Origin of the sequence: Streptomyces sp., assembly GCF_036524955.1 — a bacterium.
Lineage (GTDB): Bacteria > Actinomycetota > Actinomycetes > Streptomycetales > Streptomycetaceae > Actinacidiphila.
This window is the reverse complement of sequence record NZ_DATDBG010000066.1, coordinates 1-50833: the sequence shown is the minus strand read 5'-3', so window position 1 is coordinate 50833 and position 50833 is coordinate 1. Positions and strand designations below refer to the sequence as shown.

The 50833-nt window shown below is 72.4% G+C and carries 48 protein-coding genes, 1 tRNA gene and 2 pseudogenes; 17 read left to right on the top strand and 34 right to left on the bottom strand.

Annotation, left to right across the window (positions count from 1 at the left end; genetic code table 11):
* The first annotated feature begins 45 nt into the window (after positions 1–45).
* The gene (locus tag VIW71_RS05730; protein WP_331620871.1) at positions 46–774 is read left to right on the top strand and encodes a class I SAM-dependent methyltransferase; all 729 of its coding nucleotides are present in this window, start codon (positions 46–48) and stop codon (positions 772–774) included.
* 277 nt (positions 775–1051) lie between these two features.
* Here VIW71_RS05730 and VIW71_RS05725 read toward each other — a convergent pair whose 3' ends face one another.
* From VIW71_RS05725 to VIW71_RS05695, 7 genes are all read right to left on the bottom strand, one after another.
* The gene (locus tag VIW71_RS05725; RefSeq protein ID WP_414720668.1) at positions 1052–1594 is read right to left on the bottom strand and encodes a DUF4396 domain-containing protein; all 543 of its coding nucleotides are present in this window, start codon (positions 1592–1594) and stop codon (positions 1052–1054) included.
* A 234-nt stretch (positions 1595–1828) separates the two neighbouring features.
* On the bottom strand, positions 1829–2470 hold the full coding sequence (locus VIW71_RS05720; RefSeq protein WP_331620865.1) for a DUF305 domain-containing protein: 642 nt from the start codon (positions 2468–2470) through the stop codon (positions 1829–1831).
* 211 nt (positions 2471–2681) lie between these two features.
* Positions 2682–3170, bottom strand: coding sequence for a DUF6153 family protein (locus VIW71_RS05715; protein WP_331620864.1), 489 nt, complete (start codon positions 3168–3170; stop codon positions 2682–2684).
* 444 nt (positions 3171–3614) lie between these two features.
* Positions 3615–4253, bottom strand: coding sequence for a disulfide bond formation protein DsbA (locus VIW71_RS05710; protein WP_331620863.1), 639 nt, complete (start codon positions 4251–4253; stop codon positions 3615–3617).
* Positions 4254–4397: 144 nt separating this feature from the next.
* Positions 4398–5420, bottom strand: coding sequence for a methyltransferase (locus tag VIW71_RS05705; RefSeq protein ID WP_331620862.1), 1023 nt, complete (start codon positions 5418–5420; stop codon positions 4398–4400).
* Between the two features lie 113 nt (positions 5421–5533).
* The gene (locus tag VIW71_RS05700) at positions 5534–6463 is read right to left on the bottom strand and encodes an alcohol dehydrogenase catalytic domain-containing protein (protein ID WP_331620861.1); all 930 of its coding nucleotides are present in this window, start codon (positions 6461–6463) and stop codon (positions 5534–5536) included.
* A gap of 127 nt (positions 6464–6590) precedes the next feature.
* A complete protein-coding gene (locus tag VIW71_RS05695) occupies positions 6591–6818 on the bottom strand; it encodes a hypothetical protein (protein WP_331620860.1) in 228 nt (75 codons plus the stop codon).
* A 170-nt stretch (positions 6819–6988) separates the two neighbouring features.
* Between VIW71_RS05695 and VIW71_RS05690 the strand changes: the two genes are divergently transcribed.
* Positions 6989–7318 (top strand): winged helix-turn-helix transcriptional regulator, encoded by a 330-nt coding sequence (locus VIW71_RS05690; protein WP_331620859.1) that lies wholly within the window; start codon positions 6989–6991, stop codon positions 7316–7318.
* 35 nt (positions 7319–7353) lie between these two features.
* On the opposite strand, the gene VIW71_RS05685 is transcribed toward VIW71_RS05690, so the two are convergent.
* From VIW71_RS05685 to VIW71_RS05660, 6 genes are all read right to left on the bottom strand, one after another.
* On the bottom strand, positions 7354–8055 hold the full coding sequence (locus VIW71_RS05685; protein WP_331620858.1) for an FMN-dependent NADH-azoreductase: 702 nt from the start codon (positions 8053–8055) through the stop codon (positions 7354–7356).
* A gap of 50 nt (positions 8056–8105) precedes the next feature.
* Positions 8106–8987, bottom strand: coding sequence for a prephenate dehydratase (pheA, locus tag VIW71_RS05680; protein ID WP_331620857.1), 882 nt, complete (start codon positions 8985–8987; stop codon positions 8106–8108).
* Between the two features lie 8 nt (positions 8988–8995).
* Complete coding sequence (locus VIW71_RS05675) at positions 8996–9427, bottom strand: nuclear transport factor 2 family protein (protein ID WP_331620856.1); 432 nt, start codon at positions 9425–9427, stop codon at positions 8996–8998.
* Positions 9428–9440: 13 nt separating this feature from the next.
* Positions 9441–10364 (bottom strand): NAD-dependent epimerase/dehydratase family protein, encoded by a 924-nt coding sequence (locus VIW71_RS05670; protein WP_331620855.1) that lies wholly within the window; start codon positions 10362–10364, stop codon positions 9441–9443.
* Between the two features lie 23 nt (positions 10365–10387).
* The gene (locus tag VIW71_RS05665) at positions 10388–13135 is read right to left on the bottom strand and encodes a non-ribosomal peptide synthetase (protein ID WP_331620869.1); all 2748 of its coding nucleotides are present in this window, start codon (positions 13133–13135) and stop codon (positions 10388–10390) included.
* 1265 nt (positions 13136–14400) lie between these two features.
* Positions 14401–14712, bottom strand: coding sequence for an NIPSNAP family protein (locus VIW71_RS05660; RefSeq protein WP_331620853.1), 312 nt, complete (start codon positions 14710–14712; stop codon positions 14401–14403).
* Between the two features lie 380 nt (positions 14713–15092).
* On the opposite strand from VIW71_RS05660, the gene VIW71_RS05655 reads away from it, so the two are divergent.
* Positions 15093–15896 (top strand): hypothetical protein, encoded by an 804-nt coding sequence (locus VIW71_RS05655; protein ID WP_331620852.1) that lies wholly within the window; start codon positions 15093–15095, stop codon positions 15894–15896.
* Between the two features lie 185 nt (positions 15897–16081).
* Here the strand turns inward: VIW71_RS05655 and VIW71_RS05650 are convergent, their stop codons facing one another.
* Positions 16082–16921 carry an enoyl-CoA hydratase/isomerase family protein gene (locus VIW71_RS05650; protein ID WP_331620851.1) on the bottom strand — a complete coding sequence of 280 codons (840 nt, stop codon included), beginning with the start codon at positions 16919–16921 and terminating at the stop codon, positions 16082–16084.
* A 337-nt stretch (positions 16922–17258) separates the two neighbouring features.
* Positions 17259–17756 (bottom strand): hypothetical protein, encoded by a 498-nt coding sequence (locus tag VIW71_RS05645; protein ID WP_331620850.1) that lies wholly within the window; start codon positions 17754–17756, stop codon positions 17259–17261.
* Positions 17757–17826: 70 nt separating this feature from the next.
* Between VIW71_RS05645 and VIW71_RS05640 the strand changes: the two genes are divergently transcribed.
* Complete coding sequence (locus tag VIW71_RS05640) at positions 17827–18159, top strand: hypothetical protein (protein WP_331620849.1); 333 nt, start codon at positions 17827–17829, stop codon at positions 18157–18159.
* Positions 18160–18626: 467 nt separating this feature from the next.
* Here the strand turns inward: VIW71_RS05640 and VIW71_RS05635 are convergent, their stop codons facing one another.
* Positions 18627–19991: a cytochrome P450 gene (locus VIW71_RS05635; protein WP_331620848.1), complete on the bottom strand. Its 1365-nt coding sequence runs from the start codon at positions 19989–19991 to the stop codon at positions 18627–18629.
* Positions 19992–20375: 384 nt separating this feature from the next.
* On the opposite strand from VIW71_RS05635, the gene VIW71_RS05630 reads away from it, so the two are divergent.
* Positions 20376–21635, top strand: coding sequence for a serine/threonine-protein kinase (locus VIW71_RS05630; RefSeq protein WP_331620847.1), 1260 nt, complete (start codon positions 20376–20378; stop codon positions 21633–21635).
* Positions 21636–21713: 78 nt separating this feature from the next.
* On the opposite strand, the gene VIW71_RS05625 is transcribed toward VIW71_RS05630, so the two are convergent.
* Positions 21714–22292 (bottom strand): GNAT family N-acetyltransferase, encoded by a 579-nt coding sequence (locus VIW71_RS05625; RefSeq protein ID WP_331620846.1) that lies wholly within the window; start codon positions 22290–22292, stop codon positions 21714–21716.
* Positions 22293–22305: 13 nt separating this feature from the next.
* Positions 22306–23562 (bottom strand): hypothetical protein, encoded by a 1257-nt coding sequence (locus VIW71_RS05620; protein WP_331620845.1) that lies wholly within the window; start codon positions 23560–23562, stop codon positions 22306–22308.
* A gap of 186 nt (positions 23563–23748) precedes the next feature.
* Between VIW71_RS05620 and VIW71_RS05615 the strand changes: the two genes are divergently transcribed.
* The gene (locus tag VIW71_RS05615) at positions 23749–24210 is read left to right on the top strand and encodes an ATP-binding protein (protein ID WP_331620844.1); all 462 of its coding nucleotides are present in this window, start codon (positions 23749–23751) and stop codon (positions 24208–24210) included.
* Between the two features lie 236 nt (positions 24211–24446).
* On the opposite strand, the gene VIW71_RS05610 is transcribed toward VIW71_RS05615, so the two are convergent.
* The 10 genes from VIW71_RS05610 to VIW71_RS05565 are packed head-to-tail and all read right to left on the bottom strand — an operon-like array spanning position 24447 to position 33527.
* Entirely contained in the window at positions 24447–24578 is a 132-nt protein-coding gene (locus tag VIW71_RS05610; RefSeq protein WP_331620843.1) for a hypothetical protein, read from the bottom strand.
* A gap of 6 nt (positions 24579–24584) precedes the next feature.
* Positions 24585–25337 (bottom strand): hydrogenase maturation protease, encoded by a 753-nt coding sequence (locus VIW71_RS05605; protein WP_331620842.1) that lies wholly within the window; start codon positions 25335–25337, stop codon positions 24585–24587.
* Entirely contained in the window at positions 25334–26338 is a 1005-nt protein-coding gene (locus VIW71_RS05600) for a hypothetical protein (protein WP_331620841.1), read from the bottom strand. Before VIW71_RS05600 ends, VIW71_RS05605 begins: the two co-directional genes overlap by 4 nt.
* A complete protein-coding gene (locus VIW71_RS05595; protein ID WP_331620839.1) occupies positions 26335–27000 on the bottom strand; it encodes a DUF6084 family protein in 666 nt (221 codons plus the stop codon). Before VIW71_RS05595 ends, VIW71_RS05600 begins: the two co-directional genes overlap by 4 nt.
* An 8-nt stretch (positions 27001–27008) precedes the next feature.
* Positions 27009–27215, bottom strand: a complete 207-nt coding sequence (locus tag VIW71_RS05590; RefSeq protein ID WP_331620838.1) for a hypothetical protein — start codon at positions 27213–27215, stop codon at positions 27009–27011.
* On the bottom strand, positions 27212–28018 hold the full coding sequence (locus VIW71_RS05585) for a DUF5947 family protein (RefSeq protein ID WP_331620837.1): 807 nt from the start codon (positions 28016–28018) through the stop codon (positions 27212–27214). The genes VIW71_RS05590 and VIW71_RS05585 overlap by 4 nt, the downstream gene beginning before the upstream one ends.
* Before the next feature lie 5 nt (positions 28019–28023).
* Positions 28024–28542, bottom strand: coding sequence for a NifU family protein (locus VIW71_RS05580; RefSeq protein WP_331620836.1), 519 nt, complete (start codon positions 28540–28542; stop codon positions 28024–28026).
* Positions 28543–28551: 9 nt separating this feature from the next.
* Positions 28552–30339 carry a nickel-dependent hydrogenase large subunit gene (locus tag VIW71_RS05575; RefSeq protein ID WP_331620835.1) on the bottom strand — a complete coding sequence of 596 codons (1788 nt, stop codon included), beginning with the start codon at positions 30337–30339 and terminating at the stop codon, positions 28552–28554.
* A 52-nt stretch (positions 30340–30391) separates the two neighbouring features.
* Positions 30392–31444 carry a hydrogenase expression protein HypE gene (locus tag VIW71_RS05570; protein ID WP_331620834.1) on the bottom strand — a complete coding sequence of 351 codons (1053 nt, stop codon included), beginning with the start codon at positions 31442–31444 and terminating at the stop codon, positions 30392–30394.
* Positions 31445–31496: 52 nt separating this feature from the next.
* A complete protein-coding gene (locus VIW71_RS05565) occupies positions 31497–33527 on the bottom strand; it encodes a hydrogenase maturation protein (protein WP_331620833.1) in 2031 nt (676 codons plus the stop codon).
* A gap of 144 nt (positions 33528–33671) precedes the next feature.
* Here VIW71_RS05565 and VIW71_RS05560 point away from each other — a divergent pair, with 144 nt between their 5' ends.
* The 6 genes from VIW71_RS05560 to hypE all read left to right on the top strand — a co-directional run bounded on the left by VIW71_RS05560 (position 33672) and on the right by hypE (position 39859).
* Positions 33672–34034: a hydrogenase maturation nickel metallochaperone HypA gene (locus VIW71_RS05560; RefSeq protein ID WP_331620832.1), complete on the top strand. Its 363-nt coding sequence runs from the start codon at positions 33672–33674 to the stop codon at positions 34032–34034.
* Entirely contained in the window at positions 34034–34915 is an 882-nt protein-coding gene (gene hypB / locus VIW71_RS05555; protein WP_331620831.1) for a hydrogenase nickel incorporation protein HypB, read from the top strand. Before VIW71_RS05560 ends, hypB begins: the two co-directional genes overlap by 1 nt.
* Positions 34915–37365, top strand: coding sequence for a carbamoyltransferase HypF (gene hypF, locus VIW71_RS05550; protein ID WP_414720670.1), 2451 nt, complete (start codon positions 34915–34917; stop codon positions 37363–37365). Before hypB ends, hypF begins: the two co-directional genes overlap by 1 nt.
* Before the next feature lie 19 nt (positions 37366–37384).
* Positions 37385–37669, top strand: coding sequence for a HypC/HybG/HupF family hydrogenase formation chaperone (locus tag VIW71_RS05545; protein ID WP_331620829.1), 285 nt, complete (start codon positions 37385–37387; stop codon positions 37667–37669).
* The gene (gene hypD / locus VIW71_RS05540) at positions 37666–38769 is read left to right on the top strand and encodes a hydrogenase formation protein HypD (RefSeq protein WP_331620828.1); all 1104 of its coding nucleotides are present in this window, start codon (positions 37666–37668) and stop codon (positions 38767–38769) included. Before VIW71_RS05545 ends, hypD begins: the two co-directional genes overlap by 4 nt.
* A gap of 100 nt (positions 38770–38869) precedes the next feature.
* Positions 38870–39859 (top strand): hydrogenase expression/formation protein HypE, encoded by a 990-nt coding sequence (gene hypE / locus VIW71_RS05535; RefSeq protein WP_414720669.1) that lies wholly within the window; start codon positions 38870–38872, stop codon positions 39857–39859.
* A 213-nt stretch (positions 39860–40072) separates the two neighbouring features.
* On the opposite strand, the gene VIW71_RS05530 is transcribed toward hypE, so the two are convergent.
* Entirely contained in the window at positions 40073–41491 is a 1419-nt protein-coding gene (locus VIW71_RS05530; protein ID WP_331620868.1) for a DUF2252 domain-containing protein, read from the bottom strand.
* Positions 41492–41522: 31 nt separating this feature from the next.
* Positions 41523–41975, bottom strand: coding sequence for a DUF7144 family membrane protein (locus VIW71_RS05525; protein ID WP_331620826.1), 453 nt, complete (start codon positions 41973–41975; stop codon positions 41523–41525).
* A gap of 240 nt (positions 41976–42215) precedes the next feature.
* Here VIW71_RS05525 and VIW71_RS05520 point away from each other — a divergent pair, with 240 nt between their 5' ends.
* Entirely contained in the window at positions 42216–43799 is a 1584-nt protein-coding gene (locus VIW71_RS05520; protein WP_331620825.1) for an APC family permease, read from the top strand.
* 523 nt (positions 43800–44322) lie between these two features.
* On the opposite strand, the gene VIW71_RS05515 is transcribed toward VIW71_RS05520, so the two are convergent.
* From VIW71_RS05515 to VIW71_RS05500, 4 genes and pseudogenes are all read right to left on the bottom strand, one after another.
* Complete coding sequence (locus VIW71_RS05515) at positions 44323–44793, bottom strand: Rieske (2Fe-2S) protein (protein WP_331620867.1); 471 nt, start codon at positions 44791–44793, stop codon at positions 44323–44325.
* Between the two features lie 99 nt (positions 44794–44892).
* Positions 44893–45393 (bottom strand): annotated as a pseudogene (locus tag VIW71_RS05510) (DoxX family protein); the annotation flags it as partial.
* 390 nt (positions 45394–45783) lie between these two features.
* Positions 45784–46101: a hypothetical protein gene (locus VIW71_RS05505; RefSeq protein ID WP_331620824.1), complete on the bottom strand. Its 318-nt coding sequence runs from the start codon at positions 46099–46101 to the stop codon at positions 45784–45786.
* Positions 46102–46252: 151 nt separating this feature from the next.
* A tRNA-Glu gene (locus VIW71_RS05500) sits at positions 46253–46328 on the bottom strand.
* A 140-nt stretch (positions 46329–46468) separates the two neighbouring features.
* Here VIW71_RS05500 and VIW71_RS05495 point away from each other — a divergent pair.
* The 4 genes and pseudogenes from VIW71_RS05495 to VIW71_RS05480 all read left to right on the top strand — a co-directional run.
* The gene (locus VIW71_RS05495; RefSeq protein WP_331620823.1) at positions 46469–46819 is read left to right on the top strand and encodes a metallopeptidase family protein; all 351 of its coding nucleotides are present in this window, start codon (positions 46469–46471) and stop codon (positions 46817–46819) included.
* A 649-nt stretch (positions 46820–47468) separates the two neighbouring features.
* Positions 47469–47741: a hypothetical protein gene (locus VIW71_RS05490; RefSeq protein WP_331620822.1), complete on the top strand. Its 273-nt coding sequence runs from the start codon at positions 47469–47471 to the stop codon at positions 47739–47741.
* A gap of 468 nt (positions 47742–48209) precedes the next feature.
* The gene (locus VIW71_RS05485; protein ID WP_331620821.1) at positions 48210–50030 is read left to right on the top strand and encodes a DEAD/DEAH box helicase; all 1821 of its coding nucleotides are present in this window, start codon (positions 48210–48212) and stop codon (positions 50028–50030) included.
* A 130-nt stretch (positions 50031–50160) separates the two neighbouring features.
* A pseudogene (locus tag VIW71_RS05480) lies at positions 50161–50833 on the top strand (hypothetical protein); the annotation flags it as partial.

Here is a 50833-nt window from a genome sequence, read left to right as displayed (position 1 = left end):
CGCGCGGGCCGTACGCCGTACCGCCCGCCGCGTACGGTGGCGCGCGTGATCGACGACGCCTTCGACGACCCTCGGCTGGCCGCGCTCTACGACCCCCTCGACCCCGACCGTTCCGACCTCGACGTGTACGCGGCCGTCGCCGGTGAACTCGGGGCGCGTCGCGTGCTGGACGTCGGGTGCGGCACGGGTACGTTCGCGCTCCTGCTGGCCGGGCGTGGCCTAGAGGTGACCGGCGTCGATCCGGCCGGCGCTTCGCTCGATGTGGCGCGGGCCAAGCCGGGCGGCGAACGGGTCCGCTGGATTCACGGCCACGCGACGGCGCTGCCCCCGATGCGCGTCGATCTCGCCACGATGACCGCGAACGTCGCCCAGGAGATCATCGAACCGCGGGACTGGGAGGGAACGTTGCGCGGCGTCCACGGGGCGCTGCGGCCCGGCGGGCACCTCGTGTTCGAGACCCGCGACCCGGCGCGACGCGCCTGGGAGGAGTGGAACCGCGCGGCGTCCTTCCGGGTCACCGAGGTTGACGGCGTCGGTGCGGTGGAGAGCTGGGTCGACGTGACCGATGTCAGCGGCCCCCTGGTCACCTTCCGCTGGACGTGGGTCTTCGCCTCCGACGGCCGGTCGCTGACCTCCGACTCGACGCTGCGCTTCCGTGAGCGCGACGAGGTCGAGGCGGCGCTGACCGCGCAGGGTTACGCGGTGAAGGAGGTGCGGGACGCGCCGGACCGGCCCGGGCGTGAGTTCGTGTTCTTCGCCCGGAGGGTGGAGTGAGGGGCTGCGCGCGGAGCTCAGCCGCGGAGTCGTTGCGGGCCCGGGCGGGCTGTCCGGGGCGGCCCGTCGCGGCCAGGGGCGGACCGGGACCCGCCTGGCTCGTCCTGCCCGCCGTCGGGGTGCGGGCCGCTGGGGCTGGTCGCGCAGTTCCCCGCGTCCCTGCGGGGCGGGTCCCGGTGGCGCATGGGCGCGAAGGCTGCCTGAGCCGGTGCCCGCCGCCCGCGCGGGCGGCAGGGGCGTGAACCGGGGGCGGGCGGAGAGCCGGGGCGGGGTGCGGTCAGTGATAGGCGTGGACGACCGCGTGGCCCTTGCCACGGCCGATCATCCAGCGGTTGACCGGCAGGGTGATCACGAAGGCCAGCACCAGGGAGCCGGCCAGGGAGCCCCAGAACAGGCCGGCGGACAGACCCGCGTCCATCGCGCCGGGCACGCCGGCCATGACCGTGTTGTCGATGAGCTCCATGACGGCGATCGACACGGTGTCGGCAGCCAGTGCCACCTTGAACGCGTTGCGCGGCGCCAGGCCCGCGCGCAGCACCGGCCGCATCGTCAGGGCGTAGCCGAAGACGAAGGCCAAGGCGATGGAGATGGTGATGGTGCCCGCGTCGTGCAGTCCCGCGGACGTGCCGATGACCATGCCGAGTACTTCGCCGATGGCGCAGCCGGTCAGGCAGTGCAGTGTGGCCTGCGCCGCCATCCGCCAGCTCGCCGTCGCCTGCCGGTGGCCGGCGTGCGGGTCGGCGTCGGGGTCGGTGTGCAGGTCGGTGCGCGGCTCGTCGTGTGCTTCGGTGTGTACGTGATGTGCGTGCGGCTGGTTCATGGCGGTCCTTTTCCGAGGAAGGATTCCTGCCTCCTTCAAGCGTATACCCCCTAGGGGTATTCCGTCGCGTCGGTACGCGGTCGTGCGAGGCCGGCGCCGGTTCGTACGCCCGCCGTCCCGTGGCGCGCCACCTGACCGGGGACCGTGGCCCCGTAGCGGGGAGCGCGCGGTGTGTGCGCGGTGTGTGCGCGGTCGGTGGCTGCGGGGCCCGCTGCCACCGACCGCGGAGCTCGGCTACTTGCCGAGCATCTGGTTCATCTGGGCGATCTCAGCGGACTGCGCGGTGACGATGGCCGCGGCGAGCTGCTTGGCCGGCCCGGAGGCACCCTTGGTCTGCTCGGCCTTGGCCATCTCGATCGCGCCCTCGTGGTGGCCGATCATCATCTCCAGGAACGCGGTGTCGAACGCGGTGCCGGAGAGCTTTTCCAGTGTGCCCATGTCGGCCTCGCTCATCATCCCGGGCATGGAGTGGCCGGAGTGATCCATCCCTTCCATACCCTTCATCCCGGAGGCGTCGGGCGAGGGCACCTTCTCGCCCCACCCGGCCAGCCAGCCGGACATGGTGGCGATCTCCGGGTCCTGGGCCTGCTTGATCTTCGCCGCGAGGGCCTTCACGTCCTGGGAGGCCGCCCGCGTGGGGGCGAGGTCGGCCATGGCGACGGCCTGCCGGTGGTGCGGGATCATGTCCCTGGCGAACGCGACGTCCTGGGCGTTGTGCCCGCCCTGGGTGGCCGACGCGGACGACGTACCGCCCATGTCGTGGTGGGCGTGCCCGGCGGAGTCATCGCTTCCGCAGGCGGCGAGGACCAGGGCGGCGGCGACGGTCGCGGCGGCGACGGCGCCCCGGCGGGCGGCGGTGAGACGGCGTGTGGTCATGGTGCTGCAACTCCTTTGCCCGCCCGGTCGTGGGCGGGTACGAGGGAAACGTCTGATCTGCGGTGGAGGGTTGACGCCCGAGCTCCTGGAGTGGGCGGCTGAGGAACGAGGCCGCCCGAAGAAGCGAGCAGAAAGACCGACCAAAGCGGCACGGCCGCCGCCCGGCCCCGGTCGCACGACCGGCCCGGCGAAGGCGACCGCGCGGGCCGCTCTAAATCCGCAGGAGTTGCAGTTCGGCCAGATCAGGCGGTGCCCGGACCGCCATCCCGCCCGGTACGGACCGCCCGGGGGCGGCGATCGGACGCGGCACCGTAACGCCGTTGTCGAGCAGGGCCGGCGGGGAGTACGAGCCGCTGACGCCTCCGGCCGCACAGGTGCTGTCGGCGTGATCGAGGTGCCCGCCGTTCAAGCCGTCGCCGCAGGGCTGCGCGCAGTCCCCGTCGCGGTGGTGCCGGTCGCGGTGGTGCCCGTCGTGGTCCCGGTTGAGGTGTTCCTGGTGGTGGGCGGAGCCATGGTGGGGCGCGTACGCATCCGCGTGCGCCGCCGCGCTGTGGTGGCCCGCGGTCATGCCGCCCGGCTCCGCCGACGCGGAAGGGGAGGCCAGACCGTGCATGCCCAGCACTCCGAGGAGTACGGCGAGGACGAGCACCACTCGCCCGCGCCTCACAGTGCGCGGGCGGGCGGCGGCAGTCTCGATCACAGGGACATCGTAGACACACCGCTTTCCCCCGCCCGTGGGACGGGGGTCCGTACCGGGCCGGCCGCGTCCGGGATTCCGGCTTTGTCCCGGGCAGGGTTGCCCAGCCGCTTGGCAGTCGGCACCGGATCGCAGGGGTCCGCCTCGGCGAAGAGCCGTGAGACCGTCCTGGTCGCGTGACCGACCTTCGGGTCGAGGAGCAATGCCGGGGCCGCGGGTGGTACGTGCTGGTCGGAGGTCTTGCGGGGTTCGGCCGGTACGTGCGGTCGGAGGTTCTGCGGGGTTCGGCCGGTCGGAGGAGCAGGTCGGTGCCGGGCGGGAAGCCGACGAACACCGGCCCGCAGGCCGGTGTTCGCCCGGCCGGCACCCGTCACGAAGCCGGCTGACCTCCCTGATGGGCGGGGTCGGTGGCGCCCACTCGGAACCCGGCACTCGGACCGTACGCGCTCAGTCGAAGACGGGACCCCCGGTGCGGCTGCGCTTGATCTCCGCGAAGCCGGGGACGGAGGCGACGAGCACCGTGCCGTCCCAGAGGCGGGCCGCGGCATCGCCCCGCGGGATCGGGGTCACGATCGGCCCGAAGAATGCGACCTGCTCGCCGTCCGGACCGGGCACCGCGATCACGGGCGTACCCGCCTCCTCGCCCGCCCTGTCCATGCCCTCCTGGTGGGAGGCGCGCACTTCGGCGTCGTACGTGTCCGCGTCGGCGTGATCGATCAGCTCGGCCGGCAGCCCGGCTGCCGCGAGGGCGTCCGCGATCACGTCCAGGTCCGGGCCCCGGCCTCCGGGGTGGAAGCGGGTGCCCAGCTCGGTGTAGAGCCTTCCGGCCGCCTCGTTGCCGAACTTCTGCTGGGCGGCGACCACGACCCGCACCGGCCGCCAGCCCTTGGGACCGAGCAGTTCGTGGAACTCCTCGGGGATCTGGTCGAGCTTGCCCTCGTTGAGGATGGCGAGGCTCATCACGTGCCAGCGGATCTCGATGGGGCGCAGCGTCTCGACCTCCACCGCCCACCGGGACGTCATCCAGGTCCACGGACACAGCGGGTCGAACCAGAAGTCGACCGGGGTCCTTGCGATGTCGGACATGTCTCTCCTCGGGGTCGGCTGCCCGCCGGGCGCCGCGGTACGGGGCCGGCGGGCAGCTGGGGCGGGCAGCTGGGCGGACGGGGGCGGACAGGTGCAGTCAGGAGCGGACGGAGACGGGCGGGGGCGGACAGCGGGTCGCGCGGGTCAGCCGAGCGGCACGGGAGCGGCCTCGATGACACTGCTGGGCGACTGGGTGGGCAGCATCCGGGTCACGGTGAACCCCGCGGCCGACAGCAGCGCCCGGAACTCGCCGGCGGTCCGCTCCTGACCGGTGGTGAGCACCATCATGTTCAGGTCGATGATCTTGCTGGGCGAGAAGTCGTCCCCGTCCGGGACGATCGTCTCGACGACCAGCAGCCGCGCGTCGTCGCGCATCGCCTTGCGGCAGTTGGTGAGGATCTCGACGCACGACTCGTCGTTCCAGTCGTGCAGCACCCACTTCATGAGGTACAGGTCACCGCCGTCGGGGACTGACTGGAAGAAGTCGCCGCCGACCAGCTCGCACCGGTCCGCCAGGCCCGCCCCGGCGATCGCGGGGCGCCCCTTGTCGACGGTGGGCGGCAGGTCGAACACCACGCCCCGCCCGGCGGGATGGGAGGCCAGGATCGAGCCGAGGAACGCGCCCTCGCCCCCGCCGACATCGACGATCTTCCGGTACGGGCTGAAGTCGTACACGTCCAGCACCGCTTCGGCGACCATCGCGGTGAGACCGCCCATCGCCTTGCCCAGGTGCGCCGCCATCACCGGAGTCGTCTCGAAGAACTCCCAGATCTTCTTGCCGACCGCCTTGTCGAAGGCCGGCTGGCCCGATTGCACCGCGTGGACGATCTCACCCCAGGCGCTGTGGTGCGCCTCGCCGAGTTCCATCAGGACGAAGGAGGCCAGCGAGCCGGGCACCTCCGCCCGCAGTGTGTCACCGAGATCCGTGGCCGCGTACCGCCCCTGCTCGTCCGCCCGGAAGAGGCCGACGCCGGCCAGCGCGCGCAGCAGCCGGGCCAGGGCCCGGGGGTCACTGCCCGTCAGCTCCGCGAGCTCGGTCGCGGTCTTCGGGCCACCGGCCACCAGATCCGGCAGTCCCAGCGCCGTACCGGCGTAGACCGCGCGGGATATCCAGTAGCTGGTGACGATCTCAAACATCCGGTCGATCGGCGGTCGTGCTTCTTCCATGGAAGTCTCCCAACGGTGTCCGGTGAACGGCGGTGTTCTCGGGCTGCACGGGACGGAAGCGATCGAACGGGCGGCCGGCCGCTGCGGGCCGGCCGCCGTGGGGTCGGGCGGGCTCAGCCGACCGTGACGGCGATCTTGCCGAGGGTGCCGGCTCCGAAGGCACCGAAGGCCTCGGCCACCGCGTCGAGCGCGTACGTGCCCGCGATCGGCACCCGCACCGTACCGGCGGCGACCGCGGTGGCGAGCCGCTCCAGGGTGGCGGCGTCCGGGTTGGCCATCACGGACGTCACCGTGAGGTCCAGGCCCTCGGCGTGCTCCGGGCCGAAACCGAGCGTGGAGGCGAGCCGGCCGCCGGCGGCCACCAGCTCGGCCACCTGCGCGGGGTCGCCGGCCAGGTGCACCGCGCTCGTCACGCCCTCCGGCGCGATGGCGCGCACCTGCGCGGCCAGGTCCCCGGTCCAGTCGACGGCGTGCGCCGCGCCGAGGCCGAGGACGAAGTCGGTCTCCTCGCCGGGCTTGGCGGTGGCGATGACCGTGGCTCCGGCAGCGGCGGCGAGCTGGATCGCGTACGCGCCGACACCACCGGTCGCCCCCGCGACGAGCACCGTCTCACCCTCCGCCGGGGCGATCGCGTCGATCACTCCGGCCGCGGCCGTTCCGGCCAGGCCCAGCGCACCGGCCTGCGCGAAGTCCACGCCCTCGGGGATGGCGGCGATGCCGTACCCCTCACCCACCACGACGTACTCGCCGAAGGAGCCGTCCGAGACGACCGGCTTCATCACGACGCCGAACACCTTCTCACCGGCGGCGCGCTCCACACCCTCGCCGACGGCCTCGACCGTGCCGGCGAAGTCCTTGCCGAGCGTGATCGGGAACTTGTGCTCCAGCATGTCCTTCAGGAAGCCGTAGACGACCGCTCCGTCGAAGCCGTTGAGCGACGCGGCGCGGACCCGGACCAGGATCTCGCCCGGCCCCGGAGTCGGCTGGGCCACCTCCGTCACCGTGGGGGTCGCCCCGAAGTCGTCAATGGTCACTGCGCGCATGGAAGGTACTCGCTTTCTCGGTGGTGTCAGGTGTCAGGTGTCAGGTGTCGGCGGTTCCGGCGGACGACCGCCGCCGGGCCGGTGGCGTACCCCGCGCCCGCGGCGCGCGCCGGTACGCGGCTGCCGATCAGGCGACGGCCCGCTCGTACGAGGCGCGCCTGACGGCGGTGGCCTCATCGAGTTCCTCGGCGTCGCGCGGCGCGTGGAGCATCACGACGGGGTCCGGGAATTCCGGCCCTTGCGCCCGGATCTCCGGAGGGGGGAAGTCCTCCGGCCGGTCGTACGGAATCCCCGGACCGGTCGTCCTCGGCCGCGGCCCCTTCCGCGGCGTCAGTGCGGTCGGATCGAACGCCATGAAACTCCTCGGCAGGGCTCGCGGGACCGAATACCAGCGCACCAACAGTGCGCTGGGCACTTCTTGTTCTCGGGGGAATTCTGAGTGATGCTTCACAGATGACAGAAGAAGGCACTTCAAAGACCGCTACGCACATTGATGTTCCCGACCGGATCAGTGCGGATCAGCCGATGTGCGAATTACGTGACGTGCTCGACCGGGTGGGCGACAAATGGAGTGTCCTGCTGATGGCGATCCTCGGCGGCGGTCCGCGCCGCTACTCCGAGTTGCGCCGCGCCATCGACGGCATCTCCCAGCGGATGCTCACGCTGACCCTGCGCAGCCTCGAACGCGACGGCCTGGTGCTGCGTACCGTGGCGCCCACGACGCCGCCCCAGGTCTCCTACGAGCTGACCCCCGTGGGCAAGACCCTGTCCACCGAGGTCAGCACGCTCATCCGGTGGGCCGAGCGGCACCGCGAGTACGTCAGCGTCTCCCGCCGCATCTACGACGCCAAGTGACGCCCCGCCGGCCGCGCGGGCGGCGGCCGGGCCCGTCACCGGTCGGCCCCGGGCCGGTCCCCCGTGGCCCCGGCGAGGTCACGGGCGCTGTCGAGCGCGGCCGTGAGGGAGGCCGCGGCCATCTCCTTGAACCCGGCGAGCCTGGGCACATGAGCGGACTTGGTCAGCTCGGAGTTGAGGAAGGTGAGGTCGTCGGCGAAACCCACCATGCCGAAGGCGGCCCTGAGGTGGGGCTCCTGGAAGTCGAACCCGTGGCGCGGAGCGCCGGGGCCGTACGCGCCGCCCCGCGCCGTGATCACGACGACCTTCTTCCCGGACAGCGGGCCCATGCCGGTCCCGGGGTCCACCACCAGCGGCGGGATCACCAGCCGGTCGAACCACGCCTTGAACGTCGAGGGCACCGAGAAGTTGTGCATGGGCACCCCGAGGACGACCGTGTCGGCGGCCAGCACCTCGTCGATCAGCTCCCACGCCACCGCCCAGCTCGCCTTCTCCTCGGGCGTGCCGGCCGCGTCCCGGGCCACGCCGAGGTCGCGCACCCCGGTGCTCTCCAGGCGGTGCATGATCGCGACCTGATCGGCGTCGATGTGCGGCACCGGCGCGGCGGCGAGGTCGCGGTACGTGTACGGGGCGTCGTCCGGGTGCGCCGCGCGCCAGGACGCGGCGAACTCCGCGGTGACCCGGCGGGTCACCGAGTCGGGGCGCGGGCTGGAGTCGATGTGCAGCAGGGAAGGCATGGGTCTCTCCGTGAGCGGGTGGGTGGAGTGCCGGGGCACAGGGCGGGTGGTCAGGCGGCCACGCCGACCGCCTGGGGCCGGGGTCCGGCGATCGCGGCGGTGGCCCATCGCGGATAGCTGCCCATGAAGCGGGCGCGGGCACCCAGCCCGGCCAGGGCCGCGATCGCCTCGCGCACCGACGGGTTCTCGATGTGCCCGTCGATGTCGATGAAGAAGCGGTAGTTGCCCAGCCGGTCGCCCGTCGGCCAGGACTGGATCCAGCTCAGCTCGATGCCGCGGGAGCTGAACTCGGTGAGCACGGAAACCAGTTGGCCCGGCCCCTCGCCGCGCAGCGACACCACCAGTGAGGTGCGCTCCCTCCCGGCGCGGGCCGGTGGCAGCCAGCCCTGGGACACCGCGACGAACCGGGTGACCGCCGACGCGTGCTCGCCGATGTCGGTGGCCAGGATCTCCAGGCCGTACAGTTCGGCCGCGAGGGGCGCGGCGATCGCGGCGACGCCCTCCGCGCCGGCGTCGGCCACCTCGCGGGCCGCCGCCGCGGTGGAGTCGGCCGGCACGGCGTACGCGTCCGGCAGGTGCCGGGCCAGCCAGGTCCGGCACTGCCCGAGCGCGTGCGGATGGCTGAGCACCCGGGTGATCCGCTCGCGGGCCGACCCGGCCGGAGCCATCAACGCGAAGGTCACCGGCATCGTGACCTCGGCGTTGATGTGCAGCCGCGCGGAGACCAGCCGGTCCATGGTGGCCGGCACGACACCCTTCACGGAGTTCTCCAGCGGGACGACCGCGGCCCCGCAGTCCCCGCGGCGCACCGCTTCCAGCGCCGCGCGGACCGTGGGGAACGGCCTGTGGGGCATGTCCGGGGCCAGCGTCGGCATGCGCCGCAGGGCGGCCTGCGTGAAGGTGCCCTCCGGCCCCAGACAGGCGTAGGTCATGGCCCGGGTCAGCTCTCGATGAGACGGTGGAAGACGACCGTGTCGAAGATGTCCTCCATGCGTACGGCCTTGCCGTCGCGCAGTGTCCAGGAGTGCACGAACTGCAGCGTCTCGGTGTGCCCCGACCTGGAGGTGACGTCCCGTACGCCGAAGACCACCACCCGGTCAGCGGCCTGCACGAACTCCAGGGGACGCAGTTTCATCCCGCCCAGGACGGTCGCCACCTGGGCCAGGAACTCCCTGACGCCGGCGTGGCCGTGCTTCGTGCCGCCGAGCCCGTAGGCGCGCATCCCCTCGGGGTGGACCCATTCGACGTCCTCGGACAGCGTGGCCAGCAGCCCCTCCACGTCCCGCGAGTGGAAGGCCTGGTAGGAGGCGTGGATCAGGTCGAGGTCGGTGGTGCCGGCCGTGCCGGCCGTACTGGCTGTGTGCTGGGTCATCGGGGCAGGTTCCTCACCGGTTGGCGTACTCGGGATACATCGACTCGACGGTGCGGCGGATGCCCTCGCGCCAGCCGACCTTGCAGGGACCGGTGAGCTTGCGGCGCAGCGCCGGGTCGAACTGGTACGTCTCCCGGGTCACCTCGCTGGGCACCAGCTTCGCGGTGACCCCGGTCAGCTCCTCCAGGTACCGGACGCAGTCGGTGATGCCCACCGGCTCGTCGCCGCCCCAGTTGGTGAGGGTGGCGGGCACCGAGGCGGCCTCCCACAGCCGGGGCACCTGCTCGACCAGGTCGTCGGTGTAGAGCAGCGAGCACCAGTTCTGGCCCTCGACGGGGACCGGGATCGGCTCGCCGGCCAGCATCCGCTTGAAGTACAGCATCGGCACCCCGCCGTAACCACCCGGCCCGTAGGCGATGTTGAGGCGCGCGATGATCGTCGGCAGGCCGAGGGTCTGTGCGTAGGCGCGGACCGCCCCCTCGGCGGCGATCTTGACCACCGGATAGACCGGCAGCCAGTCGGCGACCCCGTCCACCGGGTCGGACTCGGTGTACGCGTGGTCAAGCGTCTGCCGCGCGTACAGCGCGCCCGTCGAGACGTACAGGAACGCCTCCGCGGTGCGGCAGTGGGTCATCAGGCGGCCGGCGGCGACGACGTTGACCTCGGTGGCGGTGTTGAAGTCGCCGTCCTCGCCGCGCTGCACGGCGGAGTGGAAGACATGGGTGAAGTCGGTGGGCAGCCCGCGTAAGGACTCCGGGCCGGTGTCGGCCATGTCCCAGCGGAAGGTGGTGATGCCGTGCCGGGTCAGCGCCTCCTCGGCGCCGGGTGTGCCGAAACGGCCCAGCGCCCATACCTCGTTGCCGTCCGCCAGCGCCTTCGCCACAGGTCCGGCGACCTGTCCGGTGCCGCCGGTGACCAGGATCTTCTTGCCTCTCACGTGCTGTCTCCTCCCGTGCTGGGTCAGTTGCCGTCGCCGAGGGCCCGGTCGATCTCCTTGCGCAGGATCGACTGGAAGGTCGCCACGTGCTGCGGGCCCATCAGCGTGTAGTGCTCACCGGGGACGTCGATGTAGCGGTTGGTGCCGGTGGCGTGCTCGTCCCAGCGCCGCAGCTCGTTTTCCAGCCAGTCCTTCTTGGTGCCGCGCAGCGGGACCGCGTAGAACACCGACAGCGAGCGGACCGTGCCGCTCGGCGCGTAGCTGCGGCCCAGGTTGGTGAGCCCGTCGGCGAGTTCCGCCCAGGCGGTGAACTTCGCCAGGTCGAGGTCGAGTTCGGCCAGCCGGCCCTCGGGGGCGATCTCGACGAAGTGGGCGAGCTGCTCCTCGCGGGACAGGTGGCGCAGTCGGCCGGGCAGTTCCAGGGACTGCCTCTTGTCGATGAGCGCGAGGAAGAATGCCAGGTTGGCGGCGGTCTCCACGAAGTCCAGTTCGTCCATCCGGTACTTGATGTGCGGGGGCAGGTTGAAGCTGCCGACGAAGTCCACCCGCTCGCCGTCCGCCTCCAGCACCTTGGCGATCTCGAACGCCACCGCGCCGCCGTAGGAGTAGCCGGCGACGGCGTACGGTCCGTGCGGCTGCTTGGCGCGGATGGCCCGCACATACGTGGCGACCATCTCGTCGAAGCTCTCGAACGGCTTCTCCCCCGGGTTGAAGCCGCGGGCCCGCAGGGCGTAGAACGGCCGGTCGCCGACGAAGTACTTGGCGAGGTTGACGAAGACCAGCACCTCGCCGACGCCCGGGTGGACGCAGAACAGCGGCGTCTTGTCGCCGGTCACCTGCATGGGGACGATCGGGTCGTACGGGCGCGTCGCCGCGTCCTCGGTGAGGTGCGCGGCCAGGGCACGCACGGTCGGGGCCGTCAGCACGGTGATGATCTGGAGGTCCTCGGCGCCGAGCCGCTGCGCGACCAGAGTCCGCAGCCGCAGGATGTCCAGCGAGGTGCCGCCGAGGTCGAAGAAGTTCGCGGTGGCGCTGAGCTTGTCCGGGTCGGAGTCGAACATCTCGGCGTAGATGCCGGCGATGATCCGCTCGGTCTCGCCGTCGGGCGCGGTGTAGCCGCCCAGCCGGCGCAGGACGAGGTCCTCCACGGCCTCGGCGACCTGGTCGTACGCACCGGCCTCCAGCCGCTTGCGCATCAGTGACCGCTGGATCTTGCCGAGGCTGGTCTTGGGGAAGGCGTCCTTGGGCAGCGGGAGGATCAGCGAGGGACGGAAGCCCCAGTGGATGACGACACTCGCGCGCACCGCGGACAGCACCCGGTACAGGCCGAGTTCGTCGTCGTCCGCGACCTCGGGGTGGAAGGCGATCACGAGCTGTTCGGTGTCACTGCCCGGCTGACGGGTCGGGAACGCGGCGACGTACGAGCGCGCGACGTCGTCCAGCTCGGCCAGTACGGTCTCGATGTCGTGGCTGAAGTAGTTGACGCCGTTGACGATGACGCTGTCCTTGCTGCGGCCGACCAGCGTCAGGCGCCCGTCGTCGATCCGGCCCAGGTCGCCGCTGCGGAACCAGCCGTCGGCGGTGAAGGCCGCGCGGGTGGCCTCGTCGTTGTTGTGGTAGCCGGTGGTGATCATCGGGCCGATGAGCTGCAGTTCGCCGGTCTCGCCGTCACCGAGCGGCTGGTCCCGGTCGTCGGCGACGCGGATCCGCAGCCCCTCGACCGGCTTTCCGAGGTTGGCGAACTCCTGGCCCTGGTCGAAGGCGGGGAACTCCTGGGAGTAGATGCTGCCGGCGCAGGTCTCCGTCATGCCGAACGCGGGCCACAGCACGTCGCGGGACAGCCCGTACCGCGCGAACCGCTCCAGGAAGGTCTCGCCGGTGGTGCGCACCACCGCCTCGCCGCCACTGATGATGTGCCGCAGCCGGGACAGATCGACCGGAGCGCCCTCGGCGAGCCGGTCCGCGAGCGGATTGAGCAGCCCCAGCAGGAAGTTCGGGGTGAACGTCATGGTGACGCCGTAGGTCGAGATCAGCCGCAGGAACTCCAGCGGTTCGCCGAGGACCGTGGCCGGCTCCACATGGAGCTGGGTGGCGCCGGCGGACAGCGGGAGCAGATGACACTCCAGCAGAGCGGCCACATGGTCGAAGGAGACCCAGTTCAGCGAGATGTCGTCGGAGGTCAGCCGGTGGTATCCGTTCTTCGCGGCCATCGACGCCAGCAGGTTGCCGTGGCTGAGCCTGACCGCCTTGGAGTTGCCGGTCGAACCGGAGGTCAGCACCAGCATGGCGACGTCCCCGGGGGCGGCGTGGTGCAGCGGTTCGGCGGGCTCACCGCCGCGCAGGGTCTCCAGCGGTGCGACCGCCAGCCCCTCGACGCGCGGCAGCTCCGCGGACAGCGTCTCGTTGGTGACGACCAGCGGCTGGTCCAGCAGGGTGTTCACATGGCCGAGCTGCGCGGCCCAGCGTTCCGGGTCGCCGCCCAGCGGAGCCATCGGGACCGGAACGAATCCGCCGAGCAGACAGCCCCAGAACGCGGCCAGGAACTCCTGCGGGCGCTCCAGCAGCAGTACGACCTTGTCCTGCGGCTGGAGCCCCCGGGCGCGCAGTCCGGTGAGAACCTCGCGCGCCTCCTCCAGTAACTCCGGATAGCTCTGCAGTCGCGAACCGCCCGCGGGGGCGCCGCCCAGATGGTAGAGGACACCGGATTCTGGGTGCCGCTCCGCTGCCAGGAGCAGCAGATCCGCGACCGACCGGGTGGGTGATGGTGCCATGGTCATGACGTGCCCTCTCTCTTGTTCGCGGGGACGTACGCGCCAGGGGCGGAATCACGGCCGAAAGACGGCGTTCTGGTCGGGCTTGCTCCGCACTCCCTTCGCAGGCGGCCTTTCCTCAGCCGGCCGCCGCGGGAGCCCGGGCGTCAGCCCTGCACGCACCGGCTTGCGGCCGGGCAGCGCGGCGGCGACACGGGCAGCGCTCGCATGCCGGAGGTCGATCAGAAGACGGTGTCGCGCCGCACGGGGGCAGGGTGCGGCCGGAAGAGGCCGCACGGGGGCAGGGTGCGGCCGGAAGAAGACGGCGAACCGGGCGGACGGGCTGCGTCAGCCGTACTACGTCAGCCCTGCTGCGGCCGCCGACCCGCGGGACGGCGATGCCACGAACCCGCCGGGCCGGCGTCGGATCGCGGGGCGGCGGGTTCGTGGCACCGCCCTACTGCGGACCGGCTGGAAGGCGTCCGGCACTCCCTGGGGGCGGGTCGCCTGCCGGGTGGCCCGGCGTCGAGGTGCCGCCACACTGTCTTGCGCACGCTGACTCATCGTTGGAGCTCCCCGTTGTGGTCCGCAAGTAGCTGAGAAACGGCGCTCAGTGAGCCTAAAACCAAGACTTCCGACTGTCAAAGAATTATGACATTAAACGAACGGCGGTAAAGGCGGAAAAGCGCCGTTCGTTATTTGTCTCTTGTGGCCCTTCGTCCGCTCCGCGCCGGTCCCCGTCCGACCGTCACGTCGCTGCGGCGAACAGCGGCTTCGCCGCAGCCAAAAGCTGTCAGACCAAACATTTTGGCCATCGGCCGCTCCCGTGGCGACGCGAGGCGGGCACGGCCGAAAACGGCGCGAACATCAATGTTCCCGGGCGACCGGCGAGCGTGCTGCGCGTCTCCCGCAGCGGACCGCGGATCGCCTGCGGCACGCCTGCCTTTCGCATACGGGACACCATTGCCACCTCATTCCGCGGGCCGTGCGCACGTGCGTTTCCCCGGGCACGGTGGACTTTCTGGTCCAGCCCGTGCGGCGCCCCGTGACGCCATCCCGAGGCCGTCGCCCCGGCCTTGTCCGGCCGTCCCCCTCCGGCCGTCCCCCGCGCCGGTGCACCCCCGGTGCACGATCCGAGGTCGGTTCGGCGACCCCTTCGCGAGTACGAGCCCTGGCACCGCGACCACCTCGTCATCGACACCGCCGACCGCGACGTCGACGCCTGCGTCGACGAGATCCGTCGCACACCCGACCGGCTCGACGAGCAGCGCGACGACCCTTCTGGCCTAGGACATGACGTCGAGCGGCCGCAGGAAGCGGCGCTCATACCGCTTGATGCAGCGGGTGTTACGAGCCAGTTCGAAGGCATCCCGGCACTCCGGGTCGGTCATGCTGTCCGTGCGGTACTGCTCGTACGCGGCGAGACTGGGAAAGGAGAAGAGGGCGTAGGCGATGTCGCTGTCGCCCTCACTCGGCAGGAAGTAGCCGTGGTGCGTCCCGCCGAACCGGTTGACGAGCCCGACCCAGCGGCGGCCGTATTCCTCAAAATCCTCAAGCTTGTCGGCGTCGATCTCGTACTTCAGATGAATGGTGATCACGCCCCCATCATGTTGCATGCCGGTTCGGGCTCGAAGGCGGCCCATGTGCCTTGGAGCAGCCGGGATTCGGCGTGCTGCTGACGGAGGTCGGCAATCTGTCTGCGCGGTGCCTGGGGCGTCGTACAAAGGGCCGCGCACTTCTTGCCCGGGGCTGTACGTGGGCGTACAACGGGCATACAGGGCCGCGGTGTGGGCCGCGCCGGGGCGGGCGCGGGCTCCGGTGGAGCCGTGGCCGGGGGGATGGTGGAGCCGTGGTTCTGGACCCTGCACGGGAGTTATCCGCGGAGAACGGGTCGTGGCGACCGGAGCACGACCGCGGGGAGGAACGGGGCACGGCAGCGCCGACCCCGCCCCGCTCACTCGACGGCGCCGTGCCGGACATGGCGGCCTTCCGCGCGATGGCGCCGCTCGTCGTGTCCGACATCGAGTTCCTCGACACGGAGGCCGAGCAGTTCCTCGACGAGCGGGAGCGGGTGATCATACGCGCCATGACGGTCAGTGCCTTCGCGTCGGCGCGGGCCGCCGGGGAACACGCCGTCGCCTCGGCTGCCGACCCCGCTCGGGCGGGCCGGGCCGGAGCCGAGAAGGTAGGGGAGGTCCTGGCGGACCGGCACACCGGCATCAAGGCGTACTTCCTGGAACTGGCCGAGGTTCGGGCCCGCAAACGCTACGCCAAGGGCTTCTACTGGGGCTCGCTGGCCAGCATCCTCGTCCTGCTCGTGGTCGGGCTGGTGATGAGGGAAGTGGTGGTCGCGCTCCGGAGGCCACTTGAGGGAACCACCCAGCTCAACCCCATCGAGTTCTTCGCGTTGCGCGACTCGCTCGCCTGCATCGGCGGCGGTTCCCTCGGCGCGGCGATCAGCGTGCTTCTGCGGGTCGGGTCCGGGTACCACGTGCCCTACCGGACGACTTCGGGCACCACGTCGTTCTACCGGATCGTCCTCGGCTGGATGTTCGCGGCCGGCATCCTGTGCCTGATCAAGGGCAACATCGTGGCGGTCCTGCCCGACCCCACCGAGGCGCTGCTGAAGACCCAGGACCCCTACAACGACGCGGCGGTCGCCAAGTCGTTCTTCTTCTGGGTCGGGATCGGTGTGCTCGCCGGTTTCAACGAACGCTGGGTGAAGCGGCTCTTCTCACCGCCGGTGACCGGCAAGGACAAGGAGCGGGGCAAGGAGAGGTGACGTCCGCTCGCCGACCGTACGAGGCCGGCGAGCGGAGGACACGAGCCCTTCCCGTAGCCTGATCAACGCCCGCCTGGACGCACTCGGTCCCCACGACGCGCGACGACGGGCCGGCACGGTCGGTGCCGGGCCTCGCCGTAGGAGGGGCGAGAGCGGCGGGGATCACGGCTGAATCGGCGAGGTCGTCAGGGCTGTTTCGGCTGGTCGGCGGGGCCGATGTGCTCGCCGAGCGAGTACTCGAGGTCTCCGGGCGTCTGCAGGCCGCGGGTTGCGAGTTCGGCGTTGCGGGCCTGCACGGTCGGGCGGAACAGCAGTTCGTTGAAGCGCGTGTAGGTCGACATCAGTTCCTCGGGCCGGGGTGCCGACGCCTGGGCGTTGATGATCTCCTTCACCGAGGTGAGGGCTTCCTTGTCGAAGGACGCCACGCGGCGCGCGTACCGCTCGACGAACTGGTCGAGTTCGGCGTCGGGGACGGCTCGGTTGATCCAGCCGTAGCGTTCGGCGGTCTCCGCGTCGTAGTCCTCGCCGCTGGTGATCACCTCCAGCGCGCGGGCCCGGCCGATGTGACGCCAGAGCGTCTCCATGCCTCCGCCGCCGGGGATGATGCCGAAGCCGATCTCCGGCTGGCCTATGACGGCATGTTCGAGGCTGGCGAAGCGGACGTCGAGGGCCTGCAGGAACTCGCTGCCCACGCCGCGAGCGCGACCGCGCAGGACCCCGACGCTGATGAAGGGGGCGCGGCGCAGACGCGTCGTGAAGTCCGGCCACGGGGGAAGGCCGGTCGGCCCGACGTCGGTCGGGTAGTCCTGTCGCAGCAGGTCCAAGTGGGCCATGAAGTAGTCGGGCAGGGCGCTGTCGAAGACCACGACCTTGGCTTGCGGGTCCGCCTCCAACTGATCGATGAGAGCCGTGAAGGCGCCCAGCAGCTCGGGGCCGAGCAGGTTCAGGGGCGGGTTGTCGATGGTTGCCCGCCAGTAACCGGGCGTGACCTGGACGGTGCGGAGAAGGGAGGAGTGATCAATCATGGCCCGAGCCTAGGAAGCAGTTCAGCTGCGGGAATCAGTCGTATGACGCAACCCGCGGGGGTGCAGTAGCCGTCGCCCGGAACGACTGCTGACCGCATCGGCGACAGCCGCCGCGTGCGCTCCGGCCGGGCGCGCTCCATGACCTCCCGACTGTCGCGGTTGGCGTTGCCGCTGTACGACGTCCTGTGCCACCCGGCGGTGGCGAACCGGGTCGGCGGGCACGTCCTCTGAGTACGGTCGTGGGCAGGGGGAGACGGTTGCGGGGCCGGGGGACCGCTGGTCGGACGCCGCTGGTGGTGCGCACCGTGCGGGATGGCGGGACGCTGTGATCACTGCGTCAACGGCGGGTGCACCTCTCGTAGTCCGGATGCTCGGGAATGTCGTCGCAGTTGAAGGAGTTGTGGGCGCCGGAGTGCACGCCCGTGTGGTTCGACGTGCGCCAACTCGACGGGGTGCCGCCGCAACCGACGTTCAGGGAGTACGACTCATTCATCGGCAGGTCGGTCCACCAGTCGGCGGTGGAGCCGTCACCGACGCCCTTCCAGGCGGCGAAGCGGGAATGCGCGGCGTTGGCCGTCTGGACCCAGACACCGACCACGGCGTGACCCGACTCGCAGAGCAACTGCCCGGAGATGTGGAACGGTCCAGAGACCGCGGTGGTCGCGGGTGGCTGCACGGGCGCGGTGGTGACCGTGCTCCTGGACGGGCTCGTACCGCCGCCGGTGCCTGTCGTGGTGGTGGAGGGACTGCGGCGGGTACCGCCGCCTGCGCTGGTTGGCGGAGGGAAGCGGACGGCGGGCATGACGCCCTGGTCGGCGCTCTTGCTGCCGGGCACGGCCCGACCAGGGGCTGCTGGCGTCGGGCGGGCGGTGGCCTTTCGCGTGGTGGCCGCGGGGACCGCCGCGGTGGGCGAAACCGAAGCCGATGACGCGCTGTTCGAGGGCGCGTCCGCGGATGCGGCGGCTGGTTGGGCGGCGGCGTCGTTCTTGCTGTCGCCGGAGGACAAGGTGAGCGCGGCGATTCCGCCGATGGCCGAAGTGATCAGCACGAACGTGACCACAGCTATGACGGCCAGGCGGCCGCGCGCCGTCACCAGGGATGCGATCGCTCTGGTGATCGCGCCACGCGGCGCCGAATCGGCGGCACTGCTCGGACCGTCCAGGGCTATCGCTCGTCGGACGCGCAGCGGCCTGCCCGTAGCGGCCGCGGTCACGGAGCGCGGCGGACCGTCCGGCTGATGGTACGAAACCATCCTTCCTCCTGATTCTCTGCATTCACTCTGCGTTCAGCGGGTGTGCGGGTGTTCGCCGTTTCGCCAGCGGCGGCCGCGCGGGCACTCAAGTGTCACCCGAAACGCTCCGCCTCGGCACCTGCACCCCGCCCATGACCAACCGGAGATACCGGCCCAGGCCCCGACCACGCAGCGAAGCCCCGGGAGATCACCCGCAGGATCCCGCATGTCCGCGCTGTGCGGGGGGCAGGCCACCGGCCGTCCGAGGCGGGACAACCGGAGTGACGTTCTCACCGCCGATTGCGGTTTGTATACCCAGTGAGTTCGCGGCCCGTCCCGTTCCGGTCTGTAAATAGTGCGCAAACTGGCGAAAACGCGGGTTAATTGATCCCTTGAGGCTCGTGTGTCATGAGCAACGGCGCGATACGGTAAGCCACATCGACGACGTGCCGGCGTGGAGCCGCTTGGCCGGCGTCATACGGCGGCGGTGGCCCGGGGACGGGCCGACCGGTCCGACAGCCGTACCGGGAACGCCTTGGGGGTGAGGACGACCCTCGCCGACGCCGATACGCCGCCGCCGGACAGCGCGGACAGCCGCCACCGCGCGGCGATCGACGCCACTACGAGGGTGGCCTCGGCGACCCCGAACTCCTCGCCCAGGCACTTGGTGGCCCCGCCGCCGAACGGCAGGTAGGAGCCGCGGTGTCCGGCGCCGCCGGCACCGGACAGGGACCGGTCCGGGTCGAAGCGGTGCGGCTCGGGATGGAAGTCCGCCCTGCGGTGCAGGATGTACGGGCTGAACAGGACCATGCTGCCGGGCGCCAGGGTGTGCCCGGCCAGCCGCGTTTGGCGGACGGCCGTGCGGACGACGACCCAGGCCGGCGGATACAGCCGCAGCGCCTCCCGTACCACCCGGGCGGTCAGGTCGAGGCGGCCCAGGTGCTCCCAGCCGGCCGTCTCCCCGGCGAGTACGGTGTCCGCCTCGGCGTGCACCCGCGCCAGGATCTCCGGGTGCTCCTGGAGCAGGTGCAGGGCCCAGACCACGGCCGCCGACGTGGTCTCACCGCCGGCCAGCAGCAACACCGCGACCTGGTCGGACAACTCCTCGGCGGTCAGTGCCCGGCCCTCGTCGTCGCGGGCCGCCAGCAGCCGGGACATCAGGTCGCCGCGGTCGCCCCCGGCCTGCCGGTAGTCCTCGATCAGCCGCTCCACCTCGCCGCGCCAGCGGATGAGCGCCCGCGCGTACCGCCGGTTGCCGGGCGTGGGCAGCCGGCCCGCCACGGGCAGCGCCGCGCGCGTGTAGATGCCCCGCAGGAACACGTCGAACGCCGCGCGCAGTTCCTCGGCCTCCCGCGCCCCGATCCGCGCGGAGAACAGCGACTTGAGCGCGACCGTGGTGGTGAGCCGGAACATCGCCTCGACCATGTCCACGACCTGGCCCTCGGACCAGCCGTCCATGGCGGCGGCGATCTCGTCCCGCATCACCCCCACGTATCCGCGCAGGTGCTCGTGGCGGAACGCGGGCTGCATCACCAGCCGCTGGCGCCGGTGGTCCTGGTACGGCACGGTCGCCACCCCGCTGCCCATCGCGGCCCGCACCTTCTCGTACACCGGGCCCGTACGGTCGAAGCCCCGGAAGTCGGTGAGCACCCGGTGGGCGAGATCCGGATGGCACAGCACGAACGCCGGCCGCGGGCCGAGCCGGATCTCCACCAGGTCGCCGCGCTCCGGCAACGAGTCCAGGAACTCCAGCGGCCGCTGCCGCAACGCCACGAAATGCCCCAGCACCGGCCAGCCCCCCGGCGCCCTCCCGAACCGCAACCCGCTCCCGCCGTCCACCACCGCCGCCTCCCGTCGTCTTTGACGAGAGTACGGGCCGGCGCCGCTGTCCGTGGTGGCTCGTGCACCGCGCGTCACGGCATCGGAGCACCGCGCGTCACGGCATCGGGGCGGCGGTGTGAGGGGCGGACCGGACGGCGGTGTCGGGCGGCGGCGGGCGGTGTCGGGCGCGCGGCTGTGACCTGCGGCTGTGACGGCTCGGGGCGCCGACGCGCTGTAAGGGGTAGACCGGCGGGTCCCGACCGGCGGATGACGGTGTGGCCCCAGACCGGCCTCCGCATGCGCTTGGATAGGGACTCGTGCCGGCCGACGCGGGTTACCCCTCCGTACCCGTTGTCCGCCGGTGAGTTCGGGACCTGCCGGTCGTTGTGGATGGGGTCGAGGATGGGTGCGAATGTGCTGGTTGCGGGCAGGTACCGGCTGGACGAGCCGCTTGCCCAGGGCGGTATGGGAGCCGTCTGGCGCGGGACCGATACGAACCTGCACCGGCCGGTGGCTGTCAAGGTACTGGCTCTGGAGGGCGACGAGACCCTGACCGAGCGGTTCCATCTGGAGGCCAGGGCGGCGGCCCGGCTGAACCACCCCAATCTGGTGGCGGCCTACGACTTCGGCGACCACGACGGACGCCCGTACCTGGTGATGGAACTCGTCGAGGGCCGCAGCCTGTCCCAGGAGCTCACCGCGCGTGGGCCGCTGGACCCGGACCGGGCCGCCGACCTCGCCGCCCAGACCGCCCGTGGCCTGGCCGCCGCGCACCAGCAGTCCGTGGTGCACCGGGACATCAAGCCCGGCAACCTGCTGCTGGCCGCCGACGGCACGGTGAAGATCGCCGACTTCGGGATCGCCCGCCTCATCGACGAGGTGTCCCCGGCCCTGACCGCGACCGGGCACGTCATGGGGTCCAGCTCCTACCTCGCTCCCGAACGGGTGCTGGGATCCCCGGCCGTGACCGCGTCGGACGTGTACTCCCTCGGCTGCGTTCTGTACGAGATGCTCACCGGCCGGACTCCCTTCCGCGGGGACACCCCGGCCGCCGTCGCCCACCAGCACGTCGTGGCGACCCCCACCCCGCCGGAACTGCTCCGCCCCGGGTTACCCGCGCACCTGACGGACCTGCTGTTACAGCTGATGGCCAAGTCCCCCGAGGCGCGGCCCACCGCGGACCGGACGGCCGACTGGCTGTCCGCCCCGGGCGGCCGGGCCGAACCCGCCGCCGTCCTGTCCGGCCCGGCCCCGGGCGCCGGACCCGCCGCGGACACCACCGCGCTCCTGACGTCCACGGTCGCCCTCCCGGTGCTGCCGCCGCCCCCGGCCGGTCCCGCCCCCTCCGGCGCCCCGGCCCGCGCCCGGCGGTCCCCCCGTACCGCAATCCTCATCACGGCCGCCGGAGCACTCGCCTTCGCCACCGCCGTCGTCCTCGCCACCACTGCCCGTTCCAGCGGGGGTGGTGGCGACTTGCCCGCTCCGCGACCCGCCCCGTCCGCGCCTGCCGCCTTCGTCACCTCCACGCCCTCGCCCCCGGCGGACGACGCCGAACCGGCCCCCGAATCGGCCGCCGCACCGATCGCGACCGCGTCGCCGGACCGGCCCCACCACGGCCACGGCAAGAAGGGCCACGAAAAGGACGAGCGGGACGACGGCTGACGGTGAGGTGCGAACGCGGCGATCCCGGGGATCCCGCGGGGCCGCGAGGAGACGTCGGCTGCAGGGAGCTTCGGCCTGCTACCGGGTGACGACCGAGCCGCCGGCCATCGGCGTGGTCTGCGAGGACCGGAGTCGGCGCACCATCGTGTGGAAGAGCGGTGCGTCAGGGAACGGGATCTGGTCGCCGATGTGCCGGTACCCCCAGGATTCGTACATGGCCTTGGTGCGCTCGTTGTCGCAGAGGAGCGTGGCGCGTTCTTCGGTGCGGCCCGACAGCAGGCTCTCGTGGAGGCGTTTGCCGAGGCCCTCACCGCGCCAGGGGGCGCGGATCATGAGTTCGAAGACGGCCAGGGTGCGGTGGCCGGTCTCCTCGGTGAGGTCTTCTGGCAGCGGTTCGAGTTGGTGCAACCACCAGCGGGCGCCGGGCTGGAGGGCGGAGCCGTAGACATAGCCGGCCGGAGCGTCGCCGTCGTAGGCGATGACGCATTCCCAGGTGTTGCGGCTGGCGTGTCCGGTCAGGCGTTCGTCGAAGCGTTCGACGGTGCTGAAGGGGTCGTCGAGGTCGTCCGCGTACACCTCCGCGTACACATCCAGGAGGACCGGGCGGATCGCTTCCAGCCCGTCGACGCCGATACGGCGCAGTTCCAAGTCGCCCATGCCGATCCTCTCCTCAGATGCGAACGGAGCGCGTGTCGTTCAGCCAGGACCGTGCTCGGGCCGATCCCGTCGCCGCGGCCTCGGTGCGGAAGGTCTTGAGAAGGACGCGGACCCTTTCGGAGCTGGGCAGCTCGCGGGTGAGCAGGCGGTCGGCGGTTGTGCAGGCCAGTTCCAGCTCGCCCTGTTCGAGCTGGGCCAGCGCCAGTTGCGCGGTGTAGTAGGCACGGTTGCGCAGCAGGTCCGGTGCGAGGCGGGACAGGGCGGTGTGCGCGTGGAACTCCGCCTCCTCGGCCCTGCCGAGACGCAGGTACGCAACGGCGGAGAGGCCGTGCAACTCGGCCGAGTCGTAGAAGCGCATCCAGCGCGGCCGGGGCGCGGGTGTTGCCCGGCTGAGGGCGTCTTCGGCGTGGCCGAGGGCGCGTTCGGTGGCTCGTACGTCGCCCATGCTGGCGTGGGCGACGGCGTTGCGGGCGTGGCAGAGGGAGGCGAAGAGCGGGTCCCGGCGGGCGATCGATGTGGCCCGTGCGCGCTGGCTCGCCGCTGCCGCGTCTGCGAAGTCCTGCCGCTGGCTGGCGAGAACGGCGATGTTGTCCCAGGTGGCGAGTTCGACGGTGGGGTCACCGCTCATGCCGGCCAGGGTGAGCGCTCGATCCAACAGCTTTTCGGCTCGGTCGAGTTGTCGGGAGTCCACGGCTGCCCACGCGGCGTGGTTGACCGCCTCGGCCGCGGCCGCGTACACCTGCCCCCGTATGCGGCTGCTGGCCCTGCCGCGCTGAAGCAGGCCGAGGGCTCGGTGCGCCAAAGCCATGGCGGCCGACTCGGCGTCTACGGACCCTCCGTCCGCGTCGTCGCCTGCCGATACGGCGTCGAGCTCCGCGCGTAGCCGGGCGATGTCCGATGATCCGATGTGGGGAGTGGCGGGCAAAGCAGGAGCGGCGAGGTTGGATGTCGTCGCGGCGATGAACGTACGGCGGTGCACTGGATCCTCCGGGTGGCGCTCCTCCGCACGAGGAGCCTTACGGGAGCGCGGGACGAAACCCAGCTCCTCCGCTGTGCAGCCGAATAGTGCCTGCAACGCCAGCCGTTGTCTTCCTTGCGGCCACTGAGTCTCGCCCCGGATGAACCGGCGGACGGTCCGGTCCGTGAGGTCGCCACGTCGGCCGGTGAGCGCGAGGAGCTGTTCGTTCAGTTCCTCGGCTAACTCGCCTGCGGTCAGGCCACGGGCGAGCATCCGGGCCTGGAGGCGTGCGTTCCTGGCTTCGCCGACCATGTGCTCCACGGTAGGGGCGGCGCTCGAGTGACGAGTAAAGGAACCACCAAATCGCCCTAGGTGGCGGAGGTCGCCAGCTGCTCCTTCGCCCTACTACCGGACGTGATCAACCGGTTACCTGGCATCTCCGAGCGGCGCCAGCCCGGCCGTCGAAGGCTCGGCACAACGGCTTTCGGGAGCGACCACATGAACGAGGCGATCACGACCGTCCAGGCGCCCGCACCCCGCACTCGTCCGGCGATCATCGCTCGCCACCGGGTCGCTCTGGCCATCTGGCCAGAGTCGGCGCGGGTGGGCCGCGTGCGGCAGGAGGTAGCGGCCACGTTGCGGGCCTGGGCACTCGCGGAGGCTGTCGACGACTCGGTCCTCGTGGTCAATGAACTGGTCGCCAACGCGGTGGAGTACGCCCCCGCGGAGCCGATCGAGCTGACGGTGACGTTCGGGGACGGGTCGCTGCTGATCGAGGTCCGCGACGGGTCGACTGCGCCGCCGATGCGTACCGAAGCCGCCGGTCCGGAATCCGAAGGAGGAAGGGGGCTGGAGATCGTCCAGGCCCTCTCCAGCGACTGGGGCTGGCATCCGCTCGAAGACGCGGCGAAGACCGTCTGGGCACTCGTACCGGTTCGCCAGGCTCAACTCCAGCCGTAGGAAAGTCGAGACGCCTCCTCGGCGTGACCGTCATCGCCGAGGTGGGAGCCGACCGCATGCCGGTCGTGTGCGGCACCTCGGATGCATGCGGTTCCACCTGTGCGTCGGCGTCGGGGTGCCGGCCCTGCGGCCCGGTGATCCCTTCGAACCGCTCATGGTCGCGGCCCCTGCCTGGCGGACGCCGGCAGGCAGGGGTCGGCAGGCAGGGGTCGGCAGGGTGCGGACCGGGCCCGGGGTCACATCGTCTTCAGCTTGTAGTAGCGCACGATCTCGGGAGTCTCGAACACGGTGAACGCGACCAGCGCGACGGCGAGCGCTCCGACGGTGGCGCGGACGACGCCCGCGGGGATGCGGATGTCCTTCCTCATGGGGGATCACCTCCTCTCGGCGAGCAGATCGGCGAGGAGGGACTCGACGAACGGTACGGCCCGCTCGACGGCCTCGCTGACGGGTGCGCTGAGGCCGACGACCACGTCCGGTTCGTCGCCGTTCATGCGTACCTGGGGCTCGCACCCCACGACCAGGACCCGGGGCAGCCGTCCGTCGCCGAGCACGCGGGCCAGGCCCAGCACCTTGACGGGGTCCATGGCGTGCGCCTCGGGAGCCGCGTCGGCCGGGAACGACCCGGGGTCGGGTTCGATCACGCTGAGGGTGCCCGGGGCCTCGCCGCGCGGCGCGGCGTCCAGCAGGACGACCGTGTCGTAGCCCTCCAGCATCCGGTAGGCCAGGTCCGTGCCCCGGATGCCGAAGTCGGCGACGTGGACGCCGTCCGGCAGGGTACGGCGGCCCAGCGCGGCGGCGGCTGCGGGGCCGAAGCCGTCGTCGGCCATGAAGATGTTGCCGACGCCCGCCACGAGGACGCGGGTGGGCGGCGTCTCGTGGCCGGGTCCGGCCGGTTCGAGTTCCTCGGGGGAGAAGAAGAACCGGTGCCCGATCTGGCTGGCGGAGCCGAGGTCGCGTCCCGGGTCGTCCTCCAGGACGACGGCGATGTGCACCTGGCCCTCGAAGTCCTCCTCCACCGCGGCGACCTCGGCGACGCGGCCGGCCAGGGCCAGGTCGAGGATGTCCGCGCTACGGGAGGGGCGCAGGCGCACCCGGCTGCCCGGGCGGAGCGGGACGCCGTTCACACGCCCTCCCGGATCTCGCGGAGCTCGCGGAACTCCCGGATGGTGCCGTGCAGGGCCATCAACTGGTCGGAGCCGAGCCCGGCGCAGCGGTCGAGGATCTCCCGGGCCCTGGGGTCGCTCGCGCGGGCCTCGGCCTGCTCCTCCTCGGTGAGGCTGAGGACGCTCAGCACGAGCAGCTGGTCGATCTCCGTCCCGTCGAACAGGTCGCCGGGGCTCTCGGGAGCGACCCGGGGGAAGTCGTACAGGGTGACGGGCGAGGAGAGCACGGTGTGCGCCCGGCCGTCCCCGGTCTCGTCGCCGACCAGCACGGGCCAGGTGCCCTGGTTGCGGCAGGCCGCGGCGGCGTCGCGCAGCGGTCCGGGCGGGTCGAGGAGGGAGACGAACCGGCCGCTGTCGCTGTGCAGCACGGTGTGGGAGGAGACGAACGCGTACGCGGCGGCCTGCTCCCGGGCGTCCCGGGCGCCGGGCTGCGGGGCCGGGCAGGGGGTGGTGTTCTCGATCCGTACGGTCAGCCGCCGCACTCCGTCCGCGACGGGCTCGGCGGTGACCGCCACCGTGCCGGTGAGCCGCCGCCAGCGACGGACGAGGGCGGCGCCGCCGGAGAGCGGCTCGGTGTCGGTGCCCTCGGGGATGTCGATGCGGGCGGTGCCCGGTCCGCCGGTCAGCACGGTCTCGCGTTCGGTGACCTCCTGCCAGGAGACGTACCGCTGCCCGTCGACGGTGAGCGCGTCGACCGTTTCGGGGCCGTCCGGCCCGTCCCGTACCACCGTGCGGTCCACGACGTGCAGGAACCGTACGCGCACGGTGAGGTCGTCGCCGGGGCCCTCGTGGAGGACCTGGGTGGTCATGCCGGCCGGTTCGCCGAGCGGGCCGGCGCAGGCCGGGGGGAAGACGCCGCCGAACGTCCAGCGCTTGGTGTTCTTCAGGGCGGACCTGCGGTAGGGCCACAGCAGATAGCCCTCGTAGAGGCAGGTCCGCACGATCTTCTCGACGTCGTTCATGGAGTCCCCGGGTGATGGAGTGTGCGGTCGAGCAGGGCGCGCACGGCGTCCTCGGGGGAACCGAGGACGAGCCCGGCGCGGTACTCGTCGAGGCGGTCGTAGGTCTCCCGGCCCAGTCGCAGCCAGGCGCTGCCCGGGTGGTAACGGTCGATCAGGCCGTGCCAGAGCGCGGCGGGCAGCGCGTACGAGGCGTCCTGGGACCAGGAGATCCGGCAGGCGCGCAGCCCGCCGTGCTCGGACTGGTGGAAGACGGTGCCGCTGAACAGGAAGTCCAGCGGCACGTCGCCGTCGTCGACCGCGCGCAGGTACTTGGTGACGGCCAGTTCGGTGTCGTACGAGCACTCGACGGGGATGTCCACCGCCGTGCGGACGTCGAAGGCCGGTACGTGGACCGTCGCGCGGGTCCAGGCAAGCGGGCGCAGGGAGCCGCCCCACTGTTCCGGTGCGCCGAACAGTTCGGCCAGGGCGCGGTGCGAACGCGGCGGGTAGCGGCGGCGGGCGACGTCGATACGGATCGCGGTGGTGAGCGCGACCGAACTGACGGACCCGCCGCCGACCCTGGTGATCTCCACGCGGAAACGGAGGGTGGGCAGCGCGGCGAAGCGCTCCTCCTCGGCCCCGGTGACCGCGAAGGCCAGGTCGGGAGCCGCGGTGGCCGTCATGTGTGCCGTCATGCCGGGGACAGGTTCGGCATCTCCGGCAGCACCGGGTCGTGCTGCTCGGGGTTGATGCCGGTGGAGCGGCGGGCCGTGGAGCGGTCGTCGGGGCGGTGCCCCGGCTGCCGCTTGTACAGGCCGCGATGGTTGCCGCGGCGGACTCCCATGACGTGGGCGGGCTTGTCGACCGTCACATCGGGCTTCCCTACGGTGATGTTCATGACGCCTCCTCGGTGGTGAGTGCGGTCAGTTGTCGGAAGAAGTCGTCGATCCGGTGCCACACCTCGGGGCCGCCACCCAGTCCCTTCCAGTGGGCGCGTACCACCGCGACCAGGCGGTAGCAGTCGTCGAGCGGGACGAGCCAGTGCTCCTTCGCGCCCTGCGCCCGGTTGACGAGCAGGGCCTGCACGTCGGGAGCCATGGCTGGCAGGTCCGGATGGCAGCTCTCGACCTCTTGCCACCTGTCCCGGGTGACCGTCGAGCGCATGGCCCCCAGCGGGCTGGGGTACGCGGCCGTGGTCTCGCCGGTCTCTCCGGAGCGGGTGAAGAAGGCCAGGTCGACGGGGACGCCCAGGCCCGCCCACACGGCGTCGTCGATGTCGCAGCCGTCCAGCCGCCGCCTGCTCTCGGGCAGCGGCAGGTAGCCGTGGCCGCCCGTCGAGCCGTGGTCGAACAGCAGGGCGCAGGCCCGGCAGGCGCAGGAGACGGTGCCGGAGGCGGGCTGGAGCAGATGGCGGTGACCCGGCGGCAGGGGCTCCGCACACAGGTCGCACCGCTCCGGCCCGTCCGGGCGGGGCCGGGCGGCCTGCCGGGCGAGGCGCCGGAGCCCGCTCGTCCTGTTGGGCCGGCTCGGCGCGTTCGGTTCGTCTGGCGTGCTGGTCCTGTTGGGCCGGCTGGCGGGGCTTGGTTCGTTCGGCGTGCTGGTCCTGCTGGGCCGGCTGGTCGGGCCCGGTCCGCCTGGCGTGCTCGTCCCGGTGCTCCCGGTGCTCCCGGTGCTCCCGGTGGTTCCGCTCGGTGCGCTCACCCTGTTCACCCGGCCCCCTGGCCGACCCGGGCCCGGTTTCGGAAGAGCGCGTCCACCGGGATCAGCGTTTCCTCGGTCCCGGCGTCCACCCGCACGTCCTCGATCTCGGGCGCCCGCGCGGCGAGGGCCTCCCGTACCGCCTGCTCGGCGCCCCCCGATCCGCAGCCGCCGGCGACCCGGACCCGGACGGCCGTCGTGGTGACCTCGAGAACCTCCGGGCTGTTCGGCAGCGCGGCCAGCGCGTCCCGTACCCGGGTCTCGACCGGGTCGGGGTGCAGGTCGTGCACGAGCAGCAGGTGGCCGACGAGTTCGTCGTCGGCGAGGGCACGCAGCGCGTCGCCGTGGCCGTGCTCCGCCAGCCGGGCCGTGATCCGGGCCAGGCACTCCCCGTAGAGGCCGACCAGTGTCTCGACGGTCTCCGCCGCCCGTGCCGCCGCGGCGCCGTCCGGCAGGGCGTCCAGGCCGGACAGCAGGTCCTCCGCCAGGGCCACCTGGCGGCGTGCGTGTTCGTCGTCCCAGGACATCGCGCGCGCCTAGGCGAGGGCGCCGAAGGTGGGCGAGTGGGACTGGGTGAGGGTGCGCCCGTCGCCGAGGTACATGTGGACGCCGCACGGCAGGCAGGGGTCGAAGCTGCGGACGGTGCGCATGATGTCGATGCCTTTGAAGTTCTCCCGGTTGTTCTCCTCGAAGATCGGCATGCCCTGCACGGCGTCCTCGTACGGGCCGGGGGTGCCGTAGAAGTCGCGGGGGCTGGCGTTCCACGGGGTCGGCGGGTACGGGTGGTAGTTGGCGATCTTGCCGTCCCGGATGACGAGGTGGTGGCTGAGCACGCCCCGCACCGCCTCGTGGAAGCCGACGCCGATGGCCTCCTTGGGCACCGTGAAGTCCTGGAAGGTCTTCGTGCGCCCGGCGCGGACCTCGTTCAGGGCCTGGTCCACGAAGTGCAGGGCCATGCCGGCGGCGTAGGCGACGAAGTACATCCGGGCCCGGTTGCGCTCGATGGTGTTGGGGAAGGCGGGGGGCGTCCACTCCAGCCGCACCTCGGGCGAGGAGGGGGTCTTCGGCAGGTCGATCTGCACGCTGTGCCCGGTGGAGCGCACGTACGGGGTGCTGACCTTCCCGGCGAGGGCGGTCACCCACAGCCGGGCGATGGGGCCGCCTCCGGTGTCCAGTGCGAGGTGCTTGTTGGTGCGCCGGTCCAGCCAGCGCGGGCTCATCACCCAGCTGTAGTTGCCGCCCTCCAGGTCGCGTTTCTGCGGGGCCGGAAGGGTGGTCTGGTTCCAGGGATGGCGCTTGTCGACGGGGTTGCCCAGCGGGTCCTTGTCGACGAAGGTCTCCTCGCCGGTCCAGTCCTCGTAGTAGGAGCTGCCGAGCAGGATCCGCATGCCGAGGTTGATGTCGACCAGGTTGGTGGTGACGAGTTCGTTGTCGACGACGATGCCGGGCGTGACGAACATGCGGTTGCCCCACTCGTTCATGTTCGCGTAGCTGTAGTCGACGATCTCCGGGTCCTGGAAGGCGCCCCAGCAGCCGAGCAGGGTGCGGCGGCGGCCGACCTCCTCGTAGCCGGGCAGCGCCTCGTAGAAGAAGTCGAAGACGTCGTCGTTCATGGCGACCGCGCGCTTGACGAAGTCCAGGCAGCGGGTGAGGCGGACGAGGTAGTCGGTGAAGACCTGCGGGGTGGCCACGGTGCCGACGCCGCCCGGGTAGAGCGTGGAGGGGTGCACATGGCGGCCCTCCATCAGGCAGATCATCTCGCGCGTGAGGCGGCTCATGACGAGCGCTTCCTTGTACGTGGCGCCCTCGAAGGGGTTGTACGAGCGCATGATGTCGCCGATGGTGCGGTGGCCGTGCGCCTCGCCGCGCGGCGCGGGGGTGCGCTCGGCGCGCTCCCACACGCCGGGGTTGGTCTCCTTGACCATGCGTTCGCAGTAGTCGACGAAGACCATGTTGTCCTGGAAGATGGTGTGGTCGAACATGTACTCGGCGGCTTCACCGAGGTTGATGATCCAGTCGGCGATCGGCGGGGGCTTCACGCCGTACGCCATGTTCTGCGCGTACACCGAGCAGGTGGCGTGGTTGTCCCCGCAGATGCCGCAGATGCGGCTGGTGATGAAGTGCGCGTCGCGGGGGTCCTTGCCCTTCATGAACACGCTGTAGCCGCGGAAGATGGACGAGGTGCTGCGGCACTCGACGACCTCGCGGGCGTTGAAGTCGATCTTCGTGTAGATGCCCAGGTTTCCGACGATCCTGGTGATCGGGTCGAAGGCGACCTCGGTGAGGGTACGCGGCTCCGCCTTGGCGGCCTGGCTCGTCGTCACTGGACGGGTTCCTTTCGTGCGGGGGGTACGCGACGTACACGGAGTGCGGACGTCACTTGCCGGGCCAGCGCGGCGCGAAGCCGGAGGTCAGCTCGGTGCGGTTGTGCCGCCACCTGGGCTCGCGGTTGACGGAGCGGTTGGTGATGGCACGCAGGGAGCGCACCAGCGGGCCGTAGGTGGTGGAGAGGACGGCGGAGGAGAGGCTGCCGCCGGGAGGCTCGTCCATGAAGGGCATGAACTTGTCGGGGAAGCCGGGCATGGTGCAGCCGATGCAGATACCGCCGACGTTGGGGCAGCCGCCGATGCCGGCCATCCAGCCGCGCTTGGTGACGTTGCAGTTGACCACCGGGCCCCAGCAGCCGATCTTCACCTGGCACTTGGGCGAGTTGTAGTCCTTGGCGAAGTCGCCCTGCTCGTAGTACGCGGCGCGGTCGCACCCCTCGTGCACCGTCTTGCCGAAGAGCCAGGTGGGGCGCAGTTGTTCGTCCAGGGGGATGGGCGGTGCCATTCCCGCGACCTGGTAGAGCAGCCAGGTCACGGTCTCCATGAAGTTGTCGGGCTGTACGGGGCAGCCCGGCACGTTCACGATCGGCAACCCGCCGGCCGAGCGGAAGTCCCAGCCGAGGTAGTCGGCCAGGCCCATGGCGCCGGTCGGGTTGCCCGCCATGGCGTGGATGCCGCCGTACGTGGCACAGGTGCCGATCGCCACGACGGCGAAGGCACCGGGGGCCAGCCGGTCGATCCAGGTGTTGAACGTGATGGGCTCGCCGGTGTCGGGGTCGTTCCCCATCGAGGTCCAGTAGCCGTCGCCGTTGATCCGCTCGTTGGGGATCGAACCCTCCACCACCAGCACGTACGGGCCCAGTTCCCCGTCGGCGGCCTGGTGGAAGGCGCGGGTGAAGTCGTCACCGCTCTCGTAACTGAGCACCTTGTTGTGCAGGACGACCTTCGGCAGGCCGGGGATGGCGCCGAGCACCACGTCCTCCAGGGCGGGCTGCGAGGCCGCGGTGACCGAGACGGTGTCGCCGTCACAGCTCATGCCCTCCGAGGTCCAGAGGATATGGACCTCGTCCACGGCCGCGGGGGCCAGAGTGTCGGTACTCATAACGCCTTCCTTCCTGCGGATGCCCCCTTGCGAAGGCTGACACGGCTGACAATCAGCCACAATTCGGACATGTCGCATGGGGTGACGGCTCCGCCGTCAGGTGCTCCGGTGTGCGGTCCGGCCGCCGCTTGTGCACGAAGTCCGAGCGGAGCGTGTGGTAGGGCGCCGCCGGGTCGTCGAACACCGCTCTCATCCGCTCCAGTTCCGCGGCCCGGTAGGCGCGCAGTGGCCGGACCTCCTCGTCGCGCTGCCGGGCCGCCTTCTTCTCGCCCAGCCGGGCCGCCAGACCACCGGAACGGGCCAGCCGTTCGGCCGTCCGGGCGACCTCGCCCGCGAAGTCCGCGGGGCCGCACTCCAGGACCCGGTCGACGAGCCCCAGCGACCGCGCGTGCGCCGCGCTCACCGGCAGCGCCCGGTCGGTCAGCCGCTCGGCGGCCCGGACGCCGACCCGGCGGGGCAGGGTGTACGTCCAGAACTCGGAGCCGTACAGGCCCATCAGCCGGTAGTGCGGGTTCAGCACGGTGCCCGCCCTGCACCACACCTCGTCGGCGGCCAGCGCCAGCATCACTCCGCCGGCGGCGGCATTCCCCGCGACGGCCGAGACGACGAGCCGGTCGGTGGTGGTCAGGATCTCCTCCGCCAGGTCGTCGATGGCCTCGATGTTGGCCAGGGACTCGGCGGCGGGGTCGGCGGCGGCCTCGATGAGGCCCAGGTGGATGCCGTTGGAGAAGAAGTCCCGGGCGCCGCCGAGGACGAGCACGTCCACCGGGCGGGTACGAGCGAGGCGGTAGGCCGCCAGCAGGCGGCGGCAGTGGTCGGTACCCATCGCACCGCCGGGGAAGGTGAAGCGGAGGAAGCCGACCGCTCCGCGCTCCTCGTACCGGATGTCGGGCCAGGCGGGGCTGTCGGCGGGCACGGGCCGGTGGGGGAGGTGGGGCCGGTGGGGGAGACCGGCCCGGGTGGTCGGGCCGGTGATTTCGGGGGTGTCGGGCGGGTCGGGCGGGTTGGGCAGGTCGGGCGTGCCAGTGGGGCCGGGCCGGCGGGCAGCCGGTTCGGGCGTGCCGGTCGGGCCGGGCTTGGCCAGGTCCGTGGGGTCGGGGTCAGTGGGGTCGGTTGCTTCGGGTGTGGCGAGCAGACCCGTGGGGTTGGGCCGGACACTGCGGCCGGTCGGTTCTGTCGGGTCGGTTGGTTCGGGTGTGGCGAGCAGGCCCGTGGGGTCCGGGAGACCGGCCGGGTCGGTCAGATCCGGCACGGCCGGCAGCCGGTCGCCGAGTGCCCGGGCGGCGGGCAGCTTGTACGTCGCCGGTCCCCCGGGTGTACGGCGCGGGCGCAGTTGGGGGATCCACACGGCGCCGTCCACGGTCGCCCGGCAGACGGCGCCGCCCCGCGTGGCCAGCACCTCGCCGGGCGGGCCGGTCAGCCGGTGCTCGGGGTGGCCGCCGTGCAGGTACCACTCGCCGCCGAGGAACGCGTCCAGCACCCCGGGGTGGGAGTCGGCGGCCCGCAGCTTGCGCAGCACCGTCCCGGTGGCGTCGCGGCGCCAGTCGATCCGTCGATCCTCCTGCCGCAGGTACGGCTGCCAGGTGTGCGTCCGCGGTGTGCGGGGCACGTGGCCGCCCGAGGCGAACCGTTCGACGGCGAGCAGCACCGCCTCCATGGCGGCGTCGGACACCTCGCCCCGGTACAGGTCGCTCTTGCCGACTCCCGGCGGCACGGCGAAGTCCGTCGACGCCCACACCGGCCCCGCGTCCATCTCGGCCACGGCCTGGAGCACGGTCACCCCCCACCGCTCGGCTCCGTCCTGCACCGCCCGGTCCAGGGACGACGGTCCCCGGTCGCCGGGCGGTCCCGGGTGCACGACCAGGCAGAGGTACGCCCGCCAGACCGCCTCGGGAATGGCGGTGGTCAGCATCGGCGCGAGCACCAGCTCGGGGGCGTGCCGGTGGACGGCCGCGGTCAGCCGGCTGTCCTCGCCGCCGAGGGCCAGTTCCACGGCGACCGGGTGGCCGCGGTCGCGCAGCTCGGCGAAAACCCGCTGGGTGAGGCTGTTGAACGCGCTGGCGAGCAGCAGGATCCGGGTCACTCCGCGATGGTCCACGGCGCCCGGCGCGTGCCGCGCGAGGCGCGCCCCCACGCACCCCGCGCTTGCGCCACCCGGAGGGAAACGGGCCCCGCCCGCCGCCCGGGTGCCGGTCCGGGGCCCGCGGTGTGCCTACCGTGACGGATCATGCACGAGCTGTCGATCGCCGCCGCCGTCGTGGAAAGCGCCGAGGCCGTCGCCCGAGAGCTCGGGGCGGACTGCGTGGAGGGCGTGACGCTGCGGATCGGCGAGCTGGCGGGCGTGGTCGCGGACGCGCTGCGGTTCTCCTTCGGGCTGGTCGCCGAGGGCACGCCGCTGCACGGGGCGGAACTGGTCATCGAGGAGGTGCCGGCCCGCGCCCTGTGCGGCGGCACCGGCGGCTGCGGCACCGAGTTCGCGGTCGGCTCGCCGCCCGGGCTGTGGTGCCCGCGCTGCGCGCGGCCGGCGGTGGAACTGCTGGCCGGGCGCGAACTGGAACTGGCGGAGGTACGAGTGGCAGGGAGCGCGTGATGTGCCGGAGCGTCGAGGTACTGCAGGCCGTTCTGGCCAAGAACGACGGCCTGGCCGCGGAACTGCGCGCCCGAATGGCCGGACGCGGTGTCACGGCCGTCAACCTGCTGTCCAGCCCGGGCAGCGGGAAAACCGCACTGCTGGAGCTGGTGTTGCGCCGGGCGGGTGAACGGGGCACCGCCTCGGCCGCGCTCACCGCCGACCTGGCGACCGAGAACGACGCGGTGCGGCTCGCCAGGTCCGGGGCGCCGGTCAAGCAGGTGCTGACCGGGGGGCTGTGCCATCTGGAGGCCGCCCAGCTCAGCGCCCACCTCGACGGCTGGCTGCCGGACGGCACGCGGCTGCTGTTCGTGGAGAACGTCGGCAACCTGGTCTGCCCCGCCTCGTACGACCTGGGTGAGACGCTGCGGGTGGCCCTGATGTCGGTGACGGAGGGCGAGGACAAGCCGCTGAAGTACCCGACGGCGTTCGGGGCGGCGAACCTCGTGGTGCTCACCAAGACCGACATCGCCGAAGCCGCGGGGTTCGACGAGGCCGCCTTCACCGCGTCCGTGGAGCGGATCAACCCCGGGGTGGAGGTACTGCGCACGTCGGCCCGTACGGGGCTGGGTGTCGACGCGCTTCTCGACCGCGTCCTGGCCGTGGCCGACGGAGCCGCGCCCCACCGTCCCCTGCTCGCCGCCGACCACCTCGCCCGCCACGGGCACGACCACGGTCCGGACCACGCCCACGCCCCGGTGCACGGCCCGAGCCACGAGCAACGGCCCGACCACGATCACGGCCACGATCACGGGCACGACCACGGTCCGGACCACGTCCACGCCTCGGTGCACGGCCCGAGCCGCGAGCACACGACGGCGCACGAGCACACGACCGCATGATGAACTCCCTGACCCGGCGCCCGGACCGGTCGGGTGACCCGTCGCCGGGCGACCGGCCCGCGGGTGGCCCGTCGCCGGGCCCTGATGCGGCCCCCGCGTCCGGGCTCCCGGCCGGGGCCGAGTCCGTACTGCGTCGCCGTGTCACGGTGCGCGGCACCGTCCAGGGCGTGGGCTTCCGGCCCTTCGTGTACGGGCTGGCGGCCGAACTGGCGCTGGCCGGGTTCGTCCGCAACGGCACACAGGGCGTGGTCACCGAGGTCGAGGGCACCCCCGAAGCCGTACAGGAGTTCTGCCGTCTCCTGCGGGACCGGCCGCCGCCGCTGGCGCGGGTCCGCGAGGTGGTGTACGAGACCGTGCCGGCCGTCGGGACCGGCGCGGCCCCGGGCTTCGTCATCCAGCCGTCCGAGGACGCCGGGGACACCGGCGGAGCCCGCCCGCTGATCCCGCCGGACACCGCGACCTGCGCCGACTGCCTGCGTGAGCTGGCCGACCCGGCCGACCGCCGCCACCGGCACCCGTTCATCGTCTGCACCCACTGCGGCCCCCGGTTCACCATCTCCACCGGCCTGCCCTACGACCGGGCGACGACCACGATGACGGCCTTCCCGCTGTGCCGGGAGTGCGCCGCCGAGTACGCCGACCCGGCCGACCGCCGGTTCCACGCCCAGCCGGTGGCCTGCCACGCCTGCGGGCCCCTGCTCAGGCTCACCGCCGCCGGGCGCCGGCCCGAGGAGGGCGGGCGGGCGTTGGCGGAGGCCCGAGGGATGCTGGCGCGCGGCGCGGTCGTCGCCGTCAAGGGCCTCGGCGGGTACCACCTCGTCTGTGACGCGACCGACGCGCGGGCCGTGCGGCGCCTGCGGGACCGCAAGGAACGCGGCGGCAAGCCCTTCGCGGTGATGTGCGCGGACCTCGCGGAGGCCGAGAAGCTGGCCCCGCTGAGCGCCGCCGAGCGGGCGGTCCTCAGCGGGCCCCGCGGCCCGATCGTGCTGCTGCGCCGCTCCCCGGGAGCCACCGGTGTGGCCGACGAGGTCTGCCCCGGCAGCCCGGACGTGGGCGTGATGCTGCCGTACACGCCGCTGCACCGGCTGCTGTTCGGGCTGCCGGGCGACCCGCCGGGGCCCCGCGTCCTCGTCATGACCAGTGGCAACCGCTCCGGAGAGCCCATCGTGACCGACGACGGGGAGGCCCGGGTCCGGCTCGCCGGGCTCGCCGACGCCTGGCTGTGGCACGACCGTGCCATCGAGGCGCCCTGTGACGACTCCGTGGTGCGGGTCCGCGCCGACGACGGCGGCGAACTCGTACTGCGGCGCTCGCGCGGCCACGTACCGGAACCCGTCGAACTGCCCGTCCCCGTACGTCCCGCGCTCGCCGTCGGCGGGGACCTGAAGAACGCGCTGTGCCTGGGCGGGGCCGGCAGCGCGTGGTTCTCCCCGCACATCGGCGACATGGGCGACCTGGCCACCGTACAGGCCTTCGAGCGGGCCGGTGAGCGGCTGTCCGCGCTGACCGGAATCGCCCCGGACCTGGTGGCCGCCGACCGGCACCCCGGGTACCACTCGGTTCGCTGGGCGCGGCGGCACGCCACCGCCACCGGCCGTCCGCTGCACCTGGTGCAGCACCACCACGCGCACATCGCCTCGGTGCTGGCGGAGAACGGCTTCGACGGCACCGGGCCGGTCGTCGGCGTCGCTTTCGACGGCACCGGCTACGGCGACGACGGGGCGGTCTGGGGCGGCGAGGTCCTGATCGCCGGTTACGGCGCGTACCGCCGCTTCGCCCACCTGCGGTACGCGCCCCTGCCGGGCGGCGACGCGGGCGTCGCCAACCCCTGCCGCACCGCCCTGGCCCGGCTGCGCACGGCCGGCCTGCCCTGGGACCCGGACCTGCCGTGCGTCGCCGCCTGCGCGCCCGACGAACTGCGGCTGCTGGAGCGCCAGTTGGAGCGGAACACGGCCTGCGTGCCGACGTCGAGCATGGGGCGGCTGTTCGACGCGGTGTCCTCGCTCGCCGGGCTGTGCCATCGGGCGGGGTACGAGGCACAGGCCGCGATCGCACTGGAGGCGGCAGCGGCGGTGGCCTGGGCGGAGAACACCGGCGCGTACGCCTTCGCGGGCCATGGCCCGGACCGGGCGCCGCTCGACCCCGGGCCGGTTCTGGCGGCGATCGTGGCCGACCTCCGCCGCCGGGTGCCCGTCACGGTGATCGCCGCCCGCTTCCATCGTGCGGTGGCGGCGGCCGTGGCGGCGGTCTGCCGGACGGCCCGGGAGGAGACGGGCGCGCGGGTGGCCGCGCTGTCGGGCGGGGTGTTCGCCAACGCCCTGCTCGACGAGGAGTGCGCCGCACGCCTGACGGCGGACGGCTTCACGGTGCTCCGCCACCGGCGGGTGCCGCCCACCGACGGCGGTCTCGCCCTCGGCCAACTGGTCGTGGCGGGGCGGGCGGAACGATGACGACGCAAGGGAGAGGCTCATGTGCCTGGCCGTGCCGGGACGAGTGGTCGGGATCGAGGACCGGGGCGGCACGCGCATGGCGCGGGTCGATTTCGGTGGCGTGGTGAAGGACGTGTGCCTGGCCTACGTGCCGGACGCCGAGGTGGGCGAGTACGTCATCGTCCACGTCGGCTTCGCGCTCCAGCGGCTGGACGAGCAGTCGGCCCGGGCCTCGCTGGAGCTGTTCGAGCAACTGGGCCTGCTGCAGGAGGAGTTCGGCGACCCGTGGGAGCAGGCTGAGAGCGACGCGGAAGGCGTGCGATGAGGTACATCGAGGAGTTCAACGATCCGGAACTGGCCCGTCGGCTGCTGGACGACATCCACGCGACCGTCACCCGCCCCTGGGCGATGATGGAGGTCTGCGGCGGCCAGACCCATTCCATCATCCGGCACGGCATCGACCAGCTGCTGCCCGACCAGGTGGAGCTCATCCACGGGCCGGGCTGCCCGGTGTGCGTGACTCCCCTGGAGATGATCGACAAGGCGCTGGCGATCGCCTCCCGCCCCGAGGTGATCTTCTGCTCGTTCGGGGACATGCTGCGGGTGCCGGGCACCGGCCGCGACCTGTTCCGGGTCAAGGGCGAGGGCGGTGACGTACGGGTGGTGTACTCGCCGCTCGACGCGCTGGACATCGCCCGCCGCAACCCCGACCGGCAGGTGGTGTTCTTCGGTATCGGCTTCGAGACCACGGCCCCGGCCAACGCAATGACCGTCCACGAGGCCCGCCGCCTCGGTATCGGCAACTTCAGCCTGCTCGTCTCGCACGTGTGCGTCCCGCCCGCCGTGGAGGCGATCATGCGGGCGCCGCACTGCCGCGTCCAGGCGTTCCTGGCGGCCGGCCATGTGTGCAGCGTGATGGGCACCTCCCAGTACCCGGAGCTGGCCGAGCGGTACCGGGTGCCGATCGTGGTGACCGGGTTCGAGCCACTGGACATCCTGGAGGGCATCCGCCGTACGGTCCGCCAACTGGAGCGCGGCGAGCACCGGGTGGAGAACGCCTACCCGCGCGCGGTGCGGGACGGCGGCAACCCGGCGGCCCTGCGCATGATCGAGGAGGTCTTCGAGACCACCGACCGCGCCTGGCGCGGCATCGGCACCATCCCGGACAGCGGCCTGCGGCTGTCGGAGGCGTTCCGCGCGTACGACGCGGAGCACCGGTTCGACGTGGGAGACGTGCGGACCGCCGAGTCCGCCGACTGCCACAGCGGCGAGGTGCTCCAGGGCCTGATCAAGCCGAACGAGTGCCCGGCCTTCGGCACCACCTGCACCCCGCGCACCCCGCTGGGCGCGACGATGGTCTCCAGCGAGGGAGCCTGCGCCGCGTACTACCTGTACCGACGACTGGAGGTGGCCCCCGTTGGCTGAGACGGTGGCTGAGGCGGTGGTTGAGACGCCGGCCGAAACGGTGATCGATCCGTCCGCGTGGTCCTGCCCGGCGCCGCTGCGGGACCACCCGGTGGTCGTCATGGGCCACGGGGGCGGCGGGGCGCTGTCCGCCGAGCTGATGGCCCATCTGTTCGCCCCGGCGTACGGCAACGAGACGCTGGCGGGGCTCGCCGACTCGGCGGCGCTGTCGCTGGGCGGGGCGCGGCTGGCCTTCTCCACCGACTCGTACGTGGTGCGACCGCTGTTCTTCCCCGGCGGGAGCATCGGCGACCTGGCCGTCAACGGGACGGTCAACGACCTCGCCATGAGCGGCGCCCGGGCTGCCTTCCTGTCCTGCGCGTTCATCCTGGAGGAGGGCGTCGGGCTGCCGGTGGTGGGCCGGATCGCGCAGGCCGTCGGTGCCGCCGCCGCGGCCGCCGGCGTGGCGGTGGTGACGGGCGACACCAAGGTGGTCGAGACCGGTCACGGCGACGGCGTCTACCTCAACACCTCCGGGATCGGGCTGATCCCGGACGGCGTCGACATCCGCCCCCAGCGGGCCAGGCCGGGCGACGTCGTGATCGTCAGCGGGCCGGTCGGCGCGCACGGGGTGGCCGTGCTGAGCGTGCGGGAGGGGCTGGAGTTCGGCGCGGACGTGGTCAGCGACACGGCGCCGCTGGGCGGGCTGGTGGCGGCGATGCTGGAGGTCACCCGGGACGTGCATGTGCTGCGCGACCCGACGCGCGGCGGGCTGGCCACGTCCCTGAACGAGATCGCCGCCGCGTCGGGCACCGGTGTCGTCCTCACCGAGCGGGCCGTCCCGGTGCCGGACGCCGTGGCGGCGGCCTGCGGCTTCCTCGGCCTGGACCCGTTGTACGTGGCGAACGAGGGCCGCCTGGTCGCCTTCGTGCCGCCCGAGCACGCGGAGCAGACGCTCGCCGCGATGCGCGCCCATCCGCAGGGCGCGGGTGCGGCCGTGATCGGTGCGTGCGTGGCCGACCACCCGGGCATGGTCGTCGCGCGGACCGGCCTCGGCGGCACCCGGGTGGTCGACCTCCCGCTCGGCGAGCAACTGCCGCGCATCTGCTGACCGCGCGTCGGGTGTCCGCCCGCCTGCCGGCCGTGCGCCGCCCCGCTGTGCGTCGGCCGCGCCTCACCGACGGGGCAAGGCCGCGGCGCCGGCCGGGTCGAGGAGATCCGGCCGGCGCCGTACCGCGTGCGACGCCCTACCCACCGCAGTGGTCCCGCGGACACCCGGTGGCCGCGGTACCGGGTGGCCGCGGCGCCGGGCGGACCGGGCGGATCAGGCGGTTTGCGCGGGCACCCGCCCCTGGCGGACGGCGTCGACGAGCGCCTGGTGGTCCCTCTCGTTCTGGTCCGCGTACGTCTCGGCGAAGGCCGCCACAGCGCGGTCGAAGGCGTCGCCGCGGCCCAGGTACGCCGCGATGGCGATACGGTCGCCCGACCGGGCGTGCGCGCGGGCCAGGACGGCGCCGCACAGCTGACCGAAGGCGCGCATGCCCTGGGGCACCATGATCTCGGGCTGGGCGATGCCCTTCCAGTCGCGCAACTGCCGGATGTAGAAGTCCCGTTGGCGGCCGTCGATGCCTTCCGCGCGCTCCCAGCCCAGGAAGATGTCGCTGGTGGCCTGCATGAGTCGCTGCCCGGAGACCACGCGCTCGCCCTGCGTCCGGTAGCCGGCGGCACCGACGTACGGCGCCAGGACCGACTGGTCGGCCTCCTTGGCCTGAAGCATCAGCGGGTCGCCGTCGTCCCGGCCGAGCAGCAGGATGATCCAGCAGCGCGTGCCCACACTGCCGACACCGACGACCTTGCGGGCGACGTCGGCCACCCGGTACCGCTCCAGCAGGTGCCGCCGGTCCGACTGCAGGCTCTGGCCGTAGCGCTCGACCAGGTGGTGGATCTGCTTCTCCAGCTCGCCGCGTTCGACATCGGGCAGCAGGTGCTGGAGGGGAGTGACCAGGGGCGGGTCCGGGGTGATCCGGCGCTGCCCGTCCTCGACGCGGGTGAGCTTGCGGAAGGCCTGCAGGTTGTCACGGATGCGCGCCTCGGTCACGGCCCGCGTCCAGCGCTTGCGGCCCCGCGCCCCCAGCCGCCCGGTCAGCCGCTCCCGTATCCAGTCCTCGTCGAAGTGGACGTACCAGACCGCGAGATCGCCCATACCGGCGAAGGTCCGCATGGCCGTGCGGTACGTGCCTACGGTCGCCCGTACGATGTCGGCCCGCTCCCGGTCGTCGAAGCCGTTGGCGCGGGCGGCGATGACCAGGCTGGCGGCCAGCCGCTTGACGTCCCACTCCCACGGACCGGGCAGCGTCTCGTCGAAGTCGTTGATGTCGAACACCATGCGGCGCTCCGGCGAGGCCAGCAGCCGGAAGTTCAGCAGGTGCGCGTCCCCGCAGGCCTGGGTCGTGAAGCCGGTGCGCGGGGTGGTGGCCAGGTCCATCGCCATGATGGCGGCGGCGCCGCGGTAGAAGCGGAACGGCGACTCGCTCATCCGGCCGTAGCGGATCGGCACCAGCTCCGGCACCCGGGTGGCCGACTGCTTCTCGACGACGTCGACCGGGTCGGTCCGGTCCGGCGCCGGCCCGAACTCGGCGTGGCTCGACCGGGGCACCGCCCGCCGGGCCGCCCGGCCGAGCGCGGCACGCTCGCCCGGGGTGCGGTGCGCGTTGTCCTGCCCGGTCGGGCGGTCGGGGTTCATGGTGGTCATCGCGATCGCCGTCCTGTCCCCGTCAGCGGGCGCTCGCCCGCTTGCTCCCGCTGGTGCACACCGCCCAGATGACGAAGGCGTCGATGGCGATCAGTGAGAGGGCCCAGAACGGGTAGTACGGCAGCCACATGAAGTTGCCGATCATCGACAGGCCCGCCGCGGTGATGGCGACGGCACGTGCCCAGAGCGCCGTCGTCCGCAACAGCGCCATGCCCGCGAGGACGACCAGGATGCCCAGCGCGAGATGCAGCCCGCCCCAGGCCGAGAGGTCGAACTTGTAGGCGTAGTTGCGGGCGACCACGATGATGTCGTCACTGGCCAGAGCGACGACGCCCTGCAGGATCCCCATCGTTCCGCTGAAGATCATCATGACGCCGGCGAAGGTGACCCAGCCGCTTCGCCACTCGCTCGTGCTGTCACCACCGCCGCCGCCGGTGCCCGCCACGTTGTCCCGACGTATGTCAGCCGTCGCCATTTGGGACTCCTCCTCCGCGAGGTGTCGCTCGGGGCCCTGGTGGTCAGGTTCCCCAATCCAGCCTGTCACCGGAGTCGACTTTCGGCACTTCCGGCGCATCGCCGCAGGCCGAACCCGCGAACACACGCTCGCGCGGGGCGAGGCGGGGAGCCGTGGCCGGGCCCATCCGGTTGCGGCCGACCGGGACGGCGAGTTGAGTCAACGGAGAGATACATACGTGTTTTCCGTCCGGAGGCCGCGATGGGATCGCCCGCTGCACCGCCGTCGGCACACACACCGCCGGGCACAGGAGCGACCGACAAGGGGCTCAAGCAGGGCGCACTGGGGCTGTACTCCAGCGTCGTGATCGGCCTGGCCTCCACCGCCCCCGCCTACAGCCTCGCGGCGACCCTCGGCGTCATCGTCGGCATCGTGGGGTTCCAGTCACCGATCGTGGTCATCCTGGCCTTCGTCCCGATGCTCCTGATCGCGTACGCGTACAAGGAGCTCAACCAGGCGGACCCCGACTGCGGCACCACCTTCACCTGGGCGTCCCGGGCGTTCGGCCCGCGCACCGGGTGGCTGGGCGGCTGGGGCATCGTCGCCGCCGACATCATCGTCATGGCCAACCTCGCGCAGATCGCCGGGGCGTACGGCTTCAAGCTGGTGGGAGCGGACGGACTCGCGGACAGCACCCTGTGGGTCACCGTGGCCGGCGTGCTGTGGATCGCGGTGATGACGCTGATCTGCTACATCGGCATCGAGATCTCGGCGGACAGTCAGAAGGTGCTGCTCACCATCGAGGTCGTGATCCTCGTCGTGCTGGCTGTCACGGCCCTGGTCAAGGTGTACGCGGGCACCGCGCCGAGTGTGGCCTCGCGCGCCGAGTGGTCCTGGTTCAACCCGTTCCGCATCGACTCGCTGGACGCCCTCACCAAGGGCATGCTCGCCGGGGTGTTCATCTACTGGGGCTGGGACACCGCCGTCGCGGTCAACGAGGAGACCGTCGACCGCGACCGCACCCCGGGCCGGGCCGCGGTCATCTCCACCGTCGTCCTGCTGCTCGTCTACGGCGTCGTCACCGTCTCGGCGCAGGCCTTCGCCGGGGTCGGGGACACGGGCATCGGCCTCGGCAACCCCGACAACGCCGACGACGTGCTGTCCAACCTGGGCTCCGAGGTCTTCGGCACGGGAGGTTGGGGCTCGTTCGCCACGAAGCTGCTGATCCTGATGGTGCTCACCTCGGCCGCGGCCTCCACCCAGACCACGATCCTGCCGACGGCCCGCACCACGCTGTCGATGGCGTCGTACAAGGCGATCCCGGACCGGTTCGCCCGGATCCACCCACGCTTCCTCACGCCGACCTGGTCCACGGTGGGCATGGGCCTGGCGTCCATCGCCTTCTACGTCGTGCTGACCCGGGTGAGCGAGAACGTACTGGCCGACTCCATCGGATCGGTGGGTCTGATGATCGCCTTCTACTACGGGCTCACCGGGTTCGCCTGTGTCTGGTACTACCGCAAGGTCCTCACCCGCAGCCCGCACGACCTGTTCTTCAAGGGAATCGTGCCGGGGCTCGGCGGCCTGCTGCTGCTGTACTTCTTCGTCCACGCCTGCCGGGTGTACTCGGCCGCGGACTACGGCTCCACCTCGTGGACCCTGCCGGTCCCGCCGCACTGGCGGCTCGGCGGGGTGCTGGTCACCGGCATCGGCGCGCTGCTGCTCGGCGGTGTGCTGATGCTGGTGTGCCGGCTGGCCAGTCCGGGGTTCTTCCGCCAGGAGACCATCCCCGTCTCCTCCTACGAACGCCGCTCGGGGCGCCACGCGGCCCCGAAGCGGCGCTGAGCCGGGCCCGGGTGCGGATGGCGCTGCTCGACCCGGCGGGGTCGGCGGCGCCGTCACCGACCCCGCCGGGTCCTGCCGCGGCTTCTTCGAACGCACGGTCTGACCGACCACGATGCCGGGTCACGATGCCCGATGCCGGACCTCGGTCCTTGACCCTCGATGCCCGATGCCCGACCTCGATGCCTGATCCCCGATGTCCGATGCCCGACCTCGATCCCCGAGGCGCCGGGGCCGGGGCCCCGTCGCCCCGGGGTGCTGCTGTGGCCGGCGGGCGGCGACGAGCGGTCTGCTGGTCGCAGAACAGGGGGCGCATGTACGCCTCGGGTCCTCGGCCCCAGCCGCGGCGCCGGACTGCTCCACGGCTGGGGCATGGCTGGTCACCCGCCGTCGGCCGTCCGGCGCCGTCGACCACACCGGGGCGTGGGGCCCAGGCAGGCAGCCCCGGCCCAGGCAGGCACCCCCGGTGACAGGGCCTCACAAGCCTCTGGAACAGCCTCTGGAACAGCCTCGGGAACGGAACCGGTCAGGACTCCTGGGCGCCCAGCCGCAGCCGGTCACCGCTGCGGGTGATCCCGTACCTGGCCAGCCCGCTGGTGGCCGGGCCCTGGAGCAGCGCCCCGGTGTCCGCGTCGAACTCGGAGTTGTGGCAGGGGCAGACCAGCTTGCCGTCGACGGGCGCGTCGACCACGCAGCGGGCGTGCGGGCAGAGCGCCGACAGCGCGGTGTACCGGCCCTGCTCAGGCTGCAGCACATACACCGCGTCGCCGGTGGCCGGGTCCGTGGTCCTGGCGGCACCGCCGACCGGGATGTCGGCCACCGCCACCGAAGCGGCCCCCGCCGCTTCCCCGGAGCCCGCCGCTTCCCCGGAATCCGCCGCTTCCCCGGAGCCCGGCGTGGCCGGTGCGGTCGCCTGCCCGGCCGCGGCCGACGCCGACGGCGTGGCGGCCGCCTCCTCCTTGCGGCCCAGCCTGGCCGCCGGCGCCCCGGCCAGCATCCCGACGCCCGCCACCGCCACGGCCGCCACACCGCCGTCGATCAGTGCCCGCCGCCGCACCGCGTCCGGCGCCGCCCCGGCCGCCCGTGCCAGGGCCGAGCGCCGCGCCAGCAGGGCGTCCAGCGAGAGCAGCGGGGCCCCGCTCAACAGCAGCGGCGTCCACGCCAGCAGGTAGGCCAGGTCGTTGCCCAGGTAGTACGGGTCCATCTGCCAGCTCACCGTCAGCCACAGGCTGAGGCTGATCAGGGCACCGCCGAGGGCGGCCAGCCGCGTCCACAGGCCCAGCAGGGAGCCCAGGCCGACCGCCAGCTCGCCGAAGGCCATGGCCAGGGCCACCGGCGTGGGCGCCCGTAGCGCCAGATCCAGCAGCGGCCCTATCGGCCCGGCGCCCCCGGTTGCCTGGGCCTGCGCCACGAAGGACGCCGGGTCGGCAGCCCCGGCCAGGTAGTGGGTGGAGGCGAGCTTGTCCAGGCCCGCGTAGACGAAGGTCGCGCCCAGGAAGAGCCGCAGCGGCAGTAGCGCATACCGGGACACCTGCTCCTTCAGGTCCGCCGGCCCCGCCGCAGGCAACCGTTCGCCGCCCTGGGCGCCGGGCTTCATCGCCGTGTCACGCTTCGTCATGCCGCTCCTCCTCCGTGGTCCCCCCTCGGCCGCGGCCGAGGAGGCGGGGTCGTCCGATGGCCCCGTCATCTGCCTTCCCGCGCCGGCTCAGCGGGGGCGCCGGTCATCCGGGTGACATCCCGCGCCGGCACACCGGTCCGCGCCCTCGGTCGGTGGTCATGGCCGGGTCCGGCGGCGCCAGGCCCGCGGCCCGCGCCGCGGGCGGAGCGCGGCGACAGGAACCCATGGGATTCCTCATTCGTGAGCAGGTGGTTCCAGCCGGCCCGTCAGGGCCGGTGGACTGCTTGCGGGTGGAGAGACCGGTTTCTCGTCAGGTTTCCAGGCCTGGTTCGAGGCCGGTCGGCCCACCCGGGACGGGGTTCGTGGTGATTACGTGGGTGCCGGGCTGACCCCTCTGGGTTCCTGGCCGGCGAGGCCGTCGCGGGGTCCCTGGGCGGCGCGTGCCTGCGGGGTGCCCGGCGCGGACCAGGTGCCCCCGTGGTGGTTGGCACTCGCCCCCACGGCACCATGGGTGTCGACAGTGACCAGGGCGTTTCCGGGGGACCAGTCCCGCAGCATCAGGACGCCGCCGGCCGGATCGGCACCGAGCGCGTGGATGTGTACCAGCCCCGAGCCCGCCTCGGCCGCTCCGGGGCCGCCGGACTCGGGCTCGCCGCCACAGGCCCGAGTTGCCTGGTGCGACTTCACCGCTTACCCACCGGGGGTGCTCGCGCGTCCACGCCCGGGTGGACAGGTGACGATCACGCCCCCGGCCGTGGCGGGACGGATCGCGGCAGCGACCGCAGCACGCAAACGGCTGCCTCCCCGAGGGGAAGCAGCCGAAAGACAAAGACCACGATGGTGCCCCCAACGGGATTCGAACCCGTGCTACCGCCTTGAAAGGGCGGCGTCCTGGGCCACTAGACGATGAGGGCTAATTGGCCCGCCTGGGCGCTTCGCAGCGCGTCGGGGACGTGTGCAGCATATGGGATGGGATCGGGGATCGCCAAAACGGTTTGGCGGGGAGGCGGGTAAGTACGGGGGCGGGGAGCGGGGGAGCGGCCACAATGGGCGTGTGCTGGAGATGACCCGCGAGGACTTCGAGGAACTGGTCGGCGAGGCGCTGGACCGTATCCCCGTCGAGCTGACCCGCCTGATGGACAACGTGGCCGTGTTCGTCGAGGACGAGCCGACGGACGGCGACGGCGACCTGCTCGGGCTGTACGAGGGGACCCCGCTGACCGAGCGGGGCGAGTGGTACGCGGGCGTGCTGCCCGACCGGATCACCATCTACCGCGGGCCCACGCTGCGGATGTGCGACACCCGGGAGCAGGCCGTGGAGGAGACGGAGATCACCGTCGTCCACGAGATCGCCCACCACTTCGGCATCGACGACGAGCGGCTGCACGCCCTCGGATACGGGTGAGGCGCGCTGCCGCGGGGTGTCCGGGCTGATCGGGCTGCCGCCCACTGACCGGCGGGCCGTCCCGGCCCGACCGCGCCGTTTCGCGCGCCGACCGCGCTGAGCCGGGTCCTTCCGTGCCGGTTCCGTCCCGTGCCGGGTCCCTTCCGTGCCGGGTCCTCCCGTGCCGGTTCTGTCCCGTGCCGGGTCCTTCCGTGCCGGGTCCCTTCCGTGCCGGGTCCGTCCCGCGCCGGGCCCGGTCCGTCCGAGGGCGTCGCCCGGTCGCGGTCCGTTCGGCGCCGTCCCATGCCGATCCCCGCGGCTCGCCGCCTCCCGGCACCCTGCGCCCGCCCTGGCGTGTCCTGGCGGGTCGCGGTGACGTTGGACACCGCGAGACCGCACGGCGGCGTACGCCGGTACCGTACGCGCGCTCCGCACCCGAGGCCGAGGTTCCCGCATGCCCGCATTGACCGCCCGCGCAGGTGTCGCCGGGGTTCGTTCCGCCGTACTCGTCACTCTGGTGGCCGCCGGCGTCGCCGCCTGCGTGAGCGCGGGGGGTGCGTCCGAGGAGCGGGCGCCCGGGCGGGCGCCGGTGAGCGTGGGGAGTGCCGCGGAGGGGCCCCGCGGGGTCGGGGAGCAGGGCAGGCCCTGGCCTGCGGCGAGGGGTGGTGGCATGTCGCCGTCGCCGACGGTCACCGGGGATACGCCCTCCGCCGGGGCGCCCACCTCCGTATCCCCCGGCCCCGCCGCACACGGCGAACCCGCGGACCGCGTCCTGCCGCCCCCTGCCGACGACCCGAGCGCCCCGCGGCCCACCACGCAGCCGTCCCCGACCGCCGAGCCGCCGCCGACCGCCCCGCCCTCCCCGGAACCGACCACCGACCCCCCCACCGACCCGCCCTCCCCGACCGCGTCCCCCGACCCGACCGGCTCCCCCGAGACCTAGTTGTTCTGTCCATGGAGGTCGCCCCGTCGCGACGCCCGGCACGGCACCTCGCGGCGTTGCCGCATCGGCCGGGCAGGTCCGCTGCGGGGCCGGTCCGGCGCCTTGCGACCCGCACCGGATGCTGCTCCCTGACTGGCGAACCCTGACCCACGCGGCACCTGCGGCGCGACGCGGCGGCGGCCCCGGGACGCAGCGGCATACCAGAGGCACAGCGACGACACCCCGCCTGCACCCCCCTGCACCCTGCCTGCACCCTGCTCAGCCAGGTGATTTGGGAAAGTCGGGATGGATGCGTATGCTGGGAGATCGTCTGATCCCACACTCCATTTTCCCATTTGCCTGGCGCCTGATCCCGAGCGCGCCGCGTGGCGCGTTCCTCATCTCCTGTTGGCTGACCGCACAGAGGCGGTTGTAAGCAACCTGCGGAGCTGGCGCGTGCCGTAAGTCTCCGAGAGGTTTAGCTTCAGCATGTCCCTTGACAGTGCCGACCGTTCCGCCATGCCCGAGAACGCCGCCGACGCAGCCAGCACGACAGCAGCCACGCACAGCGCCACGCAAACCGCCGGGGAAGCCGTCACGGCCCCGGTGACGGAAACCACCGCCGAAGCCCCCGAGATCACCTTCGCCGACCTCGGTCTCCCCGACGAGATCGTGCGCAAGCTCACCCAGAACGGCGTGGTGACCCCCTTCCCGATCCAGGCCGCCACCATCCCGGACGCCCTGTCCGGCCGGGACATCCTGGGCCGCGGCCGGACCGGTTCCGGCAAGACCCTCTCCTTCGGTCTGCCGCTGCTCACCCTCCTCGCCGGCGGCCACACCGAGAAGAAGCGCCCCCGCGGCGTCATCCTCACCCCGACCCGCGAGCTGGCCATGCAGGTCGCCGACGCGCTCCAGCCCTACGGCGACGTGCTCGGCCTGAAGATGAAGGTCGTCTGCGGCGGCACGTCCATGCAGAACCAGATCTACGCCCTCGAGCGCGGCGTGGACATCCTGGTGGCCACCCCGGGCCGGCTGCGCGACCTGATCAACCGCGGCGCCGCCGCCCTGGACCAGGTGCGGATCGCCGTACTGGACGAGGCCGACCAGATGGCCGACATGGGCTTCCTGCCCGAGGTCACCGAGATCCTCGACCTCATCCCGGCCGGCGGCCAGCGGCTGCTGTTCTCCGCGACGCTGGAGAACGAGATCGACACCCTCGTGAAGCGCTACCTGGTCGGCCCGGTCACCCACGAGGTGGACGCCGCCCAGGGCGCGGTCACCACCATGACCCACCATGTGCTGGTCGTGAAGCCCAAGGACAAGGCGCCGGTCACCGCCGCCATCGCAGCCCGCAAGGGCCGCACCATCATCTTCGTCCGCACCCAGATGGGCGCCGACCGCGTCGCCGAGCAGCTCATCGAGTCCGGCGTACGCGCCGACGCGCTGCACGGCGGCATGACCCAGGGCGCCCGCACCCGCACGCTGGAGGACTTCAAGGGCGGGCACGTCAACGTGCTGGTCGCCACCGACGTCGCCGCCCGCGGCATCCACGTCGACGGCATCGACCTGGTACTGAACGTCGACCCGGCCGGCGACCACAAGGACTACCTGCACCGTTCCGGCCGCACCGCCCGCGCGGGCAAGTCCGGCACGGTCGTCTCGCTGGCCCTCCCGCACCAGCGCAAGCAGATCTTCCGGCTGATGGAGGACGCGGGCGTGGACGCCTCGCGCCACATCATCGGCGGCGCCGGCGTCTTCGACGAGGACGTCGCCCGTATCACGGGTGCCCGCTCGCTGACCGACGTGCAGGCCGACGCGGTGCAGAACGCCGCCGCGCAGGCCGAGCGCGAGGTGGCCGAACTCACCCGCCAGCTCGAACGTGTGCAGCGGCGCGCCGCCGAACTCCGCGAGGAGGCGGACCGGTTGACCGCCCGTTCGGCGCGCGAGCGCGGTGAGGACCCGGACGAGGCGGTGGCCGCCAAGGCCGCCGAGCTGGCCGCGGAGGCAGCCGCCGCCGAGGCCGCCGCCGTGCCCGTCATCCCCGCGCCCCGCGAGGAACGCCCCGCCCCGGCGCGGCGCGACGAGCGCGGCAACTTCGACCGGCGCCGTGACGAGCGCCCGTCGTACAACCGTGACGAGCGCCGCGACAGCCGGCCGTCCTACGGTGACCGCGACCGCCGTCCGTCCTACGGCGGCGACCGTGACCGCGACCGCCCCACCTCGTACGGCCGCGACAACCGGCCCTCCGGCTCCTCCGGTTCCGGCTCGTCGTCGTACGACCGCAAGCCGCGCTGGAAGCGCAACGGCTGACGGCGGTCGACTGACGCCGGGGGCCGATCCGCAAGACCCGTAACGGACCCCATGGGCCCGCGACGTGCGAGGAATCGCACGCCGCGGGCCCGTTCCGTTGTGCCTGTGGGGCGGCTGTTGCGATGCCGTCGTGGGTGGTGGGGTTCGAGACCTGGGCCCCGCTCCGGCCACCTCCTACCGCGGCTGCAGCGCGGTCGAGCTGACCCAGACGCGGGTCCTGACCGGTCCTGACTGCTTCACCGGGCGGTCCGGCGACGACATCTCGTTCGCGTACGACGGCGGCGTGCAGGGCAGCGGCAGCGGCGGCCCACGGTTCCGCGTACACCCGCGGTACGACTGGCAGACCCGTCAGGCGGCGTTCGCCGTGCTGCCCCGGGCTCCGGGGAGCCGGCCGGACACGTTGATCGGGATCTCCGCGACCAAGGCCACGCGTTGCGTGGACACCAACGGTGTGCGCGTCTACACCAACGTCACCGCGTACCGCAGCCAGATGATCGCATGGGGCCGGGACGTCTACGCCTACCCCCACGACAGCGGTTCGGTCACCGCCCGGCAGCTCGTCACTGGCTTCGGCTACCTGTCCTACTGCGGCATCGACGACGACAACCGGCTGACCGGCTGCCTTCCGTACGGCGGGGCGACAGAGTACGCCAAGACCCTGTTCAACTTCTTCACCCAGGCAGGCGACCTCAACGGCGACGGCCGGGGCGAGGTACTCGCCCGCACCCCCGGCGGCGCCCTGTACCGCTACCCCGACGGCTGGGGCTCCGGCCCCAGCCTCGACACCGCCCCCAAAACCTGGC

Coding starts and splice junctions, on each gene's coding strand:
- VIW71_RS05695 (WP_331620860.1), bottom strand. CDS start 6,818: ATGGCGTTCGATCCGACCGCACTGACGCCGCGGAAGGGGCCGCGGCCG.
- VIW71_RS05665 (WP_331620869.1), bottom strand. CDS start 13,135: ATGGCACCATCACCCACCCGGTCGGTCGCGGATCTGCTGCTCCTGGCA.
- pheA (WP_331620857.1), bottom strand. CDS start 8,987: ATGACCTACGCCTGTCTGGGGCCGGAGGGCACCTTCACGCAGGCCGCC.
- VIW71_RS05485 (WP_331620821.1), top strand. CDS start 48,210: ATGTCCCTTGACAGTGCCGACCGTTCCGCCATGCCCGAGAACGCCGCC.
- VIW71_RS05685 (WP_331620858.1), bottom strand. CDS start 8,055: ATGCCTTCCCTGCTGCACATCGACTCCAGCCCGCGCCCCGACTCGGTG.
- VIW71_RS05530 (WP_331620868.1), bottom strand. CDS start 41,491: ATGAACCCCGACCGCCCGACCGGGCAGGACAACGCGCACCGCACCCCG.
- VIW71_RS05560 (WP_331620832.1), top strand. CDS start 33,672: ATGCACGAGCTGTCGATCGCCGCCGCCGTCGTGGAAAGCGCCGAGGCC.
- VIW71_RS05590 (WP_331620838.1), bottom strand. CDS start 27,215: ATGAACATCACCGTAGGGAAGCCCGATGTGACGGTCGACAAGCCCGCC.
- VIW71_RS05490 (WP_331620822.1), top strand. CDS start 47,469: ATGTCGCCGTCGCCGACGGTCACCGGGGATACGCCCTCCGCCGGGGCG.
- VIW71_RS05710 (WP_331620863.1), bottom strand. CDS start 4,253: ATGTCCGACATCGCAAGGACCCCGGTCGACTTCTGGTTCGACCCGCTG.
- hypD (WP_331620828.1), top strand. CDS start 37,666: ATGAGGTACATCGAGGAGTTCAACGATCCGGAACTGGCCCGTCGGCTG.
- VIW71_RS05720 (WP_331620865.1), bottom strand. CDS start 2,470: ATGACCACACGCCGTCTCACCGCCGCCCGCCGGGGCGCCGTCGCCGCC.
- VIW71_RS05580 (WP_331620836.1), bottom strand. CDS start 28,542: ATGTCCTGGGACGACGAACACGCACGCCGCCAGGTGGCCCTGGCGGAG.
- VIW71_RS05630 (WP_331620847.1), top strand. CDS start 20,376: ATGGGTGCGAATGTGCTGGTTGCGGGCAGGTACCGGCTGGACGAGCCG.
- VIW71_RS05545 (WP_331620829.1), top strand. CDS start 37,385: ATGTGCCTGGCCGTGCCGGGACGAGTGGTCGGGATCGAGGACCGGGGC.
- hypB (WP_331620831.1), top strand. CDS start 34,034: ATGTGCCGGAGCGTCGAGGTACTGCAGGCCGTTCTGGCCAAGAACGAC.
- VIW71_RS05725 (WP_414720668.1), bottom strand. CDS start 1,594: ATGAACCAGCCGCACGCACATCACGTACACACCGAAGCACACGACGAG.
- VIW71_RS05690 (WP_331620859.1), top strand. CDS start 6,989: ATGTGCGAATTACGTGACGTGCTCGACCGGGTGGGCGACAAATGGAGT.
- VIW71_RS05620 (WP_331620845.1), bottom strand. CDS start 23,562: ATGGTCGGCGAAGCCAGGAACGCACGCCTCCAGGCCCGGATGCTCGCC.
- VIW71_RS05570 (WP_331620834.1), bottom strand. CDS start 31,444: ATGAGTACCGACACTCTGGCCCCCGCGGCCGTGGACGAGGTCCATATC.
- VIW71_RS05625 (WP_331620846.1), bottom strand. CDS start 22,292: ATGGGCGACTTGGAACTGCGCCGTATCGGCGTCGACGGGCTGGAAGCG.
- VIW71_RS05705 (WP_331620862.1), bottom strand. CDS start 5,420: ATGGAAGAAGCACGACCGCCGATCGACCGGATGTTTGAGATCGTCACC.
- VIW71_RS05515 (WP_331620867.1), bottom strand. CDS start 44,793: ATGCTGGCCGGGGCGCCGGCGGCCAGGCTGGGCCGCAAGGAGGAGGCG.
- hypE (WP_414720669.1), top strand. CDS start 38,870: ATGGGCCACGGGGGCGGCGGGGCGCTGTCCGCCGAGCTGATGGCCCAT.
- VIW71_RS05600 (WP_331620841.1), bottom strand. CDS start 26,338: ATGAACGACGTCGAGAAGATCGTGCGGACCTGCCTCTACGAGGGCTAT.
- VIW71_RS05610 (WP_331620843.1), bottom strand. CDS start 24,578: ATGAGGAAGGACATCCGCATCCCCGCGGGCGTCGTCCGCGCCACCGTC.
- VIW71_RS05520 (WP_331620825.1), top strand. CDS start 42,216: ATGGGATCGCCCGCTGCACCGCCGTCGGCACACACACCGCCGGGCACA.
- VIW71_RS05655 (WP_331620852.1), top strand. CDS start 15,093: ATGGCGGCCTTCCGCGCGATGGCGCCGCTCGTCGTGTCCGACATCGAG.
- VIW71_RS05675 (WP_331620856.1), bottom strand. CDS start 9,427: ATGACCCAGCACACAGCCAGTACGGCCGGCACGGCCGGCACCACCGAC.
- VIW71_RS05595 (WP_331620839.1), bottom strand. CDS start 27,000: ATGACGGCCACCGCGGCTCCCGACCTGGCCTTCGCGGTCACCGGGGCC.
- VIW71_RS05615 (WP_331620844.1), top strand. CDS start 23,749: ATGAACGAGGCGATCACGACCGTCCAGGCGCCCGCACCCCGCACTCGT.
- VIW71_RS05525 (WP_331620826.1), bottom strand. CDS start 41,975: ATGGCGACGGCTGACATACGTCGGGACAACGTGGCGGGCACCGGCGGC.
- VIW71_RS05700 (WP_331620861.1), bottom strand. CDS start 6,463: ATGCGCGCAGTGACCATTGACGACTTCGGGGCGACCCCCACGGTGACG.
- VIW71_RS05650 (WP_331620851.1), bottom strand. CDS start 16,921: ATGATTGATCACTCCTCCCTTCTCCGCACCGTCCAGGTCACGCCCGGT.
- hypF (WP_414720670.1), top strand. CDS start 34,915: ATGAACTCCCTGACCCGGCGCCCGGACCGGTCGGGTGACCCGTCGCCG.